This window comes from Streptomyces sp. NPDC091416, from assembly GCF_044756845.1.
Taxonomy (GTDB): domain Bacteria; phylum Actinomycetota; class Actinomycetes; order Streptomycetales; family Streptomycetaceae; genus Streptomyces.
Window position 1 is genome coordinate 57,672 of the sequence record NZ_JBIVTU010000013.1, and the last position, 57,671, is coordinate 115,342.

The 57,671-nt window shown below is 68.1% G+C and carries 41 protein-coding genes and 5 pseudogenes (1 of these 46 only partly in view); 16 read left to right on the forward strand and 30 right to left on the reverse strand.

The genetic code is table 11. The annotated features are described in order from the left end of the window. On the forward strand, positions 1 to 674 hold the final stretch of the coding sequence (locus tag ACIQMX_RS31900) for a PP2C family protein-serine/threonine phosphatase (protein WP_402483317.1). The gene continues 1,042 nt to the left of window position 1, outside the view; only the last 674 of its 1,716 coding nucleotides appear in the window; the start codon falls outside the window, past its left edge; its stop codon occupies positions 672 to 674. A gap of 51 nt (positions 675 to 725) precedes the next feature. Here the strand turns inward: ACIQMX_RS31900 and ACIQMX_RS31905 are convergent, their stop codons facing one another. After that, on the reverse strand, positions 726 to 1,529 hold the full coding sequence (locus tag ACIQMX_RS31905; RefSeq protein ID WP_402483320.1) for an NAD(P)H-binding protein: 804 nt from the start codon (positions 1,527 to 1,529) through the stop codon (positions 726 to 728). 63 nt (positions 1,530 to 1,592) lie between these two features. Between ACIQMX_RS31905 and ACIQMX_RS31910 the strand changes: the two genes are divergently transcribed. Continuing rightward, positions 1,593 to 2,279: a helix-turn-helix domain-containing protein gene (locus ACIQMX_RS31910; protein WP_402483323.1), complete on the forward strand. Its 687-nt coding sequence runs from the start codon at positions 1,593 to 1,595 to the stop codon at positions 2,277 to 2,279. A 139-nt stretch (positions 2,280 to 2,418) separates the two neighbouring features. Here ACIQMX_RS31910 and ACIQMX_RS31915 read toward each other — a convergent pair whose 3' ends face one another. From ACIQMX_RS31915 to ACIQMX_RS31935, 5 genes and pseudogenes are all read right to left on the reverse strand, one after another. Further along, the gene (locus ACIQMX_RS31915) at positions 2,419 to 3,180 is read right to left on the reverse strand and encodes a maleylpyruvate isomerase family mycothiol-dependent enzyme (RefSeq protein ID WP_402483326.1); all 762 of its coding nucleotides are present in this window, start codon (positions 3,178 to 3,180) and stop codon (positions 2,419 to 2,421) included. 423 nt (positions 3,181 to 3,603) lie between these two features. Continuing rightward, a complete protein-coding gene (locus tag ACIQMX_RS31920) occupies positions 3,604 to 4,377 on the reverse strand; it encodes a GTP pyrophosphokinase family protein (protein ID WP_363076797.1) in 774 nt (257 codons plus the stop codon). 389 nt (positions 4,378 to 4,766) lie between these two features. Next, entirely contained in the window at positions 4,767 to 6,362 is a 1,596-nt protein-coding gene (locus ACIQMX_RS31925; RefSeq protein ID WP_402483329.1) for an NnrS multi-domain protein, read from the reverse strand. A gap of 711 nt (positions 6,363 to 7,073) precedes the next feature. After that, a complete protein-coding gene (locus ACIQMX_RS31930) occupies positions 7,074 to 7,994 on the reverse strand; it encodes a chitinase (protein WP_402483601.1) in 921 nt (306 codons plus the stop codon). A 180-nt stretch (positions 7,995 to 8,174) separates the two neighbouring features. Further along, positions 8,175 to 8,705: pseudogene (locus ACIQMX_RS31935) on the reverse strand (carbohydrate binding domain-containing protein); the annotation flags it as partial. 917 nt (positions 8,706 to 9,622) lie between these two features. On the opposite strand from ACIQMX_RS31935, the gene ACIQMX_RS31940 reads away from it, so the two are divergent. The 3 genes from ACIQMX_RS31940 (at position 9,623) to ACIQMX_RS31950 (ending at position 13,245) form a co-directional block, all read left to right on the forward strand. Beyond that, positions 9,623 to 10,627: a sporulation protein gene (locus ACIQMX_RS31940; RefSeq protein ID WP_402483331.1), complete on the forward strand. Its 1,005-nt coding sequence runs from the start codon at positions 9,623 to 9,625 to the stop codon at positions 10,625 to 10,627. 508 nt (positions 10,628 to 11,135) lie between these two features. Next, complete coding sequence (locus tag ACIQMX_RS31945) at positions 11,136 to 11,768, forward strand: helix-turn-helix domain-containing protein (RefSeq protein WP_363076809.1); 633 nt, start codon at positions 11,136 to 11,138, stop codon at positions 11,766 to 11,768. Positions 11,769 to 12,024: 256 nt separating this feature from the next. Beyond that, positions 12,025 to 13,245 (forward strand): acyltransferase family protein, encoded by a 1,221-nt coding sequence (locus ACIQMX_RS31950; protein ID WP_402483334.1) that lies wholly within the window; start codon positions 12,025 to 12,027, stop codon positions 13,243 to 13,245. Positions 13,246 to 13,263: 18 nt separating this feature from the next. Here ACIQMX_RS31950 and ACIQMX_RS31955 read toward each other — a convergent pair. Then, a pseudogene (locus ACIQMX_RS31955) lies at positions 13,264 to 13,662 on the reverse strand (M56 family peptidase); the annotation flags it as partial. 181 nt (positions 13,663 to 13,843) lie between these two features. Next, on the reverse strand, positions 13,844 to 14,077 hold the full coding sequence (gene tatA, locus ACIQMX_RS31960) for a Sec-independent protein translocase subunit TatA (RefSeq protein WP_363076813.1): 234 nt from the start codon (positions 14,075 to 14,077) through the stop codon (positions 13,844 to 13,846). 491 nt (positions 14,078 to 14,568) lie between these two features. On the opposite strand from tatA, the gene ACIQMX_RS31965 reads away from it, so the two are divergent. Then, positions 14,569 to 14,712 (forward strand): hypothetical protein, encoded by a 144-nt coding sequence (locus ACIQMX_RS31965; protein WP_363076815.1) that lies wholly within the window; start codon positions 14,569 to 14,571, stop codon positions 14,710 to 14,712. A 73-nt stretch (positions 14,713 to 14,785) separates the two neighbouring features. Here ACIQMX_RS31965 and mgtA read toward each other — a convergent pair whose 3' ends face one another. The 4 genes and pseudogenes from mgtA to ACIQMX_RS31985 form a co-directional block, all read right to left on the reverse strand. After that, entirely contained in the window at positions 14,786 to 17,347 is a 2,562-nt protein-coding gene (gene mgtA / locus ACIQMX_RS31970; protein WP_402483337.1) for a magnesium-translocating P-type ATPase, read from the reverse strand. Continuing rightward, positions 17,340 to 17,702, reverse strand: coding sequence for an ArsR/SmtB family transcription factor (locus tag ACIQMX_RS31975; RefSeq protein ID WP_402483340.1), 363 nt, complete (start codon positions 17,700 to 17,702; stop codon positions 17,340 to 17,342). The genes mgtA and ACIQMX_RS31975 overlap by 8 nt, the downstream gene beginning before the upstream one ends. A gap of 486 nt (positions 17,703 to 18,188) precedes the next feature. Next, positions 18,189 to 18,671, reverse strand: coding sequence for a hypothetical protein (locus tag ACIQMX_RS31980; protein ID WP_402483343.1), 483 nt, complete (start codon positions 18,669 to 18,671; stop codon positions 18,189 to 18,191). Beyond that, a pseudogene (locus ACIQMX_RS31985) lies at positions 18,668 to 19,920 on the reverse strand (IS256 family transposase). Before ACIQMX_RS31985 ends, ACIQMX_RS31980 begins: the two are co-directional and overlap by 4 nt. A 130-nt stretch (positions 19,921 to 20,050) precedes the next feature. Between ACIQMX_RS31985 and ACIQMX_RS31990 the strand changes: the two are divergent. After that, a pseudogene (locus ACIQMX_RS31990) lies at positions 20,051 to 20,295 on the forward strand (IS5/IS1182 family transposase); the annotation flags it as partial. Positions 20,296 to 21,282: 987 nt separating this feature from the next. Here ACIQMX_RS31990 and ACIQMX_RS31995 read toward each other — a convergent pair. From ACIQMX_RS31995 to ACIQMX_RS32005, 3 genes and pseudogenes are all read right to left on the reverse strand, one after another. Further along, entirely contained in the window at positions 21,283 to 21,666 is a 384-nt protein-coding gene (locus tag ACIQMX_RS31995) for a hypothetical protein (protein ID WP_402483345.1), read from the reverse strand. Between the two features lie 13 nt (positions 21,667 to 21,679). Continuing rightward, positions 21,680 to 23,608: a polymorphic toxin-type HINT domain-containing protein gene (locus tag ACIQMX_RS32000; protein ID WP_402483604.1), complete on the reverse strand. Its 1,929-nt coding sequence runs from the start codon at positions 23,606 to 23,608 to the stop codon at positions 21,680 to 21,682. 99 nt (positions 23,609 to 23,707) lie between these two features. Next, a pseudogene (locus ACIQMX_RS32005) lies at positions 23,708 to 24,052 on the reverse strand (transposase); the annotation flags it as partial. A gap of 287 nt (positions 24,053 to 24,339) precedes the next feature. Between ACIQMX_RS32005 and ACIQMX_RS32010 the strand changes: the two are divergent. Then, positions 24,340 to 24,576 carry a hypothetical protein gene (locus ACIQMX_RS32010; protein WP_402483346.1) on the forward strand — a complete coding sequence of 79 codons (237 nt, stop codon included), beginning with the start codon at positions 24,340 to 24,342 and terminating at the stop codon, positions 24,574 to 24,576. 304 nt (positions 24,577 to 24,880) lie between these two features. On the opposite strand, the gene ACIQMX_RS32015 is transcribed toward ACIQMX_RS32010, so the two are convergent. Together ACIQMX_RS32015 and ACIQMX_RS32020 are read right to left on the reverse strand one after the other, a co-directional pair. Further along, on the reverse strand, positions 24,881 to 25,474 hold the full coding sequence (locus tag ACIQMX_RS32015) for a hypothetical protein (protein WP_402483348.1): 594 nt from the start codon (positions 25,472 to 25,474) through the stop codon (positions 24,881 to 24,883). A gap of 470 nt (positions 25,475 to 25,944) precedes the next feature. Continuing rightward, complete coding sequence (locus ACIQMX_RS32020) at positions 25,945 to 31,692, reverse strand: putative adhesin (RefSeq protein WP_402483351.1); 5,748 nt, start codon at positions 31,690 to 31,692, stop codon at positions 25,945 to 25,947. 124 nt (positions 31,693 to 31,816) lie between these two features. Between ACIQMX_RS32020 and ACIQMX_RS32025 the strand changes: the two genes are divergently transcribed. After that, entirely contained in the window at positions 31,817 to 32,665 is an 849-nt protein-coding gene (locus tag ACIQMX_RS32025; protein WP_402483354.1) for an IS5 family transposase, read from the forward strand. Beyond that, positions 32,662 to 33,066: a hypothetical protein gene (locus tag ACIQMX_RS32030; RefSeq protein ID WP_402483356.1), complete on the forward strand. Its 405-nt coding sequence runs from the start codon at positions 32,662 to 32,664 to the stop codon at positions 33,064 to 33,066. The genes ACIQMX_RS32025 and ACIQMX_RS32030 overlap by 4 nt, the downstream gene beginning before the upstream one ends. Before the next feature lie 469 nt (positions 33,067 to 33,535). Here ACIQMX_RS32030 and ACIQMX_RS32035 read toward each other — a convergent pair whose 3' ends face one another. The 5 genes from ACIQMX_RS32035 to ACIQMX_RS32055 all read right to left on the reverse strand — a co-directional run bounded on the left by ACIQMX_RS32035 (position 33,536) and on the right by ACIQMX_RS32055 (position 39,293). Beyond that, on the reverse strand, positions 33,536 to 34,423 hold the full coding sequence (locus ACIQMX_RS32035) for an endonuclease NucS domain-containing protein (protein WP_402483607.1): 888 nt from the start codon (positions 34,421 to 34,423) through the stop codon (positions 33,536 to 33,538). A gap of 68 nt (positions 34,424 to 34,491) precedes the next feature. Beyond that, positions 34,492 to 34,614 carry a hypothetical protein gene (locus ACIQMX_RS32040; RefSeq protein ID WP_385952573.1) on the reverse strand — a complete coding sequence of 41 codons (123 nt, stop codon included), beginning with the start codon at positions 34,612 to 34,614 and terminating at the stop codon, positions 34,492 to 34,494. Between the two features lie 725 nt (positions 34,615 to 35,339). Next, positions 35,340 to 36,449 (reverse strand): CaiB/BaiF CoA transferase family protein, encoded by a 1,110-nt coding sequence (locus ACIQMX_RS32045; protein ID WP_402483359.1) that lies wholly within the window; start codon positions 36,447 to 36,449, stop codon positions 35,340 to 35,342. Positions 36,450 to 36,493: 44 nt separating this feature from the next. Beyond that, positions 36,494 to 37,690 carry an acyl-CoA dehydrogenase family protein gene (locus ACIQMX_RS32050; protein WP_402483362.1) on the reverse strand — a complete coding sequence of 399 codons (1,197 nt, stop codon included), beginning with the start codon at positions 37,688 to 37,690 and terminating at the stop codon, positions 36,494 to 36,496. Between the two features lie 28 nt (positions 37,691 to 37,718). After that, the gene (locus ACIQMX_RS32055; RefSeq protein WP_402483365.1) at positions 37,719 to 39,293 is read right to left on the reverse strand and encodes a class I adenylate-forming enzyme family protein; all 1,575 of its coding nucleotides are present in this window, start codon (positions 39,291 to 39,293) and stop codon (positions 37,719 to 37,721) included. A gap of 181 nt (positions 39,294 to 39,474) precedes the next feature. On the opposite strand from ACIQMX_RS32055, the gene ACIQMX_RS32060 reads away from it, so the two are divergent. After that, positions 39,475 to 40,071 carry a TetR/AcrR family transcriptional regulator gene (locus ACIQMX_RS32060; protein WP_402483368.1) on the forward strand — a complete coding sequence of 199 codons (597 nt, stop codon included), beginning with the start codon at positions 39,475 to 39,477 and terminating at the stop codon, positions 40,069 to 40,071. Positions 40,072 to 40,091: 20 nt separating this feature from the next. Here the strand turns inward: ACIQMX_RS32060 and ACIQMX_RS32065 are convergent, their stop codons facing one another. Beyond that, positions 40,092 to 41,393 (reverse strand): MFS transporter, encoded by a 1,302-nt coding sequence (locus tag ACIQMX_RS32065; RefSeq protein ID WP_402483371.1) that lies wholly within the window; start codon positions 41,391 to 41,393, stop codon positions 40,092 to 40,094. 855 nt (positions 41,394 to 42,248) lie between these two features. Continuing rightward, a complete protein-coding gene (locus ACIQMX_RS32070) occupies positions 42,249 to 43,589 on the reverse strand; it encodes a DUF1254 domain-containing protein (protein ID WP_402483374.1) in 1,341 nt (446 codons plus the stop codon). A gap of 516 nt (positions 43,590 to 44,105) precedes the next feature. On the opposite strand from ACIQMX_RS32070, the gene ACIQMX_RS32075 reads away from it, so the two are divergent. The 3 genes from ACIQMX_RS32075 to ACIQMX_RS32085 all read left to right on the forward strand — a co-directional run bounded on the left by ACIQMX_RS32075 (position 44,106) and on the right by ACIQMX_RS32085 (position 47,207). After that, positions 44,106 to 44,792, forward strand: a complete 687-nt coding sequence (locus ACIQMX_RS32075; protein WP_402483377.1) for a DUF488 family protein — start codon at positions 44,106 to 44,108, stop codon at positions 44,790 to 44,792. Between the two features lie 89 nt (positions 44,793 to 44,881). Then, positions 44,882 to 45,700, forward strand: coding sequence for a hypothetical protein (locus ACIQMX_RS32080; protein ID WP_402483380.1), 819 nt, complete (start codon positions 44,882 to 44,884; stop codon positions 45,698 to 45,700). A gap of 118 nt (positions 45,701 to 45,818) precedes the next feature. Next, positions 45,819 to 47,207, forward strand: coding sequence for a hypothetical protein (locus tag ACIQMX_RS32085; RefSeq protein WP_402483383.1), 1,389 nt, complete (start codon positions 45,819 to 45,821; stop codon positions 47,205 to 47,207). 226 nt (positions 47,208 to 47,433) lie between these two features. Here ACIQMX_RS32085 and ACIQMX_RS32090 read toward each other — a convergent pair whose 3' ends face one another. Then, a complete protein-coding gene (locus ACIQMX_RS32090) occupies positions 47,434 to 48,807 on the reverse strand; it encodes a class I SAM-dependent RNA methyltransferase (RefSeq protein WP_402483386.1) in 1,374 nt (457 codons plus the stop codon). A gap of 120 nt (positions 48,808 to 48,927) precedes the next feature. After that, positions 48,928 to 50,976, reverse strand: a complete 2,049-nt coding sequence (locus tag ACIQMX_RS32095) for an APC family permease (protein WP_363076821.1) — start codon at positions 50,974 to 50,976, stop codon at positions 48,928 to 48,930. A gap of 399 nt (positions 50,977 to 51,375) precedes the next feature. Here ACIQMX_RS32095 and ACIQMX_RS32100 point away from each other — a divergent pair, with 399 nt between their 5' ends. Both ACIQMX_RS32100 and ACIQMX_RS32105 read left to right on the forward strand, forming a co-directional pair. Next, a complete protein-coding gene (locus ACIQMX_RS32100; protein ID WP_123462945.1) occupies positions 51,376 to 52,044 on the forward strand; it encodes a TrkA family potassium uptake protein in 669 nt (222 codons plus the stop codon). After that, positions 52,044 to 52,721: a TrkA family potassium uptake protein gene (locus ACIQMX_RS32105; RefSeq protein ID WP_350995921.1), complete on the forward strand. Its 678-nt coding sequence runs from the start codon at positions 52,044 to 52,046 to the stop codon at positions 52,719 to 52,721. Before ACIQMX_RS32100 ends, ACIQMX_RS32105 begins: the two co-directional genes overlap by 1 nt. Positions 52,722 to 52,900: 179 nt before the next feature. Here the strand turns inward: ACIQMX_RS32105 and ACIQMX_RS32110 are convergent, their stop codons facing one another. From ACIQMX_RS32110 to ACIQMX_RS32125, 4 genes are all read right to left on the reverse strand, one after another. Further along, on the reverse strand, positions 52,901 to 53,659 hold the full coding sequence (locus tag ACIQMX_RS32110) for a DUF3159 domain-containing protein (protein ID WP_329540167.1): 759 nt from the start codon (positions 53,657 to 53,659) through the stop codon (positions 52,901 to 52,903). 3 nt (positions 53,660 to 53,662) lie between these two features. Then, the gene (locus tag ACIQMX_RS32115) at positions 53,663 to 54,079 is read right to left on the reverse strand and encodes an OB-fold nucleic acid binding domain-containing protein (RefSeq protein WP_363078768.1); all 417 of its coding nucleotides are present in this window, start codon (positions 54,077 to 54,079) and stop codon (positions 53,663 to 53,665) included. An 86-nt stretch (positions 54,080 to 54,165) separates the two neighbouring features. Further along, complete coding sequence (locus ACIQMX_RS32120) at positions 54,166 to 54,858, reverse strand: response regulator (RefSeq protein WP_148021380.1); 693 nt, start codon at positions 54,856 to 54,858, stop codon at positions 54,166 to 54,168. A gap of 156 nt (positions 54,859 to 55,014) precedes the next feature. Then, on the reverse strand, positions 55,015 to 57,558 hold the full coding sequence (locus tag ACIQMX_RS32125) for a sensor histidine kinase KdpD (RefSeq protein ID WP_363078770.1): 2,544 nt from the start codon (positions 57,556 to 57,558) through the stop codon (positions 55,015 to 55,017). Positions 57,559 to 57,671: the final 113 nt, after the last annotated feature.

The window sequence follows — 57,671 nt, forward strand, 5'->3', positions numbered from 1 at the left end:
AAGCAGCGGCCGTCTACCGCCCCGACGCCCGCGGGGCCGGAGTCGGCGGGGACTGGTACAAGGCCCGCAAACTTCCCGACGGCCGCCTCCTGATCGCGCTGGGCGACGCCCGCGGACACGGACTGGAAGCGGTCACCCTGATGGCCAAGATGAGGTACGCGCTGGGCGGCCTGGCGTACACGGAGGAACCCGTCGAACGGCTGACGCACTGGCTCAACGAGGTGGCCTGCGCCGACGGCAGCGAGTCCACCGCCACCGCGATCATCGCCCGCTACCACCCCGAACGCGCACTGCTCCGCTGGACCTGCGCCGGGCACCCGCGCCCCGTCCTGGTACGCGACGGCCGCGCCACCCAGCTGCCGACACCCGACGACGGCCCCGGCCTCTCGCTGGGTGTCCTGCCCGGCACCGACTACACGGCCACCAACACACCGCTGGAGGTCGGCGACATCGTCCTGATGTACTCGGACGGCCTCACCGAACGCCGGCCGAGCGATCCGGACCAGGACACCCGACGCTTCCTCGAAGCAACGGAACGCTGCTTCGAGGAAGCCGCTCCCGGCGCCGGCCACGCCGGACTCCAGGACTACATCGAACGGCTCGTGGCCCGGCTGGACGGCCCCCACCGCACCGACGACGCCACCCTCCTGGCCCTGCGCCGCATCGGCACGTGACGCGGGTCGGCGCACACCGGCGCGCCACGAGAGCCCGGCGGCGGCAGTGGGTCACGGCATTGCCTCGAACGCCTCCCGGTGATCGCGTGCCCACCGCTCGAACGTCCCCGCCGGCCGGCCGAGCACCTGCGGGACATGGTCGGTGACGTAGGCCGCACCGCCGGCCCGCGCCCAGCCGATGCCCGTGCTCACCCCGGCCGGCAACCGGTCGGACGCATGCGTGTCCGTGATCCTGACCGGCCGTTCCAGCACACCCTCCAGGATCGCCGCCTGCTCCGCGAACGTCAGCAGCTCCGGCCCGGTCAGGTCGTACCGCTGCCCGTCGTGCGCATGGCCGGTCATGGCGGCTACCGCGAAAGCGGCCACGTCCCTCGGGTCGACGATGGCCTGCCGGGAGTCGCCGGCCAGGTTCGGGATCGGCTGTCCGGCTTGGATCAGCGCCCGGAACCACAAGAAGTTCGAGGCGAAGCTCGGCGGGCGAAGCATCGTCCACACGAGCCCGCTGGCCTCGATCGCCTCCTCCGCGGCCAAGTGCCACGCTCCGACGGTCTTCCCGTCGAACCGCTCGCCGCTGCCGATGGCGGACAGCTTGACGATCTTACGGACGCCTGCCGCCCGCGCGGCCGCGACCAGGGCGATGTCGTGGTCCGCCGTCGGGGCGGGGGGCACGGTCAGGAGGAAGACGGTGTCGACGTCGGCCACTGCGCGCGCCAGCGACGCCGGGTCGTCGAAGTCGGCCCGCACCCAGCCGGCCCGCTCGCGTCGGGACATCGCCCGGAAGGGCAGGCCCCGCTCGGTGAGCAGGCGGACGACGTGACTACCGATGGTGCCGGTGGCACCCGTAACAAGGATCATGTCTCCACGATGACCTCGCTCCCGTACCTCCTGATAGGAAGTTTCGGCACTATCGTGGGCCGCGTGAATTCCCTCTTCGTGCCTCCTGCCCTTGTGCGGTGGGTGGCCGGGATCGATGTCGCCACCGCGGGTACTTCGGCGGCGGTCGATGTGCCCGATCACGCCACCACGCTTCTCCTGCGTACCGACAGGCGCGAGCTGGTGGTCATGGGACCCCGCACCCGGGCCGCTTATCACGTCGCCGCGCCCGGCCACTCGTGTGTGCGGGTCCGCATGCGGCCGGGGCGGGCCGGGACCCTGCTCGGACGTTCACTGAACGGTCTCGCCGACGGTGTCCTGCCGCTGCGTGAACTGCCGGGCCTGGACATCGGCCGGCTCGCCGCCGACCCGGTGGCCGCGCTCGAAAAGGCACTGGCCGACCGTCCCGAGCCGTCGGACCGGCTCGAAGAGGCGGCGCGCCTGCTGACCGGCACCACGGTCACCGCGACCGCGGCCCGGTTGCACGTCAGTGAGCGCCGCCTGCATGCCCTGTTCACCGACGCCACCGGCTTGTCCCCCAAGCACTTCGCCCGCATCGACCGCGTGCGCACCGTACTCGCGGCCGACGCGGGCCGATGGGCGGACATCGCCGCGACGGCCGGCTACTACGACCAGTCCCACATGACGGCCGAGTTCCGCCGCTTCATGGGTGTCCCGCCGGCCGCGTTCACAGCGGGCCGGCGGCCCGCCGCGACCGCGTGCACCGCCTGAGTCCCGGGACGCGGCTGTACGCCGCAGGACTCCCGGTGCTCGCGGAGCGTCGCGCCCCAGGCTTGCCGAGCCCCGTTCCTCTTCTCCGCCGGGGCACCCGCGCCCCTGCGGCACTCCCGTCCGCCGACGGCACTGACCGCTACTCCTCGGGCTCCCAGGCGATCAGCCGCTCGAACACCTGCCGGTCGCCCTCGATCTTCAGGTCGCTCATCGTGAGGCGGCCCCAGACGAAGAGCAGCAGCTGCTCGGCCGTGCCCGTGGCCGAAACGGTCGCGGGTGCGGCGTCGTCCGGGAGAGGTGCGGGCCAGGCTCCGGTGCCGTCCAGCGCGAGAAGCCAGGAGCGGCCCTCGGTGGCGTGGTAGCGGACGGTGGCGGCCTCGTACGGCCAGGCAGCCGGGGTGGAGTTGCAGGTGTCGAGGAACTCGGCCACACCGTCGAGCGCGACGTGCGCCGGCATCGGCTGCACAGCGCCTGCGGCGAGCTGGGCGTCGTAGGTGTGCACCAGCACCTCGTGCACCCGGCGCCGGGCGACGCCCCGGGCATTCGACGGCGACACACCGGCGCGCCACCACGTCCAGCACGCACGCTCCGGGCCGGCCTCGCGCAACGCACTCAGCAGCAGCTCGTTGGATTCGGCGTACCAGGCGAGCAGCGCGTCGAGCTCGCGCGGCGCCTCCGCGGCATCCTTGGCCGGCGGAGCCTCCGCCGGGCCCGCGGCGACGACCGCGGCCCACCAGCGCTGGCCCGTACCCAGGTGCTGCACCAGATCGGACAACGTCCACCTGGGGCAGGACGGCACCGGCGCGTCAAGGCTGGGCGCGGCGGCGACCGCGTCCCGGAACGCGGCCGACCGTTCGTCGATCAGTTGCAGCAGGTCGGAATACTCAAGGCTCTCTGTCACCTCGCTTACCTATCACCCCGGCTCAGCCGACCGCACCCCGGTTTCCGGGCCCTCGGCTGCGGGTTCCTGAGCACGGGTCGTAGCCATATCCCCTTCCTGGACGACTCGTTGGACGAGTCACGGTGGGGGGGAAGGGAAACGGTCCTCCGTGGAGGGTGCCGGATGAGCCGAGGGGCGGATCGAGCCGTTGCTGCCGGACGGGAAGCGACATCCGCGCGATCCCGGGCACGGCCCACGTCGTACCGACCGCCACGGTTGCCGGCCTCGCCCGTGCCGTGGCTGAGGTCGCGCCCGGGCGCGGCCCCGGTCCCGACCTCGCGGGCGCAGAACGGAGGCGTCGGACCTCACGGGTCGCCTCAGCAGGAAGGATGTGGTGTTCGTTTCGCGCCGTCGGATGTGGTGATCGCTTCTCGCCTGCGGACGTCAGCCCGCCGACGGCCCCTCGGGCGCGTCGCCCGAGCGGGCGCTCTCCCACAGCCGCATCAGCAACTGCTCCTCCACGTCCGGCGCGGCATCCTCGAAACGCTCACCCCCGCGCACCTCCGTGTGCAGCTCCTCCATCCGATGGTCGAGCTGCTCGGCAAGGTGCGCGGCCTCGGTCAGGCTGGCGACGAGGCCGGGCGGCACCTGGCCCTCGTACTTGTAATAGATCTTGTGCTCCAGGCTGGCCCAGAAGTCCATGGCGATCGTCCGGATCTGCACCTCCACGGTCACGGGGACCGGGCCCGTGCTGAGGAACACCGGAATCTCGATGAGCGCGTGCAGACTCTTGTACCCGTTGGGCTTCGGGGCGGCGATGTAGTCCTTGACCTGGAGCACCCGCACATCGTCCTGCGAGATGAGCGCCTCCAGGACCTGGTACGTGTCGGCGATGAAGCTGCACGTGATCCGCACTCCGGCGATGTCCAGGATATTGGCCCGGATCGCCTCAGGCGTGGGAGCGAGGTTGAGGCGTGCCACCTTCCGCAGGATGCTCCCGGTGGACTTGACCCGGGAGCCGACGTGCTCGATCGGGTTGTACCGGTGCAGGTGCAGGAATTCCCTGCGCAGGATCGACACCTTGGTCAGCACCTCGTCGACGGCGAACGCGTACTCCATCTCGATGCGCTGGAAGTCCTTGCGCATCCGGCGCGCGAACGCCACGTCCTCGGACACGCGCGGCCCCCCGCCCGGTCCCTGCATCGGATGGTCGGCCACGAGGGCTGCTCCTCTCCCGGTCACCAGGCGTGGACCGGCCTCACCGGGCGGGCAGCTGATCGTGGACGCCCGATCCCATGCTCGCACCGGCGAAAGGGCCCGGCGACCTGCGGGGGAACCTCGCACGCATTGGGGTGCGCGATCAGACCTTTCCCGACCGATCGACCGGCTGGCTGGCTGGCTGGCTGGCTGGCTGGACTGCCCGGTGGTGGAACTCGATAGCCAGTTCCGGTGTGGCGGAAGCGACGCCTGCCTGCGCTGGGTGGTCGACCTGCTGGGGCTTGCAGGAAATGCGCCCCCCAGGTGGGAACCGGACGACGAAGCCCGCACCTCTTGGGGACCAGATGTCATTCTCCGAACCCGACGGGGGTCACCAGGGCTGACAGAGGTCAGCCGTCCATCGGCAGAGTTCCGTACGAGAAGGTGCACCGGACCCGGCCGTCGGCCGCAGGAACGAGGCGTATCTGCTCGGCGGGCATCTGTAGCGGCCCGCCCGCCGACGCGTCCCAGAGCGATACCGTTCCTCCGGCCTCCCCGAACGACAGGTACGGATGCCCGGGCTTCAGAACACCACCCCGGCTGCCGAGTTTCGCCGCGGGAACCGTCGGCTCGACGCACATCCACTCCGGTGCCACCCCGAAGTACGACGGTGGCGCCGTCTTCCGGACCGCGGCCGTACGGAAGTCGTCCACCGCCTCCTGAGCCGAGTCCAGCGCTCCCAACCCGCACACGGCCACCACGGCCAGCTGGACGCACACGTACAACGGAACTCCCAGCCGCTCGACAGGGCTGACGAACGGTGCGTGCACGTGTTTCGCGATGCCCCAGAGAGCCGGGACGAGCAGGGCGTAGCTGAGCAGGCTCAATAGCTTCACCGCCGATGTGGCCTGCCAGATCCCGGGGACGTCAAGGACCTCGGGTGTCACGCCGAGACCGTCCGCGTACAGCGCGTGCAGCACCGATCCGGAGGCCACCACGCATGACACGACAACCGCGAAGACGAGCGGCGCCGCCCAGGCGAACCATTCGCCCCACGTCCACTGGCGGACGAGCAGCCAAATCCCTCCCACCGTCGCCGTCACGGCGAAGACCGACAGCATCTGCGCCGGAGTCCAGGCTCTGCCGTCCTCCGTACCCATGCCGGAGGAGAGGGCGAGGAAGAACACCGCCGTCACACCGCACACGAGGAGACTCCCCACACGACCGCCGACCGCGAACAGGCCGTAGGCAACCCGGGCTGCCCCTACGAAGCACAGCACCGCGATGCCGGCCCATACCCATACCCCCACACCGCTGTGCTGCCGGGCGACCACCGCGCAGAAGACCGTCACGAGCAGCCAGGCCACTATGCGGAACGTACGTTGCCACCCGTCCTCCTCTCGACGCGGAACGATATGGCTCCGCTCCCGGCCGTAGAACGGCCGTACGTCGACGGCAGCCCCGGGAGCGGAACCTCCGGGCAGGTTCATTCGGGAGAGCCGACGGGCTTCCGATGCCGTACCCGTGACCACCATTCCGGTGTCGTGGTAGCCGCGCCTCTCCGAGATGCGCGCGCGTGACACTCCGACCGCTCGGCGCAGTCTCGCCATGCGTGTCAGGGGCCCCGGGGCGGGTGCGCGGGGTGGTCTGTGATCAACCGTATGCACCCGCCAGCCGGTCAGCTGCTCCCGGTCCCGGTCAACCAGTTCGCAGCGCCGGGCGTACATCTCCAGACCGACCGCCCGTGCCAGTTGCTCCACCCGCCAGCCTGCCGCCAGCTCGGTGCGCCGGTTGCGGGCTCCGAAGAACCGCACCTCGACGGAGTACAACCGTGCCAAGGGGGCCTCACGCAGCACACCCCGCGACGCGCCCTCACCACGGACGAACGCAGCCACGACCGGCCAGCCCCGCTGGTCGAATACCCGCTCCGCCTCGTCCCAGTCGCGTTGCTCCCCGCGTACCTCGACGAGTACCAGCACGCGCTGGTCATAGCGTCTCCTCAGCACCAGCTCCCCCTCTCACCGGGATCCGAAGGTACAGCGACCTACGATGTGACGGTCACGGCGGAAGGAACCGACCCGTCGATCTCCATCGCGTTGACCGCCACCGACGAGCAGCAGTACGGCTGGACCGCCCCATACGTACCCGAGCAGGATGTTCTGCCGCTCAGCCTCGCCATCGGACCGAGCGACTGGAGGGACATCCCTCTCTTCTCCCGGCGCTTCCAGCACCTCCAAGCCGACCGGATCACGCCCGCCACCACCTATCCCCGATTCGCACCACCATGCGATCGGCTGCGGCTTCCTCGGCGCGCGGTGAGCACGCCGTGGACTTCCTCCGGCACCACGCGCAGGACGTCGTACCGGAAGGCCACCACCCGCTCCGGCACCCTGAGGCCGGCGGGCACACGCTGCTCGACCAGGTCGTCGCGTCGATGCAGGAGCTGAGCCCCGGGGTCGTCCTCGAAGCCTCGGAGGTTCATGAGCGGTCCGAGGAACGGGCTCGGACGAGGAGGAGAGCCTCGGGGGTGACTCGGCTGCCCCGTTCTGCTGGGCATACGTGAGTTGACGCGTCCGGCCTCGGTGGACCGGACGCATCAGGCCCGGGGCCGCGCGTCCGGTTCATGCTGGGCTCGCGGGGTGTGGCACGCGCAACTGCGGCGTGCCACACCCCGCTCCCTGATCCGGCCCCGTACGGCCCGGTCCGGGTGAAGGTCCTCAGCGGTTCTGCAGGGACTTGACGTTGTTGCCGAAGGACCAGCCCTTCGAGCCGTCCCAGTTGAGGGACCACGTCATGAGGCCCTTGAGCGAGCCGTTGAACGTGTTCCACGCCTGGCTGACCTGGCTGGGCGCCATGTAACCGCCGCCCGCGCCCGGCTGGGCCGGCAGGCCCGGCACCTGCTTGTCGTACGGCACCTTGATCGTGGTGCCCTGGATGGTCAGGCCGTTGTTGAGGCAGGTGGTCTGAGCGGCGAAGCCCTCCACGGTGCCGGCCTGGTACGAGTCGCCCGAGCAGCCGTACATGCTGCCGTTGTAGTACTGCATGTTGAGCCACCACAGCCGGCCGTTGTCCACGTACTTCTTCACGATCGGCAGGTACGCGCCCCAGATGGACCCGTAGGTGACGCTGCCGCCGGTGACGTACGCGGTCTCGGGCGCCATCGTCAGGCCGAAGCCCGCCGGCATCTTGGCAAGCACGCCGTCGATGATGCGGATCAGGTTGGACTGGGAGGCGGACAGCGTGTTGATGTTCCCGCTGCCCGACAGACCGGTCTCGATGTCGATGTCGATCCCGTCGAAGTTGTACTTCTTGAGGATCGGGACGACCGTCTCCACGAAGCGGTCGGCGACCTTGCTCGACGACAGGTCGATGCCCGCGGCCGCACCGCCGATGGACATCAGGAGCGTGGCACCGTTCGCCTTGGCCTCACACATCTCCGCCGGCGTCGACACCTTCACACCCGCGTCCATGCCGTCCTCCCACAGGACGGTTCCGTCCGAGAGGATCACCGGGAAGGCGGCGTTGATGACGTTGTAGCCGTGCTGGGCGATCCGGCTGTCGGTGATGGGGACCCAGCCCATGCCGGGGTGGACGCCGTTCGATGCGCCGTCCCAGTTCTCCCAGTACCCCTGCAGCACCTTGCCGGCCGGCTTGGGCTTCGTGGCACAGGTGCCGTCGCCCGGAGGGTCGGTGGGCGGCGGAGTCGTGGGCGGAGGCGTGGTCGGCGGGGGCGTGGTGGGCGGCGGGGTCGTGCCACCGGGGCCGGTGAGCGACACGTCGTCCGCGAAGTACGCGGGCGTCCCGTACCAGCCGTGCAGGTAGACCGTCACCGATGTGGTGTTCGCACCGGTGGTGAAGCCGACGCTGAGCGCGCTGTACGACGAGGAGTTCGGCGTCCAGGTCTGCGGCTCGCTGGTGGCCCCGGTGCCACTGGCGCCGAGGTAGACGTAACTGCCCTGGACGAAGGCGCTCAGCGTGTACTTCGAGTTGGGCTGGACGCTGACCGTCTGGGTGCACTGGGCGTTGCCCAGGCCGGACGGCGTGGCCTTCAGCGCGGACGATCCGGAGTGGGCCGGGCTGCTGGTGACCTCGCCGGATCCGTTGGTGCAGGACCAGCCGGAAAGGCCGCTCTCGAAGCCGGAGTTGGTCACCAGGTTGGCAGCGTCGGCGGCGCCGGCCGAGCCGGAACCGACCAGGGTGACGCAGGCACCGACGACGACGGCGGCGCTCAGCCCGGCAATCGTACGGGTCAGGACGGTCGAGCTGCGCGGGGTCCGGACGGCGGTCGAATACCCGTCATCTGTCTCGCGCAGCGTACGAATCCTCCGACGGAACATGCTGTGCTCCATTCTCGCCACGTGCCGTGGGCGTGAGCGTGCGTGAGGGGGCGTGGACGCACGGCCCCGGATGAACAGGAGAGACGCAGTGCGGCGATCGACGGGATCGTAGAAGGGGTGACGGGGCCCGTCAATAGGTCTGGACCAAAGGCGAGTAACCGCCGGAGGCCCCACTTGCCGGAACTTGACGGACCGGGCAAATCACTTGAACGCAAGGCCGGTTCGGCGCCAGGGTGCGACCTGTCCGGTAGGGTCACATGCCGTTCGGGCCGGGCGGAAGGACGGCGACTCCGCCGCCCCTGGCGAGGAGAAAATGACGCACTTATGACAAATCACGCAACGCCTGGCGCCACCTCTCACAAGGAGCCCGGTTGTTGACCCATGTGGCGATGGCGGGGGCGCCCCTGGCCACGACCTTGGGGGCGGTGTCCCCGACACTCATCGCCGCAGCCTCCCCTGCCGCCTCGTCCCGGCGAGCAAGCCCGGACCCGATCCCGTCGCAGTGACGACGGCTGCCGCGGACCGTGACATGGCATGGCGGTCGCGAGGGACGCACGGACGGCGCCAGGGCTCTCGGGATCGACTCTGCGACGGCGTACCGGCCGGTCCGCGACACCGACCGCGACGCCGCCAAGTCCTGCTTCGACGCCCTCGCGCAGGCCGGCCGGCCATCGGCAACGCGTCACCTGCCAACCCGCCGTGTCGCCGCCTCGAACCCCTGCGGCAATGGTAAAAGCACAGCAAAACCTGCTAGTCAAGCGCCTGCTCAGGCCGTCGACCGATCCATTTCGGACGTTCACGCAACCACCGCGTCAGGAGCCCGGGGTGACGCCTCCGCCACCCATATGCTTCTGTCCGCCCGTAGAACGAGGGAAGCCGTCATTGGTCCCTCATGACTTTTCTTACGCACAAAGGGAGTGAACGCCTCGATGGTGTTCAAACGACTGCTCGGCTCACTTGGTGTGGGCGGCCCGACCGTCGACACCGTCCTCGCCGCTGGGGCCGCCGTCCCCGGTGGTTCCCTCTCCGGTCAGGTCCATCTCGTGGGCGGAACCGATGACTTCGTCATCGAAAGCATCACGCTGGAGCTCGTCGCCAGGGTTGAGGCCGAGCACGAGGACGGCGAGAGCCACAACGCCGTCGCCTTCGAACGGTTCGTCGTCGGCGGCGGATTCCGTCTGCCGGCGGGCGCGGAGCACAGCGTGCCGTTCACGGTGACGCTGCCCTGGGAGACTCCTGTCACCGAGCTGTACGGGCAAGGGCTCGGCATCGTCCTGGGCGTGCGCACCGAGCTCTCGGTGGCCGGCGCCAAGGACAAGGGTGACCTCGATCCGCTCGTCGTCGGCCCGCTCCCGGTACAGGAGGCGATCCTCGAAGCCTTCGGGCAGCTCGGCTTCGGCTTCCGGTCCGCCGACCTCGAATACGGCCGCATCGCGGGCTCCGGCCAACAGCTGCCCTTCTACCAGGAGATCGAGCTTTCTCCGTCCCCGCAGTACGCACACACCGTCAATGAGATCGAGGTGACCTTCCTCGCCACGCCGGGTGAGATGGAGGTGATCCTGGAGGCCGACAAGCGCGGCGGCCTGCTCTCCGAAGGGCATGACGCGGTCACCCGCTTCACCGTCAGCCAGAGCGGCGTCCACCACCAGGACTGGAACGCCCTCGTCGACGACTGGATGCGGCAGCTCGTCGGGCACCGAGCGGCGTACGGTGCGCATGCCGCGCACGGCCAAGACCACGGCCACTACGAGGATCACCATCACCACGACAGCGGCCACCACTCCGGGCCCGGCATGGGCACGGTCGTCGCGGCGGGCGCTGCCGGTATCGCCGTGGGCGTGGTCGGCGGCATGGTGGCCGCCGAAGTCGTCGATGAGATCGGAGACTTCTTCGAGGGGGACGACGAGGAAGAGGGCGGAGAGGACGAGGGCTGAGAGGACTGCCCGTGTTCGGGATCAGCGAATAGGCGCGGTCCTGGTCCTGGCCCTGGTCGTGGCGGTGCCGGGCATAGGAAGTTGCCCGAACTGGTGCGCAGTACAGGCAGGTCAGCGCGCATCCTGAAGGCCGAAGCCACGGCCTTCAGAGATCGGGACGCCGACGCACCGGCGCCCCACATCATCCTCGGGGAAACCGCCCCGCCACGGGACGATGACCGGCGGACGCGGGATCAGTGACACCCGCCTCGCGACGGCCGTGCGCCCGGGGGCGGTGTTGCCGCCACCCCGGACGCCGGATACCCCGGACGTCGGATACCCCGGCCGGCCCACACGCTCCGGGACTCGTCGAGTCCGGGGAGCGACCATCTCAAGAGCACGCACCGCCGCCACGCCGTACGACAAGCCCGCCGGCCCGCCCGCGCTCAGAGCGCGCCCGTGGCGGTATGCGCCGCCTTTGCATCTCGGTGCGTGAACGTCGCCCGAACGCCTCGGCTAGCCTCCCGGAATGGACAACGTGACTCCCGAGGATCTGACCGGCAGGGCCCGGCTGCGGCGGTGCGCACTGGAACTCTTCGCCGAGCGCGGCTTCGAAGCCACATCAACGCGGGCAGTCGCGGCGGCGGCGGGTCTTTCGCCCGCGCTCGTCACTCGGCACTTCGGCTCCAAGGAGGGGTTGCGAACGGCCGTGGACGAGGAGGTAATGGGCCGGATCGCGCAGGCGCTCGCGCAGGTCGAACCGGAATCCGGCGATCTGATGAGGTCGCTCGGGGATGTATCGGCCCAGCTGTTCGGCGCCGATCCGATCCTTCGCGGGTACCTCCGGCAAGTCCTGCTGGAGGACAGCGAAGCGAGTGCGGACCTCTTCGCACGCCTCCTGCGTGGCGCGCAGGGTGAAGTCGAACGGCTCGCAGCGGAGAGCGGCACCCCGAAGGCAGACCCCGGCGCAATGCCCTGGGCGCCGTTCCAGATGCTCTGCCTCATTCTTGGGCCACTCCTTCTGGAGCGTGTGATGCAGCCCGGCCTCGACCGGCCAATGTTCGCGCCCGAGGTGCTTGCGCAGCGCAGCGCGGCCAACCAGGAGCTGCTTCGGCACGGGCTCTTCGGCGGCGGAGCCGATCGGATCACCGAAGCCGGCTAGTGCCGTGGCGGGCAATGTTTGCCCGTACAGGAGCGGCATCCGGTGCATGCTCCCGGCGTGCCCGGCCGGAAGTCCTCGTACGGAACGCACTCGGGCTTTCGGCCGGTGCGGCGAGCGTACGTGCCGGGCGTCACGACGGGGCGGACGTCGCCTGCCACGGCACTAGCGTCTGGGCGCCTGCTCGACGTCGACACCCTTACACCTCTCAGGGGCATCCCTGATATGAAGGTGTACATGTGTTGAGGATAGTGAACACATGGAAACAAGCCTCAACGACGCCTCCGCCCCGCCTGCGCCTGCGCATGCCAAGGATTCCCGTCTCTACTGGCTCGACAATCTCCGCATCGCCCTGATCGTCCTCGTGGTGGCCCACCACGCTGCCCAGGCGTACGGCCCGACCGACTGGTGGTACGTGGAGGGCGAGCCGCGCTCCGGCGCCCTGGCGACGCTCTCCGCGCTCGACGGCACGTTCTTCATGAGCCTCTTCTTCCTCATCGCCGCCTACTTCGTCCCCACGTCCTACGATCGCCGCGGCGGATGGCCATTCGTCGGCGGTCGCCTGCTCCGGCTCGGCGTGCCTCTTTCGGTGGGCGCGCTCACCCTCGTACCGGGACTGATGTACGCGTACTACGTGCACTACCGCGGGTACCCGGACATCTCGTTCGCCCGCTACTTCACCGAGGTCTATCTGGGGATGGGTGAGCGGCCCGGTGACTGGAGCGGGCCGTCCTGGCCCGATCTGCAGTTCGGGCACCTCTGGTTCATCCAGAACCTCCTGGCCTACAGCCTGCTGTACGCGCTGTGCCGCCAGGTCGCCCGCCTGGCCGGCTCACGGCACGCCGCCTCCGTCCCGCCCACGCATCCCACCTGGGTGCCCGGGCACGGCGCTCTCGTCGGCCTCACGGTGGCGCTCGCGGGCGTGACGTTCCTCGTCCGAGTGCGATATCCCCTCGACACCTGGGTGCCTTTCCTCGGCTTCCTCCAGGTCGAACCGGCCCGGATACCGCAACACGCGGCGTTCTTCACCCTCGGGATCCTCGCCCGCCGCGGCGACTGGCTGAACCGGCTTCCCGTACGCGTCGGTTGGACCTGGCTGGCGTCCGGTCTCCTGGGGGCAGCCTTCGTGTTCACAGTCGGCGCCGATGCCTCGTTCTTCGGGGCGGGCGGCTCGAACGGCGCGTCGATGCTCTGGTCCGCCCTCGACAGCTTCCTCTGCATCGCTCTGTGCACCGGCCTGCTCGTTCTCTTCCGCGAAAAGGCACGGCGGACCAGCCGGCTCACCCGGGCCCTTGCCGCCGACTCCTTCGCGGTCTACGTGATCCATGCGCCGATCGTGGTCGCCCTGCAGTTCGCCTTCGCCCACCGCGGACTGACGGCGCTCGAATCCTTCGCGCTCGTGACCTCGATCGCGGTGCCCGTCAGTTTCGGGACCGCCGGCATACTGCGCCGGATACCAGGTTTCCGTCGGGTTCTGTGACTCAGCCCCCACTCCCTGAAGCGGCGTCGCCGCTTCGAGTACGACGAAGAGCGCGAAGGCCGCGTTCAGCGACGAGAGGGTGGACATCGCTGTTCCCGCGGCGGCGACGACCGCCGCGACTCCGGTCGAGGTGAGCGCAGGGGGCCAGCCGCGCTCGGGCGGCGCAGACCCCAGCAGCGCGGCCACGCGTCGCGGGACGGGCCCGGCCACGGCGAAGGCCGCGAACGTGGGGGCGGCGGCCCGCCGACGCGTGGCCGCGCGGAGAGGTCGCGGAAGTGGATTCACACAGCCTGCCAATTGGGCCGCCGGCAGCAGGCGGTGGTGTCGGCCGGCCAGGTGCGCCCGCTCATGCGCAAGGAGAGCCTGCTCGGGCGGGGCCGGGCTGCTCCCTGGTGCCGCGGCGGGCAATGTTTGCCCGCAGAGGGGCGGCGTCCGGTGCATGCTCCCGGCGCGCCGGCCGGAAGTCCTCGTACGGAACGCACTCGGGCTTTCGGCCGGTGCGGCAAGAGTGCGTACCGGGCGTCACGACGGGGCGGACGTCGCCTGCCACGGCATTAGCTGCCTCGTGGACAGGTACGGCCTCGCCCGAAGTGGGTGTTCAGCGCGTGACCCCGGCCTCGGGTCGGGGCGAAGCGTGCGTGGCCGCACCCTCGTCCTGTGCACCCGCGTCCTGCGAGCCTTCCGACTTCATGGCCTTGGCCTCGCTCTTGAGGATGCGGGCCGACTTGCCGAGCGAGCGCGCCATGTCGGGCAGCTTCTTCGAACTGAACAGCATGATGATCACGATGCCCACGATGAGCAGGTGCCACGGTTCCAGACCGTTGCGGAGCATCCCGCCACCTCTTTTCCGTCTCGGTTGCGCCGACGGCGTTGGCCAGGGATGTCGCCACGCCCGGCTTGATTGCCATATTGCGCAACTGTACAACCTCAGGGTGGGTCGGTCGCCCCCTCCGCACGACCGATCCGGATGAGGGCACACGCATGACCTCGGACCAGCAGGCCGCACCCGCGCGAAGCCGGCGGAAGGCCCTGCCCCCGAGCCACGCCGTGGCCGCCGACACGCGAACAGCAAGCAGCCCACGGCCGGCGCCGCGAGCGTGGTCGTCTGCGCCTCGTACTCGTCCTCGTGGTCGTCTGCGCCTCGTGCTCGTACTCGTCCTGTCCTTGGTCGTCCTGGTGACGGCTGGTGCGGGCCGGCGCTGTATCTGCGCCTGACCGGGAACATCGACGCCTTCGGAGCGGGCGGTGTCGCCAAGAACCGGCCCGACGCCGCCGCGTCCAAGGGCGAGAACGTCCTCGTCATCGGTTCCGAAGCGCGCGCCGGTGGCTACGCCGACCTGGGCGGGCGGCGACAAGAGCCACATCGGCCGCTCGGACACCACCTTCCTGCCGCACATCTACGCCGACCACCAGCATGCCGCCCCGGTGTCCATTCCCCGCGACAACTTGGAGGCCATCCCCTCGTGACACCGGCGAGGTACTCAAAGGGCTCGCCGACGACGCCCCGCCCGGCCGGCGCCAACTCCTGCTCGGACCTCTCCTACGGCTGACGCCGACGCCGGACGAGCAGCCCGAGGACTGCTGCGTACACGGTCAGAATCAGGGCGAGCAGGGCGTAGTACGCCACCGGTAGCGCCTCCAGGCCGAGCAATGCACCCACCGGGGTGAGCGGGAGCAGCACGCCGATGGCGGCGAGCGCGGCTGCGGCCAGGCGCAGGGGGCGAGGCGCGGGGCGCTGTCCGGTGCGCAGCAGGAGCATGACCAGGGCCTGGGCGAGCAGGTTCTCGGTGAACCAGCCCGAGTGGAAGGCGCCTTCGTCGTGCACGGCCGACGCGGTGACCGCAAGGGCCGCGAAGGCGGCCAGGTCGGCGAGCGCACCGAGCAGGCCGAAGCCGGTGATGAAGCGCAGGAACGGCGTCGGCCGCAGGACAGCCGGACGGGCGAGGACGCGGCGTGCCGGGCGGTCGTGGGCCAGGGCCAGCTGGGCCGCGTCGAAGCACAGGTTCTGCACCAGGACCTGCGCCGGGAGCATCGGCAGGAACGGCAGGAGCAGGCCCGCGACGAGCATCGCGATCACGTTGCCGAGGTTCGAGGAGAGCGTGATGCGCAGGTACGAGGCGATGTTCCCGCTGGCGTGCCGCCCGGCGGCGATCGCATGGTCGATGGCCGCGAGGTCCTTGTCGGCGAGGACCACGTCCGCGCTCTCGCGGGCCACGTCGACGCCGCCCAGCGGGCAGATCCCGACATCGGCAGCGCGCAGGGCCGAGAGGTCGTTGACGCCGTCGCCGAGGAATCCGGCCACGGCGCCGCCGGAGCGCAGCGACGTGAGGATGCGGGCCTTGTGTTCGGGGGTACAGCGGGCGAACACCGTGGTGGTGGCGGCGAGCTCGGCCAGCCGGTGCTCGTCCAGGCCGTCGAGGGTGCTCGCGTCGGCCACGTCGCCCGCGTCGAGGCCCAGGTCGCGGCAGGCCCGCGCGGCGGTGGCCGGGTGGTCCCCGGTGAGGACTTTGACAGTGACACCGCGCTCGGCGAGACGGGCCAGTGCGTCCTCGGCGCTGGGGACGAGGGCGTCGCGGAAGGTGACGAACCCCTCGAAGACCAGCCCGCGCTCGTCGGCCGGGGTGTAGCCGCGGGTGCGGGCGGCCCGCTCCCCCGTCGCCACCGCCAGCAACCGGACGCCGGTCGCGGCGAGTCGGTCCGCGGCGGCGTGCAGCCGGGCCCGCTCGTCCTCGTCCAGCGCGCACCGCTCCAGCACCGCTTCGACGGCTCCCTTGACTACCAGGGTGTGCCGGCCGAGCGCGCCCGGGGTGCGGACAACAGCCGTGGACAGCCGCCGTAGGGGATCGAAGGGCAGCACGTCCACCGGGTCGTACGCCATCGCCTCCTCCACGTCGAAGGCGTCACCGTCCAGGAGCGCCTCGTCGAGGGTGTCAGGAGCGGGCAGATCGGCGAGCTGGAGCGTCCACCAGGCGTTCACCGCCGCCCACCGCAGGGCCACGGGCGCCGGTCGGCCCTCGGCGTCGACGGCCCCGGCCACCTGCGGCCGGTCCTGGGTGAGCGTGCCGGTCTTGTCCAGGCACAGCACGTCCATCGCACCGAGGTCGTGCAGCGCCGGCAGCCGTCGCACGATCACCGCACGGGTGCGGGCGAGCCGGGCGGCGCCTCGGGCCAGACATGTGGTGACGACGACCGGGAGCATCTCCGGGGTCAGCCCCACCGCGACGGCGACGGCGAACGGCAGCGTCTCCAGGCCCCGGCCGCGCAGCGCCGCATTCGCCATGAGCACCAGCGGCGGGGTCAGCAGCATGAACCGGATCAGCACCCAGGAGATGCCGTGCACCGAGCGATCGAACGCGCTCGTCGACCGCGCCCCCGCGGGAAGGCGCGCGGCGGCGAAACGGGTGTCCGCGCCGGTGGCGACCACGACGGCGGCGGCGCTGCCCGCGGCGACCGTACTGCCCTGAAAGCACAGGCCTTGGCGCCCGAACCCGGCCTCATCGTCCGGCAGCTGAGACGCCTCCTTGCCGACCGGGACCGATTCGCCGGTCAGCGCCGACTGGTCCACGTGCAGGCCGTGCGCGCGCAGCAGCCGTACGTCGGCGGGGACCACGTCACCGGGACCGAGCCGGATCACATCGCCCGGGACGAGTTCGTCGACGGGAACCTCACGCACCGAGGGCGCTGCCGACGCCCCCTCCCGCCGCTGCACACTCGCCGTGGTCGCGACCAGATCCCGCAGATGAGCCATGGCGGCCTCGGCCCGGTGTTCGCCGTGCGAACGCAGGACACAGCTGACGGCGACCAGGGCGAGGATCACCCCGGCCGTTCCCCAGGACGCGACGGCGGCCGAGACCAGACCGAGGGCGAGGAGCACCGCCGTGAACGGATCGCGCAGGCTGTGCGCGAGGCGCCGCGGCCAGGAGGTGGTGCGGTGGGCGGGCAGAGTGTTCGGGCCATGGACCCCGAGGCGGACGGCCGCGTCGTCCTCGGTCAGCCCGCGGGGCGAGGTGTCGAGAGCGCGCAGCAGTTGCAGGGATGTCAGATCACCGGCCACCGGGCCGGAGCGGGCCTTCCTCCTGCCTGCCGCGAGGTGCTCAGGCACCGGCCCCGTGCAGGCGGCGCAGCGGCCGGGCCTCCTGCTCGGTGAGCTGGCCGATCATGAGCTTCACGACGGACACGACGCCGGGGTCATCCACGTAATACACGTGACGGCGCCCCTCGCGCCGCGCGCGCACCAGCCCCGCGAGCTTCAGCTTCGACAGGTGCTGGCTGACCGCAGGCAGCGCGCCGCCGACCCGCTCGGCGAGGCCGGTCACATCGCTCTCGCCCTGGGCGAGGATCCACACGATGTGCAGGCGCGCGGAGGCCGCGAGCAGTCCGAACGCCTCGGCCGCCCGGCCGAGCACCTCGTCGGAGGGGTCCTCGTGCTGGTCGAATCCGCTGGCCCTGGCCGCCACAGTCCACTCCTGTCCCGCCGCGGCAGCCCCATGGCCGCCCGCATTCCGGTGCCGGACCAGTTTAGGCGCCGCGTCCGCACCCGGACCCGCGCCGACGGGTGGCCCGACCGCCCAGCGGCCGCAACCGCACTGAAACAGCAGGTCAGGCGCCCTTTTCGGCGGGTTCGAGGATCGCCACGCACTCCACATGATGCGTCATCGGAAAGATGTCGGCCTGAGTGAGCCACGGAAAATCCCAGGTCAGAGCCGCTTTTCCTGCTCCCCGCACAGCGTGAGTGCACCCAGAGCGTCAAACGAGCGTCACGGTCGATAGCCCATCCCGCCCACTCGGGCCAGACGAGGCTGGCACGTCCAGTTGCCTCCGCAGGCTCCATTCCGCTATCCAGAGGCCATCTGGCTCCTCGTGCCCCGCGCCACAACTCCGACCCCAGAGTGGAGGCGTGCCCTCCAGACACCACGAGGAATAGTCAATACCTGTGGATCAAGTCAGTTCGGTGGTTGCTCCGGTCGTTCCATCCGTCGGCTTGCCGCGTTGCGGACGCGGCGGGTGCGTCCCCGTTCCGCGAGCAAGCTGAGGGCGTCGGACGAGGTAATGATCCGCGCGGTCGTGGCCGTGCGTTGGAACCAGTCGGATGCGGCGGTGAGCTCCTCGGCCGCCCATGACTCGTTCATGGCGATGGTCCTGAGAAGGGTCCACTCGCGCAGGCGGCGGCTGAGGTAGTCCCGGTCCCCGATGATGGCGGCCATGCGGTGGGCCCAGGCGGCGAATACGGTGTCGGTCAGCAGCTGGGAGGCCCGGCGGTCCAAGTGGTGGACCACCGCAGCCTGCGCCATCGCCACATCCTGGTCGCGCAGCACCGCGGCCACGAGATCGGCCTCCTCCGCATCCGCGACAGCGTCGAGAGCCTGCAGGTAGTGCGCGTAACGCAGGTGCTCGGCGGGTTCGGAGTCATGCTGCGGGTCGGTCATCCGGCCATCCCCTCGGGACGTTTCACCAGGTGGCCACGCTCAAAGCGGGCGCCGGCCCGGACCAGGGCGACGACGCGGGGTACGTTCACCGCTCGCCAGCCGGCCTGGGCGAACTCGATGAGCTTGAAGACCATCGCGAGGGCGGCGGGCTGGCGGCTCCCGGCACCCTTGGTGACCTTCGTTCGGAGCCGCACGGTGGCGAAGCTAGATTCGATGGGATTCGTCATGCGCAGGTGGATCCAATGCTCGGCCGGATAGTCGAAGAACGCCAGCAGCTCGTCCTCGTCGTCCGTGATCCGCTTGACGACCTTGGGGGACTTCGCGCCGTACTGCTTGGCAAAGGCGATCACCGCCTTGACCACGTGCTCCTTGTCCTCGGCGATGTAGACGTCCTGGATCGCGCGCTTGGTCGCGGGCTGCGCGGATTTGGGCAGGGCGTCCAGGCAATTGGCTGTTTTGTGAACCCAACACCGCTGGTGGCGGGCGGTGGGGAAGACCTCACTCAACGCGTCACAGAAGCCGAGTGCACCGTCGCCGACGGCCAGCACTGGGGCACGCATGCCACGGCGTGCGCAGTCGCGCAGCAAGCCGGCCCCCGCCTCGGACGACTCCCGGTAGCCGTCGATCATCGCGATCAGCTCCTTCGTGCCTCCGCCCGCACGCCCATCAACACCGGCACCGCGGCCCTTGCTTCTTCCAGGCGGATCCGCATGTGGACGCCGTCGGCCCAGACGTAGACGTAGTCGGTGCTCGACAGGTCGCGGTCCTGGAAGGCGGTGTGATCAGCCTGCCACTGAGCGGACAGCCGCGTCACCGTCGCGGGCGAGAGGCCGGCGACGGAGCCCAGGAACTGCTCGAGTGCGGGCACGAAGTCGCCGGAGGACAGACCGTGCAGATACAGCAGCGGCAGCACCTCTGCGATCTTCGGAGACTTGCGGCACCAGGACGGCATAATCGCGAAGGAGAACCGCCGACGCTCGCCAGTCACCTCATCCACACGCGTGTCGTTGACGCGCGGCGCCTTGACCTCGACCGACCCGGCCGCGGTAGTGACCTTCCGCGGCTGGTGAAATCCATTGCGCACCACCATGCGGCGCCCGGCCTCGCCCCGCTCGTCAAGCAACTCGGCTATATAGCTATTGACTTCCGCCTCCAACGCGGCGACCAGCATCCGCCGAGCGCCCTCCCGGGCGATCTCATCAATCAGGGACCCGTTCGGGGTGGAACCATCGGCAGTCACTACGCTCAGCGCGGGCGCACCTTCCCGACCGACGTTCGCCGCGTCGGGCCTATTCGGTGACCATCAATCGATCAATCGGGAAGGTGCGCCATTTGCGCGCCTCCCGAGCCCCGATCCACAGGTCCTGAGCATTGCTCCGGCCGCCGCCCACCCCAGGTTCCGCAAGACCTGGGTCAACGGCGGCTACCGCCAGCACCTCGTCGAGCGCGCCGCCACCCTCGGCATCGACATGGAAATCGTCCAACGTGCGCCCGATACCAGGGGCTTTGCCCCGCTGCCGAAGTGGTTATTCGTGGAGCACACCCTGGGCTGGCTGACGTTGCACCGCCGCCTGGCCACGACTACGAATCCCTTCCGGCCCGCCCCGAAGCCATGATTCACGTGCGCACTCGATGACACCGACGACGGCGCGGTGACTACCCACCGCAGCCGTCGTCCGCTGACGTTGCAGTCAATCGTCGCGGAGCCCTCATCGACAGGACTGTTGTCACCGAGGGGTCCGTCTCAGTGCCATCAGACCCCGATAACGCAGGTTCAAATTACAGGGAAGCGCCCGGAATGCTCCACTCTGCACACTCCGCTACAACTCGTGCGATCTCCCGGCGCTTCAGATAACTGGCACGAATCCTAGAGAGACGCTCCGCGTACACTGCCGTAAGACTGGCTCCGTCCTGGGACAACAGGCGAAAATCTCCTTCACGCCACATGTCCTCAACTCCCCGCAGAGTCGTCCTGATTCCCCGAAACTCTTCCCTCGAATATCCGCCGCCAGCCTGCAGCAAGTCATCGCAGGAATCCCAGAAATTCCCGACGCTTGACCTGATCCTCCATTCGCGATCAGCTGAAGGCAAGTCCTCTGACGCCACCAGAATCGCTACGCCGGCAGCTGTCGATTGAAAATAGGACGGGGTGGACGAATCCTCCAGGGCCCCGATCTCACTTCGCCAACTCCTCAGTGAAGCGATCCCCTCTTCGCGTCGAGAAACTGCCGAAGCACTGCAGCCAGCGACGATGCCGTCGATCTCCACAAGGCGCGAAGCCCCGCCAACCTCAAGAACGGGCCGCATCCTGGCGAGAGCCAGTCCTCCCGCCAAACTCCACATATCCATCAGCCACCGCCCCGTAGAACCACTCGCCACGGCGTGTTTCCAGTACTCGAAACACCGGGCCATGGTCATTCGTGCGCGGGACAGGCCGGGCAAACCCGTCCCTCACCCGGCATCGGCCCGCTAAGATCCCCACACTCAAGCCTTTGACCAGTACATACACCGAAGTCCGGCTGGAGTATTAGGTCCCGGGTCTAAAATTGACCTGCCGAGCGGCCCCACCAGAAACCGACCCGGGGGGCCGCTCGATTTTCGCCACTACCCCTCAGTCCCGCGTCACATTCCACACGCCGGATACCTCAACAAAATCTGGAGTTCGGATGATCAGATTTGGCGAGCCCGGCGCAATCGAAAGGAGACCATCAACAATACGGCGCGCCTCGACCGAGCCAAGCCCTCCAGATGCCGGCCAAACATGGCCGCCTTGATCATTCTCCCCAAACTCTTCACGCACGATCGAACCGTCCTGATCCGACATCGCCCAGAGGGCGAAAAGACGGTCGTCCAGCGACGTAGATTCCTGACGCTCCGCGAACAGCTTAAAGTACCAGCATTCGCCGCCACCCCTGCTCCTTGTGATCCCTTCGATTGGCCCATCGCGCCAATCAAAGACAACTAGAACCTGCAGATCATCAAGATTTTCTACCACGCTCTCCCTCACCTTAGCGTCGCCCAAACAAAATGTTGAATCTCTTCTGCACCGCCGAGTCTACCGGTTTCGGAATTATCAGCGTGTGATGCATAGGTAGCCTTTGGGTGGGAGTAAAGATTAGCGAGAACCCTGCGTCCTCTATTTGCCCCCTAGTTGCCAGGGATGCGCCTTCAACCGGGCCGGTAACCGCTCGTACCGAAAGCCCGTGCCCGAATGACTTCTGGTTCTCTTCCGCCCTTTGCGCTTGAGCGGAAAGCCGTCCAGTGCTTTCTTTACTCGTTCCAAGCCGCGCAAAGTTCTGATCAAGGCTGCACGTGCACGGCTGACCAAATCCCGGACCGTTGGGACCACAGTTGTGGACCAGGACCGGTGTGGCACCCGCAAGCACATAGTACGCGTGGATGTCCTGGATGGTGAGGTCGTGGGTGCGCTGCTTCTTGGTGTAGTGGCTAAGTGCGGTTATCTGGACGTGCGTTCCTGCGCTTGTCCTGAGCCATTGGCCGATCTGAAGTTCGCCGGCTTGGATCCATTCCTTGAGTTCAGGAACCCAGAAGGGGTGAGTGTCCGTGGCGATGATGCTGGACAGACCATCATCGGTGGCAATGGTGATGTCAGTGAAAGCTTTGTCGTCTTCGGTCGTTATGGTGTCGACGACCTTCTTTTTGACTGTCTTTCCGGTGGCCGTGTCAGTGGTTGTTACGGTGTCGCCGACCTTGATCTCTTCGATAGCTCGGTGGGTGCCATCGGCTAGGAGAACGCCTGTTCCGGGCAGGAAGCTGTGGCAGAAACCCAGAATCTTCGTGGTGAGAGCGGTGGCCACGACGGATCCAGCTGCTCCCCACACGGCTCCTTCTGCCATGTCGCCGAATTGCCCACCGGCACTGTGGTCTGCGTCATCGCTCACCCAGTTGTAGGCGAGTGCACCGGCGGCGCCGGCTACCGCTCCACATCCCGCAGTTCCAATGAGGCTCGCGCCTCCCGTCATGGGGGCGCTACCGATGGTGGTGGTGTAGCAGATCGCGCCGGCAGTGACTTCTGCGGCCATGGCTGCTAGGGGGGCTTTGACTTCGTCCCAGGTCTTACTTAGTCCACACTTCGACCAGAAGCTGCAGTCGCCACCGGAGTCCCCAGAGTCGCCGCTGCTCCCGGATGCAGTACCGCTGGACGTGCCCGTGGTACCTCCCCCTGTGCCGCCGGTTTCCTTTGTAATGGGCTGGCCGCTGCTTCCCTGCGTCCCGTTGTCGGGGCAGGCGAGATCGAAGCCGCTTCCACAGGCCGTTCCTAGGCCGCTGGGGTCTGAGTTGGTGACGGGGCTGCTGGCCGCGTAGGCGTAGCCGTTGATTGTTTGGGGTTTGTCGAGTTCAAGGAGGGGGTCGACGCTGATGAATTGGCCGATGTTTGGGTCGTATTCGCGGGCGCCGACGTGGGTGAGGTTGGTGGTGGGATCGATGTCGCCGCCGACGAAGCCTTTCTGGCCGGGCCAGAAGGCGGGTGCGGTGCCGCGGGGTCCTCCGTAGGGGAGGCTCTTGCGGCGGTTGGTGGTCAGTGTGGTGGCGCTGATGGAGAGTTGGTTGGTTCCGTGGTGGTCGGCGACGAGGATGCGGACCTTGCCATCGCTGCTGGTGCGTACCGCGGAGCCGCCGGGGACGGTGTAGTAGCGGGTGCCGGCCAGGGTTCCGGCGGCTTTGGTCAGGACGAGTTCTTGCCCGCCGGGCAGGTAGAGGGTGGTCGCGGTGGGGTCGCGGCGCAGGAGGCGGGTGCCCTCGGTGTCGTAGAGGAAGCTGGTGGTGGCGCTGGAGATGGTGGAGGTGGCGAGTTTGCCTTCGTCGTTCCAGGCCAGGGTCTGGGTGGCGCCGCCGGCGGGGGTTTTGGTCTTGAGGTTGCCGGTGGCGTCGTAGGTGTAGTTGTCGGTGCCGGTGGCTCCGCCGGTGGCGGTCACTGAGCGCAGGCCGTGGGCCTGGGCGGCGCCGGTGGTGGTGGGGTAGGTGTAGGTGCGGGTGGTGTCCGCGGTGACCGGGCCGGCCTTGTGCTGGTTAAACGCCCTCTGAGAGTTTTCGATCCGGCCCGCAGTGCCGGTGTATTGACGCTGCACCCCGACCGTGTGGGTGCCCTTCTTCAGGTCGCCGGTCTCGTCGACGACTAGGACTGCCCGCTCATCGTGCAGCTGCTCCACCACATAGTCTCGTACGTCGTCCCGAACCGCGTCGGCGTCCCAGGACGCCCGGCACAGCAGATGCTGCATGCCATGCGGTGTCGCTTCCCCGGCCCACTCGGCGATCGTCCAGCAGTTCTTGCGCGGCAGGTCCGACAGCAGCCCGAGCACCAGCCGTCTCGCCCGGCGCCGGGCCTCCACCCGCGCGAACCGTCCGGCTATGCGCCCCATCAGGCCCTCGAACTCTTCCTGCCAGCGGGCAGGGTCTACGCTGTGACCTGCGGCCACCGCATGATCGTTTGTCTTCACACACTGATGATCAACGGTGGCCGCAGCCATACCGGGCAGAAGGAACAGCATGCAGATCGCCGGCGTCGACCTCTACGTCAATCACCCCGTTCTGCACCTCGGGGCAACCGACTGGGTGCCACTCCCCCTCGCTCTGGACGCCCCCCCCTGCAGCCAGTTGCGACACCCACGTGGCCGTCCGGGTTCGACCCCAGAGAGGGCTGATCAAGGTGCGTCTCTTCGCGCCGTCTGATGACCCGCAGGCCCAACACTCGGACCCGGAGTTCACCACAGTTTTCGAGGGCACCCTCCTGCTGTCCGACGGGCGCATCGCAGTCGGCGATGTCGAGCAGCAGACCCGCTTCGTGCACCGAGTGGGCGACCGCGGTCAGTTCAACGTACGCGTCGCCGTGAACTCACCGGGGCCAGGCACCAGCGCCATCGACATCGCCGGCTCGAGCAAGTGACCCGCGAGACGCCCACTCCAGCATGAAACCCCTCAACGCGCGGCGGCCGCGCCGCGACCAGATCACGATCTACAGCTGGAGTATTAAACAGATTCAACATTACTTTACCGGATGGCCTGCACCAGCGCACGGTTACCGACTACCCAACCGCATTGTATGACAATATTACATCTTCACCAGTGACATACGCGAGATTTACGACCCTCCGAGTCTCACCAGCGATATCTGGCTCGACCCAGTGGGCCTGTAAAGCGGTGCCTTCACGTTGGACCAGGCGATGTTGACAGCGCACGTGATCGCCTATTCACAATAGCTGAAGGGCTGCCTCTACCTGCCTTTTGAGATAGGGGTGGCAGATTGATCGGGCGATTAGTTTCCTCAACCACTCTACCGAACTCATTGGCGCAATTTGAATTAGGTCGATCGCCGCATCGACCCTGTCCTCCATTCGAGGGGCATTTTCGACCAACTCGCGGAGGCGATGAATAACCGAGTCATTAATTTTACCCTCATTTCCATCCATGAGGGCCTCCATGAACTCGCTGGGCGGGCGATAACCATGACTACCGATGTAGTGATAGATGAGGTCTGGGGCTGAAAATACATCACCACTTCTCGAGAACGCATGAATTTCCGCACTTCCGAGGCGATGTCCGACGCCAAAGATCTCGACAGGAATGACCGCACCCTTAGCCTGGAGAATCGAGCAAAAGTAACATGGATGCCTTCCTCGCATCTGATTCCTCGGCATCCTTGCCTGAAATGCGAGGATAGCCATTACTTCGGCATCGACATCCCCTTCCGCGAAGGTGCGAAAGCGACTTAGCCAGCCAATGTTCAAATCTGGAATTGTAGAATCCGAATAAGTATATTTAGACAGGTCTCGATAATAGGTCATCTTGCCCCTTGGGGGTCCTAAGAGGGCTATCTGGTGGCGGGATCGTCGACCTGTCTCTCATCGCGGCGTTGCTACCTGCACTCGGCCGAAGTGGAACGCCTGGTGGGCGGTAAGGCCTTACGCGGCAAGCGATCGGATGCTCCCGCATTTGGGCCGGCCCGGCGCCCCTTCCCACTGGAGAAGGAACCGGCATCATCCAGATGATGCCCCGATTGGCGAAGTTCCCGTATAGATCAAGTCACGCGAGAAGATCCGATACCTCTGCGCTACCGAGCGCCCAATTTCCATATTTCATAGATTTTGGCACTCCGCGATTTTGGAGGGCGCACGGTGTTAGGCGCGGCACCTCGCCACGCTTTCGGAACGCTCGCGTAGCGCAAGCCTTCCTCTGCTTTGCGATCTGTCGCGCCTAACACCGTAAGCCTGGGCACCCCCGGGCTCATTGCGCACTGCCGGGCCCAGTGTCTTCGTTACGGCCCCTTACGGCCGAGACAGGCCGCCCAGTGGCATGGCCCCATCCCTGGCTTCAGCAAATTGGATAGTGGCGTTGGCGAGGTCACTGTGGTTGATTTCGGGAGAACAGTAGTACGCGCGTCGGGAGGATACAATTGCAAGTTGCGCACCCTAACACCCGGACCGTAAACATTCGTAGGCGCAAGTGACGCGTCACCGAATTCTACGCGGAACCCAGTGTAATCATAGATTGCATGACCTTTTGGCCCGTATGTGGCAAGTGACGTACCTTCCGGGATTCTAGTCCAACCATTACGGAGCTTCCAACCGCCATGCCCTGCAAAGACCGTCTGCCCATCCGGACGACTGCTTCCGGCAACGACTCCAGGTGTTACATCGCAGTTGTGAACGAGGACCGGCGTGGCACCCGCGAGAACATAATATGCATGGATGTCTTGGATGGTGAGGTCGTGTGTGCGCTGTTGCTTGGTGAAGTGGCTGAGCGCAGTGATCTGAACATACGTTCCTGCGCTCGTCCTGAGCCATTGGCCGACCTGAAGATCGCCGGCTCGGATCCAGTCTTTGAGTTCAGGGACCCAGAAGGGGTGCGTGTCCGTGGCGATGATGCCGGCCGGACCATCATCGGTGGTGATTGTGATGTCGGTGAAGGCTTTGTCGTCTTCGGTGGTTATGGTGTCGACGACCTTCTTTTTGGCCGTCTTTCCGGTGGTCGTGTCAGTGGTTGTTACGGTGTCGCCGACCTTGACGTCTTCGATGGCCCGGTGGGTACCGTCGGCTAGGAGAACGCCAGTTCCGGGCAGGAAACTGTGGCAGAAGTACAGACTCTTGGGCATGAGACCAGCCATCACTACGGATCCGGCTGCTCCCCACACTGCTCCTTCTGCCATGTCGCCGAATTGCCCACCGGCACTGTGGTCTGCGTCATCGCTCACCCAGTTGTAGGCGAGTGCACCGGCGGCGCCGGCTACCGCTGCGCATCCCGCAGTTCCAATGAGGCTCGCGCCTCCCGTTATGGGGGCGCTGCTGATGGTGGTGGTGTAGCAGATCGCGCCGGCAGTGAATTCTGCGGCCATGGATGCCAGGGGGGCTTTGACTTCGTCCCAGGTCTTATTTAGTCCACACTTCGACCAGAAGCTGCAGTCGTCCCCGGAGTCCCCGGAGTCTCCGCTGCTCCCAGATGCAGTACCAGTGGTGCCTCCCCCTGTGCCGCCGGTTTCCTTGGTAATGGGCTGGCCGCTGTGTCCCTGCAACCCGTTGTCGGGGCAGGCGAGATCGAAGCCGCTTCCACAGGCCGTTCCTAGGCCGCTGGGGTCTGAGCTGGTGACGGGGCTGTTGGCCGCGTAGGCGTAGCCGTTGATTGTTTGGGGTTTGTCGAGTTCGAGGAGGGGGTCGACGCTGATGAATTGGCCGATGTTTGGGTCGTATTCGCGGGCGCCGACGTGGGTGAGGTTGGTGGTGGGGTCGATGTCTCCGCCGACGAAGCCTTTCTGGCCGGGCCAGAAGGCGGGTGCGGTGCCGCGGGGGCCTCCGTAGGGGAGGCTCTTGCGGCGGTTGGTGGTCAGTGTGGTGGCGCTGATGGAGAGTTGGTTGGTTCCGTGGTGGTCGGCGACGAGGATGCGGACTTTGCCATCGCTGCTGGTGCGTACCGCGGAGCCGCCGGGGACGGTGTAGTAGCGGGTGCCGGCCAGAGTTCCGGCGGCTTTGGTCAGGACGAGTTCTTGTCCGCCGGGCAGGTAGAGGGTGGTCGCGGTGGGGTCGCGGCGCAGGAGGCGGGTGCCCTCGGTGTCGTAGAGGAAGCTGGTGGTGGCGCTGGAGATGGTGGAGGTGGCGAGTTTGCCTTCGTCGTTCCAGGCCAGGGTCTGGGTGGCGCCGCCGGCGGGGGTTTTGGTCTTGAGGTTGCCGGTGGCGTCGTAGGTGTAGTTGTCGGTGCCGGTGGCTCCGCCGGTGGCGGTCACTGAGCGCAGGCCGTGGGCCTGGGCGGCGCCGGTGGTGGTGGGGTAGGTGTAGGTGCGGGTGGTGTCCGCGGTGACCGGGCCGGCCTTGTGCTGGGTCTCCTTGGCGCGTTGTCCGGTGTCGGTGAAGCTCCAGCTGGTCCAGTACGGGTCTACGGTGCCGAGTGAGGGGGTGCCGTTGGCCGGCTTGGTGACGCAGGCGTCTGCGGTGGTCCATGCCTCGGTCATCCGGCGGGCCCAGTCGTAGGTGAAGCACTGGTCGTCGGCGATGGTGCCGTCGTTCTGGTCGTCGCGGATGCGGGTGACGTTGCCGGCCGGGTCGTAGGTGTACTGGGTGTTGGACAGCGTGATCGGCCCGGTGGCCTCCCGGTCGATGATGGACTTGGTCAGCTGGCCGGTGACGGTGTCGTAGCTGTTGGTCTGGAATACCCGGGAGCCGCTGTTGCCCAGTTCCGCCTGGCCGAGTTCACCGAAGGGTGTGTAGGAGGCGCCGCGGAGATAGACCTGGGACAGGGTGCCGTCGACGATCGCGAGCTGGTCCTGGGAGCCGTAGTGGCTGGTGACGGTCTCCGCGGGGAGTGCGGTGGTGGCGTTGGTGTTGCCGGTGCTGTAGGCGGCTGTGGCTGCGAGGCCATTGGCCGGGGTGGCGGTGGTGGCGATGGTGTAGGTGCCGGCGAGCTTCTCCTCGCCGGTCACTGACGGGATCGTGACTTTGGTGCCGGTGGACTGCCCGGAGCTGTCGTAGCCGGTGACCGCTGTGGAGTAGGCAGCGCCCGCCGTGATGCTTGAGTCGTAGCGGGTCGAGCCGGCCGGCAGGCCCTTGCCGGCCGGTGCGGTGTCGTATGCCCATTCGGCCAGTTTGGTGCCGGTGACGGAGTCCTTGCGCAGGCTGGTCTTGCGGCCCAGGACGTCGTACGTGGTGGCCACGGTGGTGCCACGGGCATCGGTGGATGTCTGGAGGCGGCCATCGGTGCCGTAGGCGAGGGTGGTGGTGCCCTTGTCCGGATCGGTGGTCGTGGTCTGGCGGCCGCGCAGGTCGTAGGCGTAGGTCCAGGAGTTACGGCCCGACGGTTCGGTCACTTTGGCGAGCTGGCCAGCCGTGTCGTAACTGCGGGTGGTCTTCTCGTACTGGGTGGCCGCGGCGCTGACGACGGGGTTGCGGTCCTTGTACTCGCGATGCTCGGCCAGTCGGCCGCGGACATCGTTGATGTCCAGAGTGGCGACGCCCCCTGCGGGTGGCACGGTGGCGGTCCAGGAGTCGCCGTAGCTGGTGGTGGTGCGCCACTTCTCCACATTGAGAGCGAGCTGGATCGATGCCGTGGTGCGGCCGCGGCTGTCGTACTGGAGGAGGCTGGCCGCCGGAACCTGGTTGTCTGTCACTACGAACGGTGTGGTGGCGGCAGGCTTGTTGTTGTAATAGGCGGCGTTGGAGCGGTAGGCGCGGCCGTGGTCGTCGTAGAAGGTGTCGGTGATCACCCGGCCGATCACGCCGATCGCGTCGGACTGGGTCTGGCGCGTCCGCAGGAGGGAGTCGACCAGGGTGATGCTGGTGCCGAGGGTGCCGTCCTCGTACAGGGTCTTGCTGGTGACCGTGGAGGGGGCGGTGGAAGAAAGGGTGTAGGTAAAGGCGGCGTTCGGCGTGGTTGTGGTGTCCCGCCCGGTGCGCCAGCCCTTGATCAGGCGCCCGACGGCGTCGTACTGGCTGCTGGCAGTGCGTCCGTTGGCGTCCGTCGTCTTCAGCGTGAGTCCGCGCAGCCCGTCGAGGTCGGTGCTGGTGGAGTAGCTCTTGGCGTCAGTGACGGTGATCTTTGTGGGCTGTGCCCCGGTGGGGGGGTTGTAGGCGGTGGTGGTGGTTTGGCCGTCCTGGCCCTTGGCTGTGAGCGGGCGGCCGTAGGCATCGAACGTGGCCGACTGAAGGGTGGTTTCCCACACCAGGTTGTCGCTGGCGTCGCGCTTCCCGACCTGCTCGGTCTTGGTGATGTTGACCTGGCCAGCCTTCGGTGCGACGCCCAGGGCCTGGCTGTCGTAGTAGGTACGGGTGGAGGTGAGGACGGCTGTGTTGAGATAGCCCAGGTTGCATGGGCTGTGTTTCGTCGTGGTGACGGTCTCGGGGTAGCTGATCAGCCAGTCGGCGGTGTTCGGGGTCACGTAGGAGGTGCGGGTGCACTTCGTCTCGGCCTGACCGGCCCCGTCGTCGCTCTCGGAGAGCAGCAGCCCGTAGGTGGCGTCGTAGGTGCGGTTGGTGGTCAGGGTCCGCCAGTTGGTCCCGTCGTCCAGCAGCGTTGCGGCCGCCTCGGTCACGGTGCCGGAGAAGCGCGCGGTCTTCGCCGGCAGGCTCGGGCCCGCGACGCCGGGCTTGTCCGGGTCGGTAATCCCGGTCACCGCCTGGGTGGCGGTGGCTGCGGACTCCCACGGGGTGTAGGTGGTCTTGGCGACGATCTTGCCGCCAGTGCCATCCTTGTCATAGGTACGCGACTGAGCGACCCGTCCGGAGAAGTCCTCCCGGTCGGTGACGCCGTTGATCTTCGCGACGGAGCGGGCGGAGCCGTTGGCGAGGGTGTCGCCGGCCATGCCCAGGAAGTACGTGCTCTCGCTCTTGGTGCGGTTAGTGGTGCCGACGTAGGTACGCACGGTGCCGTAGCCGCGGAAGTCGGACCAGGTGCGCTGCTTGTCCAGGCTGAACTCGCCCGTGTCACGGCGCCAGTTAGGACCGTTCGCGTACTCATAGGTGGTGACCTTGGAGCCGGAGCCGGTGCCGAAGGTGGTGTCGTCCTCGACCACCTGGGTCACCACGTACTTGTGCCACCAGTCCTTGACCGGGTCGACCGCGCCCTCAGGTGTCCACCATGCGGGGTAGCAGCGCTTGGTGTTGGTGTCGGCTGTGGGCAGGGTGGTGGGGGTGCATTCGGCGGGGCTGTAGGTGACCAGGGTCTGGCCACCGGTCTCGTTGGTTATCTGCGTCAGGCGGCGCTTGAACAGCGGCGGGCGGCCCTCTGCAGCGTCCACCCGGTTGGCACGCGTTTCGCCGGTGAAGGTTGTCTTCGGCAGGAGGACATCAGCAAGGGCGCCGGCCTGCGCGGTGCGCTGGATGGAGTCCAGCCAGAGCGCGGGTGAGGAGGTGTCCCCCGTGTTGGGGAACGACTGGGTCAGGGCCCAGGTGTCCACCGCGGTCATGGTGGTGCCGAGCAGCGCGTAGGTTTTGATCGCGGTCAGGCGCTTCTTGGTCCAGAACGACGGACCAGACTGCAGGCACGTGCCGGTGGAGGCACAGTCCAGGTCGACAGGGGTGTCGGGCCAGTTGGTGGCGTGGTCCGCGTCAAAGCTGCAGTCGGTCAGGCAGCGGTCCGTCGACGCGAAGGTGATCCGTGCGGCCGGGTTGGCTGTGCTGTAAACAGCACCGGCGCGCAGCCCGTAGTCGATCTTGGTGAGGTACCCGCCGCGGGTGTAGGGCTTGGGAGCGTCGGTTTTGCTGTTCTGCGCGTAGTAGCCGGCTTCCTTGGTGTAGTACATGGCCATCGCGTTGCCGTGCGGGTCCACGACATAGTCGAGGTTCCAGCGCCAGCCCTGCGTCTCGGCTGAGGACGCGAAGTCCGTACCGTGGCCGGGCTCACCCGTGTGGTTGCCGTAAACGGGGACGGTGAACACGGAGTTCGTCTCGGCCTTGCCGGACGTCCAGCCGGGCAGCTGGTTCTTGCCGAACCAGTACTGGGTCCCGTCCTGCGTGGTGACCTTCCAGTACTCGAAGTCATCGTCGCCGGAGTTGTTGTCGGAGCTGTCGTAGATCCGCTCCACCCTGGAGCCGTCGTCGCTCTTAGAGGGCGGTTCGTGACTCTTTGAGTGCTTCTGTCGTCGCCTGATGGTGTGGGTGCGGGCGGAATCCGCTGGTCCGTAGCCGGTGGTCTGTTGAGGTGACGGGGTGAGTGAACGTAAGCCGTACCCAAGTGACTTATCGGATGGGCAGTGGGCTCTGATCGAGCCGGTGATCACCGCATGGAAGGACCGGCACCGCTCGGTCAGCGGCCACCAGGGCGCCTACGCGATGCGGGAGATCGTGAACTCGATCCTCTATCAGGGCCGGACGGGCTGCCAGTGGGCCTACCTGCCGCACGATCTTCCGCCGAAGAGCGCGACGTACTACTACTTCGCCGCCTGGCGGGACGACGGGACTGACCAGGTCATCCATGAACTCCTGCGCTGCCAGGTCCGTGAACGGGCCCGTCGATTAGAGGACCCGACCCTGGTGGTGCTGGACACGCAGAGTGTCCACGCATCCGCCGGGGTCCCCGCCTCCACGACCGGCCGGGACCCGGCCAAGAAGGTGCCGGGCCGCAAGCGGGGACTGGCCGTCGACGTGCTCGGGCTGGTCATCGCCGCTGTCGTCCTCGCCGCGAACACGCACGACAACGCCGCGGGCATCGCCCTGCTGGACCAGGTTGCCGAGAACACCGGAGGCACCGTCGAGAAGGCTCTGGTCGATCAGGGCTTCAAGAACGCCGTGGTCGCCCACGGTGCCTCGCTCGGGATCGACGTGGAGATCGTCGAACGCAACCCGCAGGACCGGGGGTTCGTCCCGCAGCCGAAGCGGTGGAGGGTCGAGCAGACCTACGGGATCCTGATATCGCACCGGCGTCTGGTCCGCGACTACGAGCACCGTCCGGCCTCCTCCGCGTCCCGAGTCTACTGGGCGATGACCCAGGTCATGGCCCGCCGGCTCACCGGCATGAACACTCCCACCTGGCGCGCCCCGCAGGCGGTGACCGCGTGAACATCCAGCCCCTGTTCGACGCGCTCGGCATCCAGGAGAACGCCGCCCGGGCCCTGGCCGACGACCTCCGCACGCAGATCACGGAACTGCAGGCCCGGCTCCAAGAGACCGAGACCCACCTCGAGCACCTGGCCATCACCTGGAAGACCGTCACCGCCCTGGGCGAACGGCTCCCCGCCCAGACCGGCTCGTCCGACCTGCCCGAGCACCCGGACTACCCCCGCATCCTCGCCGTCTTCAATGAGGCCACCGGCCCCCTCCGGGCCCGCGATGTCTGCGAAGCCCTCGACCACGAACTGCTGCCGAAGAACATCGAGGGCACCCGCGCCAAGCTGAAACGCCTGGTCAAGCTCGATGTCCTCACCGAGATCGACGCCGGCAGCTTCACCAGGAAGCAGTAGCCGACCGAACACCCTGACCAGCGGCCCTGCCCCAGCCTCACCCGGAAATAGACATCAACTCACGAACCGCCCTCTGATCGGTAAGGGAGGCATCGTCCTCATCAATCAGGGTGTCAGCTGGGACGGCCGACAAACCGAACCCTCGCCCTCCCGATTGGCGAAACAGATCGATACCGACCACCCCTACTACCGGCGTAGTAGCGAAGAACCAGAAGCGCCCATCGCGGTGCCGGACCCTGCCAACACCTGACGCGTTGGCAGGCAAGTTGATACCGCCGTCGCCCGCAACCAGTCCGGCAACAGGAGCACGGCAATATAGCGGCGGATCCCCGGTTACCGAAACCGGGGATCCGCCGAATACTTATAGCTCCACCGCCACTCTCCATCCGTCGTGTCGAAAGGCAACACCACGACAGCACCCCACAACGCCGGATCCCGGCGACGCACGACTGCGCCGAACGCCGGACCGCTATGCCGCGGCGTAGCTGAGGCGGAACAGATCCTGGGCACGCTCCAGATCCCGCTCCGAACGCAGCTGCAACTCCAAATCACCCGTGCCATGGTGGCCAAGCCCCGTCACGTCCCGGGTGAAACCTGGAACGAGGTCGACCTCCTTCGGGTCGGCCTTGAGGTAGACGAGGAGCTTGGTCTGCTGCGGCGGGATGAGGCACGCAAAGTTCCGCAGCCGCTGGTAGGCCGCGTACTGCTTGCGCTGGATCCGGGTGACGCCGCCCCCGAGTCCAAGCAGCGCCCCGTCGACCGCCTCGGCCAGCTCCGCCATTGCCCCATCCTGCTTCCGGGTCAGCGGCAGCCTGGCCGCGCGCCGGCGAGACCGTCTGGAAACCGCCGCCTGCCCGGTGACAGAAGCCACCGTCTCCAGGCCGATGTGGGCGTCGCCGAAGTACCGGTAGCGGACCAGGTCGATGCTGCGCCGGTGCTCGCGCACCGCATGTGCGTCGTAGCGGGTGAAGTCGCCGGCGACGCAGATCAGCCGTGGCGCGCTCCACAGGACCTGGGAGGCGGCCGCGGCCCCGAATCGGTCGCGGACCAGGCTCCGGAAAGCGTCCTTGTGGACCATGAGCCACGCCATGTAGTAGAGGCCCTGGTTGATCACCCCTACGTCAGTGCCCCGCTTGTACTCAACAATGACGGGTGCACCGTTCTCATCGAGCCCCAGCGAATCGATGCGTCCGCCATCCACGCAGTCGATGACGTACTCGCTCGCCAGGAACCGCACGCCCAGCATCGTGTCCATGTGCGCCTCGATGAGGGCCTGCACCTCTGCCTCAACCTCAGCAAGATGCGGCATTACCTCGATTAGGCCACCTTTCGTGTTGAACAGCTTCAGCCCCACCACTCCCCCTTCACGACCACGATGCCAGACGGCAACGTCGCGGACCGCAGGGTTATTTCCGAGGGCGCCGGTCACGCGGCTGCCCTGGTCTCGGTTAAGGGGGCATTCCCGGTGATCTTGGCTCGCTTGACAGCCACGACCTCGGGATCGGCCGGGCCGTTGGCCTGGTCGAACTCGGCGATCAGGTCGTTCAAGCTGTCGCGCTCGATCTGGCGCTGTGCGGCCCTTTCCAGGTACGCAGATACGCCACGCCTACCGACCACGAATAGCCTGCAGGGTTCTGACGATGGGGGAGACGGCGATCCTGCTGGTGGGGCCGCCGCCGGGGAAGAAATCCGTGTCGCCTTCAGCCATTGGATGAGTGTGGCATTCCCAGGTGCAGGGCGAGGGCGCCTGCCCAAGTCCGCCCCGCGGCTCTCTGTCAGTACGCGAAAGCCGCCTCCGTGCCCGAAGCCATCCGGGCTCGGAGGCGGCTTTCACGCGTCTGACGACCTGTCACGTTTTGGGGCCGACGTGCGTCAGACGTGCGTCAGACGTGCGTCACGTGCGTCGCTCATGCGTCAAGATATCGCCCGTAACGCCCACAGCGCACATAATGCACACGCGGCAAAACCGCAGGTCAGGCGCCCTTTGCGGCAGGCTCAAGGATCGCGACGCACTCAACATGATGGGTCATCGCGAAACATGTACAACAGAAGCACGTGCAAGAAACCGCAGGTCAGAGCCCCGTGCGGAAAATTCGGCGAGAATCAACCATGTGGGTTGCGGGCGCTGCGGGCGATACGTGCGCAGCGCTGACGCACGGATGGATGAAGGCTCAGCTCAGCGTGCCACCCCAGGTCTCCAGTACCTCCAACCTCGCGACCCCGTCGACGGGTATGGGTGTCGCGGCCCTCTTGGGTGCGCGCTGCAGTCGGCGCTATTCAGTGATGAGTTCCCGCGTGTGTTCGCCGAGTGCGGGGGCCGGGGCGCGGAAGGTGTCGAGGCCGGCGCCGAAGGTGACAGGGAAGCGGGCCTGGGGTGGCGTGTCGGGCCCGCCGGGTTGGGTGAAGAGTTCGCGGGCGACGGCGTGTGGGTCGGCCAGGAGCTCGGTGGGGTGGGTGACGACCGGCGCCCAGGGTGCTCCGATCGCCGTCAGGCGCTCTTGCCACCAGTCGTAGTCGCGTGCGGCAAACACTTTGGTGAGCAGCGCATTGACCTCGTCCTTCGCCGCCGTGCGGACCGCACGGCGGTCGTAGGCGTCTGTGTCCAGCTCGGGGAACAGCGGTCCGAACTCGGTGCGCAGTTCGCGCCAGAACTTGTCCTCGAAGGTGGCCAGCGAGAGGGTGCGGCCGTCGGCGGTGGTGAACAGGGCGTTGTCGCCCTGGACCAGCCCAGCGGTGAGCGGGTCCTCGGTGTCGAGCTGCTGGAAGGCGAACAGGGAGCACCATGCGGTGATCGAGTCGCTCAGGGAGACGTCGATGTGCTGGCCCTCGTCGCCGGCGAGGGCGGCCGTGAGGGCGAGAGCGGCGTGCATGGCGCCAACCATGTCGCCGACGCGTACCCCGGGACGAATGATCTCACCGCTGAGGTCTCCTGGTACACCGAAGAAGCCGGACAGGCCGAGGAAGTTGAGCTCGTGGCCGGGTTTGTCGGCGTACGGGCCGCTCTGGCCGTAGCCGGTGAGGGAGCACAGGACCAGGCGCGGGTTGACCGCGTGCAGGGAGTCGAATCCGAGGCCGAGGCTGTCGAGGACGCCCGGGCGGTGGCTCTCGACGACGGCGTCGGCGGTGCGGGCCAGGCGCAGGAACGCGTCCCGGCCGCTCTCGGTGCGCAGGTCGAGTGCGACGGAGCGCTTGTTCCGGTTGAGGGCGTCGAACAGTGCGGGGGCGACACGGAGCGGGTCGCCCCCGGCCGGGCTCTCGATCTTGATCACGTCGGCGCCGAGGTCGGCGAGGAGCGAGGTGGCGTACGGGCCGGGGAGCAGGCGGGAGAGGTCGAGAATGCGTTTGCCGGCGAGGGCGGACCAGGTCGGGGGCGATGCGGTCATGGCGTGCGGGCCTTTCAGGATGCGGATGCCGGGGTGAACGGGGCTCAGGCACCGGCCGCGAGCATCTTGGCGATGCCGTTGCGCTGGATCTCGGACGTGCCGGTCAGGACACGGAACATACGGACCTTTCGGAACATGAACTCGACCTCGTTGCCCTGGGTGAGCCCCTCCTTGCCGTGGATCTGCACGGCCTCGTCGAGGATGCGGAAGCAGGACTCGGCGACGAACAGCTTGCACATGAAGGCTTCCGTACGGACGTCCCGGCCCTCGTCGAGCGCCTTGAGTGCCGCGTACGTCATGGACCGGGCGGCGTAGAAGTCGGTGGCCATGCCGGCGAGCTTGTGCTGGATGGCTTGCAGCGAGATGAGGGGGCGGCCGCCGGCGACCTTGCGGGTGCGGGCGCGCTGGAGTGTCAGGTCGAGGGCGCGGCGGGTGAGGCCGAGGATGGTGGGGCAGTGCAGCAGCCGGTTGGTGGTGACGCGGCCCAGTGCGATGCGCATGCCGTCGCCCTCGGCGCCCATGAGGTTGGCGGCCGGGACGTAGCAGTCGTCCAGGACGATGTCGCTCTCGATGTGTTCGCCGGACATCGGGGTCACTCCGTCCTCGACTCGGCAGCCGGGGCTGTCGAGGTCGACGAGGAAGGCCGAGAAGGACGGCTTGTCGCCTTCCGCCTCTCCGGTGCCGGCCATGCGCGCGACGACGATCGCGAAGTCGGCGAAGGGGCCGGCGGAGGAGAACACCTTGTGTCCGGTCAGCCGGTAGCCGTCGCCGTCGGGTACGGCGACCGTCCGCATGGAGCGGACGTCGGAGCCGGCGTCGGTCTCGGTGAGGGAGAAGCAGCATGCCCGCTCGCCGCGGATCAGCGGCAGCAGGTAGGTGTCCAGCTGATGCTGGGTGGCGTGCTTGAGGATGTCGCCGGCGCGCAGGGGGCCGCCCATGTCGCCGAGCACGCTGTGCGACAGGACGCGTCCGCTCGCTCCGAGTTCCTCCTTGAGGGCGGCGAGCTGCGAGAAGGTCAGGTCCTGGCCGCCGTGTTCCTTGGGCAGGTGGATGCCGTAGAAGCCGAGTTCGATGCTGCGGCGCCAGACCGGTTCCAGGTCGGCGCGGGTCAGGCGGCTGCTGTCGGTCAGGCCGTGCTCACGTTCGTAGTCGGCAAGCTCGCCGCCGAGGTAGTCACGCAGCCGGCCGACGAGTTCGGCGGTCCGGGGATCGTCGTAGGAGGGGTGCAGGGAGAAGGTCACAGGAACTCCAGAAGTCGGTGGAGCGAGGTCAGTTGACGCGGCGGGCGGTACCGCCCCAGAACGGCTCACGCACGGCCTTGCGGTCGACCTTGCCGTTGCGGTTGGTGGGCAGCGCGGCCACGAAGTCGACCGAGCGCGGCTTCTTGAAGCGGTCCAGTCGCTCGGCGCAGAAGTCGATCAGCTGCTCCGCGGTGACGTCCTGGCCGGCGTGTGTCACGACGACCGCCTTGACGGCCTCGCCCCACTTCTCGTCGGGCACGCCGACGACGCAGGTCTCCTGGACGGCGGGGTGCTCGTAGAGGGCGGCCTCGACCTCGGTGCAGTAGATGTTGAAGCCGCCGGAGATGATCATGTCCTTCTTGCGGTCGACGAGGAAGAGGTAGCCGTCCTCACGCATCCACCCGAGGTCGCCGGTGAGCACCCAGCCGTCGCGGAAGGCTTCCGCTGACAGCTCAGGCGCCTTCCAGTACCCGCCCACGCAGTCCGGTCCTCGTACGACGAGTTCACCGATCTCGCCGGGGGCCAGTTCCTGGCCCTTCTCGTCGACGATGCGGATCTCGGTGTCGAAGACCGCACGGCCGCAGGACTGCAGCAGCTCGGGGTCCTCGCGCACCCCGCGTGCGACGTCCCTGCTGGACAGGCTGGCGATGATGCTGGTCGTCTCGCCGAGCCCGTATCCCTGGGCAACGACCGGGCCGAAGAACTCAACCGCGTCGCGCAGCCTCTGGGGGGAGATGGGGGCGCCGCCGACCCGCAGGTTTGTCAGCGACGACACGTCGTGGTCGGCCGCGCCCGGGTGGGCGAGCAGCGTGTTGAGCATGGCGGGGACCAGGAACGTTGCGGTGATCCGCTCCTTCTCCACTGTCTCGAAGAAGGTCTGCGGGTTCCAGGCGGGCAGGATGTGCGTGGTGGCGCCGCTGAACACGCAGGCGAGCAGGGGCATTCCTGTGGCGTGGGTGATGGGGCCGCAGGCCAGGTAGCGGGTGCCGGGCCGGGGTCGGGACTCCTCGACCATCAACTGCTTGCGCATGTTGGCCAAGCGGTTGCCGACCGTCTGCACGGCGGCCTTGAGGGATCCGGTGGAGCCGGAGGTGAAGTTGAGGACACAGGGCTGGTCCTGGTCGACCTCTACGCGGACCGGCACCCCGGCCCCCTCGCCTCCCTCGGCCAACAGATCCTCGTAGCTGATCTCGCCCGGTCCCGTGGCCTGCGGCTCGTCGAGCGCGACGGGGATGCAGTCCGTACCGGCGGCGGCTATGGCCGCGAGGGCGTCCTCGCGGTGCGCGGCGTCGTACACCAGGACGCGTACCGGGGCGTAACGCAGGATGTGTTCGATCTCGCCGCGTCCGAGGCGCGCGTTGATGGGGGCGCGCGTCAGCCCGGCCTTGTACAGGGCGAATTCGACCTCGACCAGTTCACCGCGGTTCCAGGCCAGGGAGGCCACGGCGTCGCCGGGGCACAGGCCGCGCGAGACGAGGGCGGAGGCGAGGCGGTTCGTCGACCGTTCCAGTTCGGGGTAGCTCCAACGGCGGTCCTGGCAGACGAGGGCAGGAGCCTCGGGCCAGTAACGGGCGCTGCGCGTCAGGTAGATGCCCAGATTCACAGGGGTTTCACTCCAGCCAGCTCGGGGAGGGGACGGCGTCGGGTGAGTGCGTGGCGTCGGCGACCTCGATCACAATCCATCCACGCGGACCAGTTACAGACAGACTGTTCATTAACGTGTTCGCTGTCAAGATCTCATAGACTGATGCGCACGGAACCGCGGGAGTCGAGGAGGGGCAGGCATGGCCGAGGACAGGCGCACGAGACGCTCACGCCGGCTGCTGGGCGGCGCACTGGTGGAGCTCGTGCTGGAGCGCGGTTTCGCCGCGCTCACCGTGGAGGACATCACCGAGCGCGCGGACGTGGCCCGGGCGACGTTCTACGCCCACTTCCGCAGCAAGGAGGAGCTGTTCGCGCGGGTGACCACCGACCTGCTCGACGAGCTGGTGACACGGCTGACCCACACCATCGCCGGCAGCAGCACCGGATTCACCGGCAAGCCGGTCCTGGAAATGCTCCGCCACGCCCGCGAGGAACGTGACCTGTACCGGATCGTGCTGCGGGGGGAGGGCGACGGCAAACCGCTGCAGATGTTCACCGACACCTGTGCGCGCATCACCGCCGACGAGTTCCGGGCGCGGGCCGAGCGCAACGACGTGAAGCCTCGCATCGACCCCGAACTGTTGGCCCGCGTCTGGGTGGGCGAGCAGACCGCGGTGCTGCGCTGGTGGGCCGAGCAGGACTCGCCGTCCCTGCCCGCCGAGGAGGTCGTGCGCATGCTGCTCGACCTGGCCCTGCACGGACGCTACTGGGCCACCGGGTTCGAGGCGCCGGCCTGAGAGCCGGCGCCGTCACCGCCTCAGTGCGCCGTTGCCTGCGTCGGCGCGGGAGCGGCCGGGGTGAGCCCGAGACGTCGCGCGTCCCGCTCGGGCCGAACGGTCACCATCGCGAAGATCCCGCACACCAGCATCACCGCCCCCGACGCGAGGAAGGCATGCAGGTACCCGGCGCTGCGCGAGGACGCCGCATCCAGGAAGTGCCCGGTCAGATACGGCGCGATCAGGATCGGCAGCGTTCCCGTGCCCGCGACGATGCCGAACACCGCGCCACGCTGTGACGGCGGCACCACCGCGGCCGCCGTCACGTAGTGCAGCGGGAAGACCAGGGCGAAGACGCTGAACGCCACCGCGACCAGGACCAGCGTCGCTCCCCGCGCATCGACGAGCGGGACGGCCGCCATGGCCAGACCCGCCACGGTGACCGCCGCCCCCTGCAGCGCACCGCTCGACCAACGCATCGACACCCCGCGCCGGTTCAGCGCGTCCACCACCGGTGACACGGCCAGCAGCAGCACGAAGCCGAGGCCCGCCACCACGCTGATCATCGTCGCCGCCCGGCCAGGCGCCATCCCCAACTCCGTACGCAGGTACGTCGGCAGCCACGCCTGACTGAGGGCGTTGGCCCAAGAACCGCCGAACGCACCCACCATGCTGCCGAGCATCGTGCCCGTCGTCAGAAGCTTGCGGTACGGCAACCTGCCGGTCTCCGCCCGCACCCCCGCCTCCGGCCGAGGAGCGGGATCGCCCTGTGCGTCGCGCTCGGGCACCGTGCTCTGGTCGTAGGGTCCGTCGTGCCCCAGCTTCCACCACACCAGGCTCCACACCACACTCGTCACCGCGAGCGCGGCGAAGGCCGAGCGCCAGCCGAAGCCCGTGATCAGCCCAGTCAGCACCGGCGCCGCGATCAACGTCCCGAGCGCCGCACCACTGATCTGCAGCGCCGACGGCAGCCCGCGACGCCCCTCGGGGAACCACTTGTACAGGGCGTGCATCGACATAGGCGTCGCGGGCCCTTCGGCCGCCCCCAACAGCACCCGCCCGGCCACCAGTGCCGGAACCGAGGCGACCAGCAGCACCGGCACCTGCGCCACGGCCCACAGCAAGGCCATCACGAACAGCATGACCCTGCTCGAGATCCGCGAGGAGAAGAACCCCGCGAGAAACCCCGACAGGCTGAACAGTACGGCGAACGAACTCGCTATCAGCCCGTACGCGCTGTTGCTCAGCTGCAGCTCATCCATGATCGGCACGGCGGCCAGCCCCAGCACTGCCTTGTCCGCGTAATTGATCAGCATGAACGTCACGATCAGCGCGGCGATCAACCAGGCACGACGTCGAGTGCCCGCCTCGTCCGGTGGTGGCACCCTCGCACCCTTCGGTGGTGAGACCTGGGGGGGCTGTGGCATGGGCATGGGGCTCTCCTGCGGCTCGAGGGCAAAGCGAAGGCGATACGGGAGGCGACCTGGTGGAATCACGACAGCACCCGGGTCGACCGGCGTCGACCCACAGGCTGAACGAATTCATACAGGTAGTCCAATAAAAAGTGACCCGTTCAGAAAGCTAAACGGAGTTCGCCACTGGGTCAACGGCCTGACGACCGCGACTGTCGGTCCCTGCCCGATGAGCTCTGGAGCGGTCCGCAGACAGCGGTGGGGCATCGAGGTCCGGATTCGTCCGTCCGGGTCGCACGGTTGACGACGGGGAGATCTCGGGCCGGTGGTCGCTCCGGAAGCGCCCACATGCCGGTTCCGCGGGATCGGCATGCCCGACCGGCCTGTTGCACCGCAGGGCGCGACGTCGACGATGCGCCGACGTCGATGGTGACCGCTTCCCGGCCTCGCCCCGCCAACCGTGGCGCTCACCCAGGGGGATGCCGCGGAGTCCGGCTCGGTGTGCGCCCTCGTCCTCCAGACCCCCCAGGAGTTCGACCGTACGCGGATCCATCAAGCAGTTGTTCACTGCCAGGGAAGGCAGGTGCCGGGAGCCCCGCACGGTCTCCCGGCACCTGATGTCCGCGATGTCGCGGCCACAGCGTCATGACGGGGCGCACGCCGCCGGTGACCGGGGCGACAACGTTCGAGTTCGCCCCTGTGCGGCGACTCGCGCGGTCCCGCCGCCGCAATATCCACGCAGACCGAGAGAGGTGCCTGGTACCGAGCCGTCCCGCGGATGCCGTGCTACGGCGTCGGTCGGCCGACGCGGGTGATGGACGGCAAGGGCCAGGTCCCGTCGAAGGCGGCTTCGGTCGGCTGGTACAGGCGCAGGATGAGGTAGAAGGGTTCGGCCGGTGCCGGCAGCCAGTTGGCAGTGCCGGCGGCAGGCCGCGCATGCTGGATGACGATGTCGAGGGTGCCGTCGGAGCCGTGGACGAGACCGGAAGTGTCGGATCCGATCTTGTACCGGTCCAACTCGTTCTCGACCAGCATCTTGTCGGCGGCACGGTAAAGGGTGAGGGACCAGAAGGCGTCGACCGGCGGACTGCCCGCGAAGCGCACGCGGTAGGCATGCTCGCCGGTGAGGGGGCGGCCGTGGTCGTCGGTGAAACCACCGGGATACACGGCTTCCCGCTCGCCGTTCCCACCCAGGTAAGGGCCCGCGACCACGGCACGGCGGGGGTAGTCGAATCCGAACGCGTCCATGCCCGGGACCCAGGTCCAGCCGTTGCGGTTCTGCGCGGTGGAGGCAAATCCGGCTTGAGCGGCGGCGGGGCCGTCGTTGAGTGCTCTGACCAGGGCGTGGCGCTGGCGGTCGGTAAGCCGGTCCGGCTGGAAGCCGTCGGTGGTCAGGCCGATGCGCTCGTACTGGGCGACCAGGGCGGCATCGGCGGGGTAGATGGGGTTCTCCCGCATGGCAGCGCCGAGGTGCGTGAAAAAGCCCAACTCGTCGCCCTCGATGTCCGGGAGTGCCGGCAAGCGGGTCTCGGGTGTCGACGCGGCATCGAGGGTGAACCGCTTCTGCAGGTCGTGGACAAGCATGAGGTCCTCGCCATCACGCACGTGGAACCGGCCCCACAACCAGACCCGCCCGGTGGTCACGTCCAGGCGGACCGCATCGGACGGCACATCGCCCGTCCAGTGCGGAGGCACGATCACGTACCGCCCCGGCTTCGTGCCGGTGGTGCGGCGTCCGATGTAGTGCTGCAGCTCTTGGTACATGTTGAACACGTTCACCACGTAGTAGCGGTCGCCGACGTCGGGAACCGTGAACACGCAGGGCCGATCCAGATCCACGACGGCGCTCATGTAGAGCGTGTCGTAGTTGGCCGTGGGCATGTCGCGCGAGGCCGGTGTCGCCAGACGGGTGGCCCACCCGATCCGGTTGAGCGGTGCGCGGTAACTCGAAGCCGGCAGCGGCTCGGGAACGTCTGTGTATTCACGGCAGACACGCTCCATCCGCACGAGCGGGTAGCCCCAAAGGAACGCGGAAAGACCGAGGTGGTAGGCGTCGCACTCCAAGCCGTCGGCGATCAGCTCCGGAGTCATCACCGATTCCAGTAGCGGATCGGATGTACGGGACATCTCGGCTTCCTTCCGGACAGGCTTCCGTCATGACTGGCGGCCCGCGCCGCTACGGGCGGATATCGGCCCACCGGGCGCCCCATGCAAATCCGGTGCGTTCGGGTCTCGGCGCCGTCGCTCGAACGCGCCTAGATGACCGATTCACCAATGGGACTATAAATACATATACCACCCTCCCTGCAGAGAGTCGTCTGACGCGGCTGCAGCCGACTTTCCGCTGCCACGGGTGTCAATGCCGAGTTCCTCCACGACAGCGTGCTGACCGGCTTCCGCGACCATCTCGCCGACGGCACCACGCTGGCGGACTTAACGTCCGGTCAAAGAGCGGCTCCGCGAAGACCTCGGTCGACTGCTCTTCCCGCCACGCCGATTTGCGCAGCCCTGCCTTCCGCGCGCGGACACGAGCAGCCAGGTTGAAGCCACCTCGACCTGCCGTATCCGCTCACGCGAACGACATGCGCCGCCCGGAGCGGGCAACTAGCTTTGTGATTCCGGCGGAAGTTAGGATCCCGGTCCATGGCCGAACACCCCTTAGCTCCTCCCCCACGGACACCGAACCGGATGCTGGCCGCAAGCGTCCGGGCACTGCGTGAGGAACGCGCTTGGACTCCTGAACGCCTGGCGAAGGAAGCCGGCATTCAGCTCGCGACTGTGAAACGGCTGGAAGGCGGGGGGCCAATTCAGCCAGGTTTCTTCACTGTCGGCGCTCTCGCCGACGCCCTCGATGTTTCGCTCGACGACCTATTCCACCAGGCCCAGGCGGCAGATCCCGGGCTGTGGTCCGCCGGATATGAGGGCCGCGACATCGAGTCCTTCGTCGCTTCCTTGCTTGATGCCCAGATCAGCATGGTTGCCGACGTACGCCTAACGCCGATCAGCCGCAAGGCCGGCTTCAGTAAGACCCGCCTCTCCCATGCGCTCGACGAGGCCGGCGTCACCTACATCCACCTACGCAACCTGGGGAATCCGAAAGACAACCGGGCCCCGTTCTGGGAGGGGCGGATCAGCGAGGGCCGCGCGCGTTTCCGCAGCCTGCTGCGCTCCGACGCGGCCCAGGCCGACCTCGATGAACTCGCAGATCACGCAGCTCAGAAGCGGGTCGCCGTGCTGTGCTTCGAGAAGGACCAGCTGCGCTGTCACCGCCACGTCGTCCTGGAGACGCTGCGCAAGCGCACGTCACTACCCGTCAGCCCCTTGGCCTGACTTCAACTCCCCGACGCGGCGGCACTCTTGCGCGTACCAACCGCCTCGTTTCCAATCTGGTCCAGACGCGGTGGACCTGGGGGTGGGGTATGGCAGGAGCGTGGGAACGCGCGCGAATACTGATCACGGTCAAGACGTATCCGGAGCTGTCCACGAAGTACCGCGAGACCAGCTGCGTGGCCGGCATACGCCTCGACCGGGGCGCGCCCGAGCACGTCCGCCTCTTCCCTGTGCCCTTCCGGCTCCTTGAGCAGGAGAGCCAGTTCGCCAAGTATGCGATCGTCGAAGTCGACGTGCGCCGCCACCACCAGGACCGCCGGCCCGAGAGCTTGCGGCCGAACCCGGACACCCTCAAGGTCATCGACAGGATCGGTACGGACGACGGCTGGCGCGAGCGCTACTCGATCCTCCGACCGCTGATCGCCCCGTCGCTGTGCGCCATCAAGCGCGACCAGGAAAAGCACGGCACGTCCCTCGGCCTGTTCCGCCCAGCGGTGCACACCGTCGACTTCCGCCTCGAGCCCGCCAAGCCCTGGCCTGTTCCCAAGGCCGCCCTGGCCGATCAGATGGACCTCCTCGACCAGGACCTGCGCCAACTGGAATGGGTGCCACTGGAGTTCCGCTACCGCTTCCGCTGCGCCGACGCCGACTGCACCGGTCACGACATGGCCCTCAGGGACTGGGAGGCCGGCGAGTCCTACCGCAAGTTCCTGCGCCAGTACGGGCAGCAGGGTGTGGAGGACAAGCTGCGGGAGCGCTGGTTCACCCGGATGTTCGCCCCCGATCACGTTGTCCACTGCTTCGTCGGCAACCTGGCCAAGCGACCCAAGACGTTCATGCTGCTCGGCCTGTTCTATCCGCGCCGCGACATCGTCGAGCACTACCAGGAAGAACTGTTCTCGCTGTAAACAGCCCTTGCGGCACGTCTCATTCGAACGAAGATCCTCCCATGCTCCCCGGAATTCCTGCGGAAGCGACGGGCATTGCCTCTGGGGCAGCATGCCCGGGGAACCGCGGGAGGACGACATGCACGGGGACCTCAACGAGCGGCAGCAGACCGTGCTCGACTGGGTGGGCCAGGGGTGTCCCGACGGAGTCTGGCCGGACAGCACGTTCAAGGTCAGCGCTCAGGCACTGCAGAACCGCGGACTCATCAAAATCACCAAACGCCGCGGGCATTGGAGTGCCAACCTCACCGACAAAGGGCGGCAGCATCTCACCGAGCGCGGCATCTGCCCAGTCGAGCAGAACACTGCACCACCCGCACAGCCCAGCCGCAAACCGGCACCGCCACGCCCCAAGACCGCACCCAGGGCCCGTACGAACTACACAGACCAACTCCTCGAAGACCTGGCCGCGAACGACGGCTGCCTCATCAAGCCCATCGAAACCGGCCCACACGCAGTGAATTGGACATCACGGGTGAACACCGCCCGCAAGTCCGGCAAGATCCCGCGCACACAAGAGCTCTACGCATACCGCACCCATCGCGGCTACGAAATCAAACTCGTCGACATCCCCGCCTGGCGCCTCACCGAACTCACCCCGCTTCCCGTTCCGGCCAGACTCACCAAACCCCACTCCCTCGTGGCCGCCCTCCAACAACGACCACAGCCCATGGGGCTCACCAAACCCATCCAAGGCCGAGCACTACGCATCATCCAGGCCCTCATCATCGCCACCGAACCACAAGGCCATAAGGCAGCACTCGGAACCACGCAAGGCGCTCCCCCACCCCGCCGTCGCCGCAGCGCACCACCGCACTTCACCATCACCGCCCAAGGCGAAAGCGTCGGATTCCTCGTCCTTCAAGAACAGGACCGCAGCGAACACATCCCCACCGACAAGGAACTCGCCGACGCCAAGAAGCACTCATGGATGCGCATCGCCCGCTTCGACTACACCCCCTCAAACCGCCTGCGCTTCATCCTCCGCGGCGGCAGCCCGCACCGTGCGAGCGAATGGGCCGATGTCCCCGACCGGCCACTAGAAGACCAACTCGCCGAAATCGCACAAGAAGTCGACCTCCGCGGCAAAGCCGCAGAACACAAACGCCTTGCAGACCAGCAGGCCAGGGAAGCCCAGCAGAGGCGCTGGGAAACCGCCATGGAGGAAGCGCGCACCGCATACGCCCATGCCTATCGCGTCAAACACCTCGGAGAACAGGCAGACGCCTGGCACCAGTCCAAGCGCCTGACCGAATACGTCACAGCGGTACGCGACCACGCCACATCGCTGCCACCCGGACAGGAAAGGACAGAGATCGAGGCGTGGCTCGCCTTCGCGGACGCCCGGCTCCAGCACCTCACCGAGTCCGCCGCAGCGCCGAAGCTGCCCTCCCCACCCAAGCCCAGCGGCGACGACCTCAAGCCTTTCCTCGGCCACTGGAGCCCTTACGGGCCCCGTTCCTACTGAGCCTCAGATCAGGCCATATCGAGCACGGCTTCACCAAGAGGCGGTAAAGAGGGAGCCCCCTCAAGCCGTACTCGCCACACCGTCACCTGCAGAAACGGGCATCTGGCACCTCATCAGAACGTGCGTCAAACGTGCGTCAGAAGGGCCCACCGTGCGTCGAATATGCGTCAAGATATCGCCCGTAACGCCCACAGCGCACATAATGCACACTCGGCGAAACCGCAGGTCAGACACCCTTTGCGACAGGCTCAAGGATCGCGACGCACTCGACATGATGGGTCATCGGGAACAGGTCGAACGCCCTCAGTGTCCGCACCTTGTACCCGCCCTCCGCGAAGTACGCCAGGTCCCGCGCCAGTGCCGCCGGGTCGCACGCCACGTACGCGATCCTGCGTGCGCCCAGGGCGGCCAGCTGCTTCACCGTGGCCTTGCCGGCGCCCGCGCGCGGCGGGTCCAGGACGATCAGGTCGCACTCGGTGATGCCCGTGCGGGGCAGGACCTGGTCGACCTTGCCGTGCTCGATGCGGACCCGGTCCAGGTCCTTGAGGTTGTGGCGGGCGTCCTCGACCGCGCGCTTGCCGGACTCGATGCCGAGCACCGCGCCCTTCTCGCCGATGCGCTGGCCGATGGCGCCGGCGAAGAGGCCGACGCCGCAGTAGAGGTCGAGCGCCGTGTCGTTCTTGCGGGGCAGCAGGCCCTGCATGACCGCGCGGACCAGGGTGTCCGCGGCCTGCGGGTGGACCTGCCAGAAGCCGCCGGAGCCGACGCGGTACGTGCGGTCGTCGGCGCGTTCGCGGACGAATCCGCGGCCGTGGACGCGGTGCACTCCGCCGTCGCGCTCGTCGACGCGCAGGACCGAGACGGGCTTGTCGAGCTCGACCAGCGGGAGGCGGCCGCCCTCGCGCGGGGTGAGGATGACCTGGCGGTCGTGGGAGCCGGTGGCGGCGATGGCCTCGACCGTGGCCATCTGGGGCCAGTCCTGCTTCTCGATGCCGAGCTCGGTGACGCCGGGCGCGGCGATCATGCACTGGTCGATGATCTCGATGTCGTGCGAGCGGTGCTTGCGCAGGCCGACGCGGCCGTCCGCGTCGATGGCGTACTGGACGCGGGTGCGCCAGGCGGGCACCTCGCCCGGCGGGAGCTTGTCGCCCTCGGCCGGCATGACGGTGCCGTCCCAGCCCGCCTCCTCGGGGGTGAGGCCCGCGAGGCGCTGGAGCTGCTCGGCGATCACTTCGCCCTTGAGCCGGCGCTGGGCGCCCGGCTTGGCGTGCTGCCAGTCGCAGCCGCCGCACTTGCCCGGGCCGGCGAACGGGCACGGGGCCTTCACCCGGTCCTTGGACTCCTCGATGATCCGTACGGCGTCGGCGCGCAGGAAGCGGGAGTCGGTGGCGCCGTCGGTGACCCTGGCGACGACCTTCTCGCCGGGCAGGGTGTGGCGTACGAACAGGACCTGGCCCTCGTCGGTGCGGGCGATGCAGTGGCCGCCGTGGGCGACCGGGCCGACCTCGACCTCGTACTCCTGCCCCACGAGCGAGTCCCCGGACAGCGGTTCCCCGGTCTGCGACTCCCCGGTCTGCGGCGAAGTGGATTCGTTCTGCATGAGGGGAGGACTCCAGAGATCAAGGGGGGAACGGCGAACGGCCGGACAACAACCTACGAGTCTACGTGGGTGTCGTCCGGCCGCTGACCAAGAGCCGTGAGCAGGAGCCGCGGCGGTGCGTCAGCTCTTGTTCGTCGGTTCCTTGTGCCTGCGCTCCACCGGGCCGCGTCGCACCGAGCCGGGGGCGTTCCAGTCCGCGCGCCTGCGGGCCCGCTTCTTGGCCGCCTCGGAGGACTCCAGCTGGTACGGGACGGAGGTGACCATCACGCCGGGAGTGAAGAGCAGCCGGCCCTTGAGGCGCAGGGCGCTCTGGTTGTGGAGCAGGTGCTCGTACCAATGACCGACGACGTACTCCGGGATGTAGACGCTCACGACGTCGCGCGGGCTCTCCCGGCGCAGGCCCTTGACGTACTCGATGACCGGGCGGGTCACCTCGCGGTAGGGCGAGTCGAGGATCTTCAGCGGGACGTTGATGCCGCGCCGCTCCCAGTCCTCCTTGAGCGCCTTGGTCTCGGCCGGGTCCACGCTGATGGAGAGCGCCTCCAGGTGGTCCGTGCGGATCAGCTTCGCGTACGCGAGGGCGCGCAGGGTGGGACGGTGCAGCTTGGAGACCAGGACGATCGAGTGGACCCGGGAGGGGCGGACCGTCTCGTCGGACGGGGTCTCGTCGGCGGCGATCTCCTCGGCGACCCGGTCGTAGTGCTTACGGATCGCGGTCATCGTGCCGTAGAAGATCACCATGCCGAGCAGCGCGACCCAGGCGCCATGGGTGAACTTGGTGGCGAGGACGACGACGAGCACCAGTCCGGTGAAGAAGGCCCCGAAGGTGTTGATCGCCCGGGAGCGGATCATGTGGCGGCGCTTGAGCGGATCCTTCTCGGAGCGCAGGTGCCGGTTCCAGTGCCGGACCATGCCGGTCTGGCTGAGGGTGAAGGAGACGAACACGCCGACGATGTAGAGCTGGATCAGCCGGGTCGAGTCGGCGCCGTAGATCCAGACCAGCAGGATCGCGGCCCCGGCCAGCAGCACGATGCCGTTGGAGAAGGCGAGCCGGTCGCCGCGGGTGTGCAGCTGGCGGGGCAGGTAGCGGTCCTGGGCCAGGATCGAGCCGAGCAGCGGGAAGCCGTTGTACGCCGTGTTGGCGGCGAGGAAGAGGACGAGGGCGGTGGCCGCGGCGAGGATCACGAAGAAGAACGTGCCGTCGCCGAAGACCGCGGCAGCGACCTGGGAGATCACCGGGTCCTGGACGAAGGACGAGCCGACCGGGGTCCCGTTGTTGATCAGGTCCTTCGCCGGGTTCTCTGCCATCTTGACGTCGGTGGCCATGGCGAGCCCGATGATGCCGCAGAACATGGTGACGGCCAGCAGGCCCATCATCGCGAGCGTGGTGGCGGCGTTCTTGCTCTTCGGCTTGCGGAAGGCCGGGACACCGTTGCTGATGGCCTCGACGCCGGTCAGGGCCGCACAGCCCGAGGAGAAAGCCCGCAGCAGCAGGAAGACCAGCGCGAATCCGGCCAGGCCCCCGTGTTCGGCCTTGATCGTGTAGTCGGAGGTCGGGGCGTGCATGGTGTCGCCGAGGACCAGTCCGCGGAACGCGCCCCACGCGATCATGATGAAGACGCCGGCCACGAAGAGGTAGGTGGGGATGGCGAAGAGTTTGCCGGACTCCTTGACTCCGCGCAGGTTCATCACGGTCAGCAGCACGATGGCGGCGATGGCGCACGGCGTCTTGTGCTCGACGACGAACGGGATCGCGGAGCCGAGGTTCTCCACCCCGGAGGCGATGGACACCGCGACGGTCAGGACGTAGTCGACCAGCAGGGCGCTGGCCACGGTCAGTCCGGCCTTCGGGCCGAGGTTGGTGTTGGCGACCTCGTAGTCGCCGCCGCCGCTCGGGTACGCGTGCACGTTCTGCCGGTAGGAGGCGACGACGGTGAACATCAGGACCACGACGGCGACCGCGATCCACGGGCTGAAGTGGTACGCCGACACGCCCGCGATGGACAGCACCAGGAGGACTTCTCCGGGGGCGTACGCCACCGAGGACAGCGGGTCGGATGCGAAGACGGGAAGGGCGATGCGCTTGGGGAGGAGCGTCTCCCCCAGTTTGTCGCTGCGCAGGGCCCGGCCGATCAGGATCCGTTTGGGCACGTCGGTCAGTTTGGACACGCTGAGGATCGTAAGGGTTCCGTATGGGCGCGGCCCACGCACCACCCCCGTGGCCCCGCAATCTCCTGCACCTGGCGGGAAAGGCCACGAAATCCTTAACGGAATCCTTGCACCGCGACCCCTCCATGGCCCTCCCCGAGCTCTTCCGGCGGCCCTGTCGAACACCCTCCGAACATTCCTCGAAAGTTCGCTCGAACACTTCGGAGAACGTCGGCTTTGCCACAGTGCCCCGGGATGAGCACACTCGAATGAGGCAACGCGCCCGGCGCCGCTTAAGCTCAATCCTGGGCAACGGGACGAACCGTTGCCCCATTGTTTGCCCGGCCAGCCGAGGAATGAGTGTGAGCAGGGTGTATTCGCAGGTCAGCCGGACGATCAGGACTGCGAGGTAGGCGCAAGGTGCACATCGTCATCATGGGCTGCGGGCGAGTGGGAGCCGCTCTCGCGCAGACCCTGGAGCAGCAGGGGCACACGGTCGCCGTCATCGACCAGGACCCCACGGCGTTCCGGCGCCTCGGCTCCGGATTCGGCGGCCGTCGCGTCACGGGGGTCGGGTTCGACCAGGACACCCTCCGCGAGGCGGGGATCGAGGAAGCCGGCGCGTTCGCCGCGGTGAGCAGCGGCGACAACTCCAACATCATCGCGGCCCGTGTGGCGCGTGAGATGTTCGGCATCGAGAACGTCGCGGCCCGGATCTACGACCCCCGGCGTGCCGAGGTGTACCAGCGCCTCGGCATCCCCACGGTCGCCACCGTGCGCTGGACCGCGGACCAGATGCTGCGCCGGCTGCTGCCCTCGGGCGCGGAGCCGCTGTGGCGGGATCCGAGCGGCGGTGTGCAGCTCGCGGAGGTGCACACCACTCCGTCCTGGATCGGCCACAAGATCAGCACCCTCCAGGAGGAGACGGGCGTGCGCGTGGCCTTCCTCACCCGGTTGGGCGAAGCCGTACTTCCGTCGTCGCAGACGGTGTTGCAGGAGGGCGACCTCGTCCACGTGATGATGCGTACGGACGAGATCGCGAAGGTCGAGGCGGCCTTCGCCGAGGGCCCCGAGGAGGGCGGTCACTGATGCGTGTCGCGATTGCCGGGGCCGGTGCGGTGGGACGTTCGATCGCGGCCGAGCTGCTGGAGAACGGGCACGAGGTGCTGCTCGTCGACAAGGCGCCGACCGCCATCTCGGTGGAGCGGGTGCCGATGGCCGAGTGGCTGCTGGCGGACGCCTGCGAGATCACCTCGCTGGACGAGGCGGCGCTGCAGCGCTGCAACGTCGTGATCGCGGCGACCGGTGACGACAAGGTGAACCTGGTCGTCTCGCTGCTCGCCAAGACGGAGTACGGCGTGCCGCGCGTCGTCGCCCGGGTGAACAACCCGAAGAACGAGTGGCTGTTCAACGAGTCCTGGGGCGTCGATGTGGCGGTCTCCACGCCGCGTCTGATGTCGGCCCTGGTGGAGGAGGCGGTGAGCGTCGGCGATCTGGTCCGGCTGCTGCGCTTCAGCCACGGTGACGCGAACCTGGTCGAGCTGACGCTGCCGCCGGAGTCGGCGCTGGCGGGCACGCAGGTCGGGGAAGTCGCCTGGCCGGAGGACACCTCGCTGGTCACGATCATCCGCGGGCAGCGCGTGCTGACGCCGAGCACGGAGGAGACCCTGGAGGCCGGGGACGAGCTGCTGTTCGTCGCCGCCCAGGCACGCGAGGAACAGCTGGAGGACCTGCTGTCGGTGCGCCAGGGCGACCCGGAGAACTGAGAGCGGGACCACGCGAGAGGGGCCTGTCACCGCCGCCGGCGGTGACAGGCCCCTCTCGTCCTGCGTGGGTCAGTTGTCGCTGCTCCTGGCCCTCTTGTCCTGCGTGAGTCAGAGGGTCAGTGCTCCTGACCCTCTTGTCCGGCGTGGTCAGTACTCCCGGCCCTCTTGTCCTGCGTGGGTCAGTACTCCTGGCCGCGGGCCGCCGCTTCGGCGGCGGCCGCCTTACGGGCCTTCTCGGCCTGCTCCTCGGCCTCCATCTCGGCGAAGACGTCGATGGGCGGCGGCGCCTTGGCGAGGAAGACCCAGGTGAGGTAGACCGCCAGCAGGAACGGCGGGATCTTCAGGGCGATCAGGACCCAGCCGAACTGGGTGGTGTCGGCCCACCAGTACAGCGGGAAGAGGATCGCGCACTTGGCGAGCAGGATCAGTCCCCAGGCGTAGCTGGCCTTGGCGTAGGCCTTCTTCCGGCCGGGGTTCCGGGTGCGCCAGGAGAGGTTCTCCTTGAACACCGGGCCCAGGATCAGGCCGATCAGCGGGAGACCGGCGAGTGTGCTGACCAGGTAGGCGAGGGCCAGTCCGAGCGTGTAGATCATGCCCGGGAGGTAGAAGTCCTTGGCGTTGCCGGTCATCTTCGCGAAGACGACGCCGAAGGCCACACCGAAGACGCCGCTGAAGGCGTGCTTGACGGTGTCCCTGCGGATCAGCCGGACGACCACGAGCACCAACGACACCGCGACGGCCGCGATGGCCGAGTTGGTGAGGTTCTTGTCGATGGTGAAGATCGTGACGAAGAGCAGTCCGGGCAGGACCGTCTCCACCATGCCCCGGATGCCGCCGAAGGCCTCGAAGAGGGCGGCTTCGGTGACCGCCTTCGCGTCGGCCTCCTGCTGGTCTGTGGTGCGGTCCGTGTCGGACGTCGGCTTGTCGAGAGACGTCACCGGCTACTCCTTGCCGAGCGGTCGGAGTTCGTATTTGGGGTTGAACAGCACCCGGCGCCCGTGGCTCATGGCGATGCGGCCGGAGGCGATGAGCTTGCGGCCCGGTTCTATGCCCACGATGGAGCGGCGGCCGAGCCAGACCACGTCGAGCGGCGCGGTGCCGTCGAAGAGCTCCGCCTCCAGGGCGGGCACTCCGGCACGCGGTCGCAGGGTGACCGTCCGCAAGGTACCAGTGACCTTCACGATCTGGCGGTCACTGCACTCGGAGATCCGGGTGCATCCCGATGCCTGGGAGTCCTCCTCCAGCTCCTCGCACTCCAGGTCCTCCTGCGAGCTGGAGAGCCGGTCGAGCATGCGCCGGAAGCGCCCGGACGGCCGCTCGGCCTTCTGGGACTTCTCGGATCGGGGTACGGCACTCATACCCGAAGGGTACCGGTCTCCGAAGGTCCTGGAGGGTGGCCGCCGTCTCACTCGAACGGGTGACTCGACGCCCCGGCCGCAGGCCCTCAGGCGCGCTCGAAGCGGTAGCCCATCCCGGGTTCGGTGACGAAGTGCCGGGGGTGCGAGGGATCGGCCTCCAGCTTGCGCCTCAGCTGGGCCATGTAGACCCGCAGATAGTTGGTCTCGGTGCCGTACGAGGGCCCCCAGACCTCCTGGAGCAGCTGCTTCTGGCTGACCAGCCGGCCGCTGTTGCGGACCAGTACCTCCAGCAGGTGCCACTCGGTGGGGGTGAGCCGCACGTCACGCCCCTCGCGGTGGACCTTCTTGGCGGCGAGGTCGACGGTGAAGCCCTCGGTCTCCACGAGTACGACCTCGTCGCCGCCGTCCTGGCCGACGGGTTCGGCGCGGCGCACCGAGGCGCGCAGCCGGGCCAGCAGCTCGTCCATGCCGAACGGTTTGGTGACGTAGTCGTCGGCCCCCGCGTCCAGTGCCTCGACCTTCTCGTCGGAGGTGTGCCGGGCCGAGAGCACCAGGATCGGCACCCGGGTCCAGCCGCGCAGGCCCCTGATCACCTCGACACCGTCCATGTCGGGCAGCCCCAGGTCGAGGACGACGACGTCGGGGTGGCGCGCGGCGGCCAGCTGGAGCGCGGTGGCCCCGTCGGGCGCTGCGTCCACCTCGTACTTGCGCGCCTTCAGGTTGATCACGAGGGCGCGTACGATCTGCGGCTCGTCGTCGACCACAAGCACCCGGGTCATCGCGGTCCTGCCTTTCTGCTGTACGTGGATGTGCGGAGTTCTCCGCGGATCATGAAGCGGGTCCCGAGGCACGTCCCGAGACGGGTCCCTGGGCACGTCCCGAGACGGGTCCCTGGGCGGGTCCGAGACGGGTCCTGGGCCGCCTCGGGGGGCTGCTCACGAGGTGACCCGTGCGGGCAGGTCCGGGCTGACCGGAACGTACCCCGAGGCCGCCTTGAGGGTCAGGACCATGGTGAGGCCGCCGCCCGGGGTGTCCTCGGCGTCCAGCGTGCCGCCCATGGACTCGACGAAGCCGCGGGCCACCGCGAGGCCCAGGCCCACTCCCGCACCGCGCGGGGCGTCGCCGTAGCGCTGGAAGGGCTCGAAGATGCGTTCCTTGGCCTCGTCGGGCACGCCGCGGCCGCCGTCGGCCACCCGTAGCTCGACCCGGGCGCCCAGGGCGCTGGCGGCCACGGTGACGCGCTCGCGGTCCGGGCTGTACTTGACGGCGTTCTCCACGATGTTGGCGACGGCCCGCTCCAGCAGCCCCGGGTCGACGGCGACCATGGGCAGCGTTTCGGGGATGTCCAGCTCGACGCTGTCCTCGGGGACGCCTCCCAGAGCCATGGGCACGACCTCGTCGAGGTCGATCTCGCGGATGAGCGGCGTGACGGTGCCGGTCTGCAGGCGGGACATGTCGAGGAGGTTGCCGACGAGGTGGTCGAGGCGGTCGGCGCCGTTCTCGATGCCTTCGAGGAATTCGGCCTCGTCGTCGTCGGACCAGGCGACGTCGTCGGAGCGCAGGGAGCTGACGGCGGCCTTGATGGCGGCCAGGGGGGTCCGCAGGTCGTGGCTGACGGCGGCCAGCAGCGCGGTCCTGATCCGGTTGCCCTCGGCGAGCCTGCGGGCCTCCTCCGCCTCGTCGACCAGGCGCTGGCGGTCCAGGACGACGGCCGCCTGGGCGGCGAAGGCGCCGAGCACGCGGCGGTCCTCGGCGGGCAGCACCCGGCCGGAGAGGGCCAGGGCCATGTGGTCGCCGACGGGCATGTCCACATCGGCGTCCTCGGGCCGGGCGACCGGCGCCGGTCCGACGCTGCCCGCGCACGTCCACGGGTCGACGTCGCTCTGCCGCTCCAGCAGGGCGACGGACTCCATCCCGAAGGTCTCGCGGACCCGGTCCAGCAGCGCGGCCAGGGTGGTCTCGCCGCGCAGCACGCTGCCGGCCAGGAAGGAGAGGATCTCGGACTCTGCCCGCAGCCTGGCGGCCTGATGGGTACGGCGGGCCGCCAGGTCCACCACGGAGGCCACGGCGACGGCCACCGCGAAGAAGATCACGATGGCGACGAAGTTCTCGGGGTCCTGCACGGTCAGGGTGTGCGTCGGCGGGGTGAACCAGTAGTTCAGCAGCAGCGAGCCCGCCGCGGCCGACGCGAGAGCCGGCCGCAGCCCGCCGAGCAGGGCGGCGCCGACGGTCAGGAAGAGGAAGAGCAGGACGTCGTTGGCGAGTCCGGGGCCGTTCTCCATGCCCTTGAGGAGCAGGGAGAGGAGCACCGGTCCGCCGACGCCGACGAGCCAGCCCCAGATGATGCGGGCCCGGCCGAGCCGGGCGCCGCGGGCGATGGGCAGGCCCCGGCCCTTGGCGACCTCGTCGTGGGTGACGATGTGGACGTCGAGGTCGGTGCCGGACTCGCGGGCGACGGTGGCGCCGACGCCGGGTCCGTAGATGTACTGCCAGGTCTTGCGGCGGCTGGAGCCGAGGACGATCTGGGTGGCGTTGACTCCCCGGGCGAATTCGAGGAGGGCGGAGGGTATGTCGTCGCCGATGACGTGGTGGAAGGTGCCGCCGAGGTCCTCGACGAGCGTGCGCTGGACGGTCAGCTCCTTGGGCGAGGCCGACGTCAGTCCGTCGCTGCGGGCGATGTAGACGGCGAGGATCTCGCTGCCGGAGCCCTTGGCCGCCATCCGGGACGCGCGACGGATGAGGGTGCGTCCCTCGGGACCTCCGGTGAGTCCGACGACGATGCGCTCGCGGGCCTGCCAGGTGGTGCGGATGTTGTGCTCGCCGCGGTACTGCTGGAGGTACTCGTCGACCCGGTCGGCGACCCAGAGCAGGGCCAGCTCGCGCAGGGCGGTGAGGTTGCCGGGGCGGAAGTAGTTGGAGAGCGAGGCGTCGATCCGGTCGGGCTTGTAGATGTTGCCGTGGGCCATCCGCCGGCGCAGCGCCTGGGGCGACATGTCGACCAGTTCGAGCTGGTCGGCGCGGCGGACCACCTCGTCGGGCACGGTCTCGCGCTGGCGTACGCCGGTTATGGACTCGACGACGTCCCCGAGGGACTCCAGGTGCTGGATGTTGACGGTGGACACCACGTCGATGCCGGCCTGGAGGAGTTCTTCGACGTCCTGCCAGCGCTTGGCGTTGCGGGAGCCCGGCACATTGGTGTGCGCGAGTTCGTCCACCAGGGCGACGGCCGGGGCCCGCTCCAGGACGGCGTCGACGTCCATCTCCGTGAAGACGGCGGAGCGGTACTCGATCTCGCGGCGCCGGATCTGTTCCAGGCCGTGCAGCATGACCTCGGTGCGCGGGCGGTCGTGGTGCTCCACGAAGCCGACGACACAGTCGGTGCCGCGCTCCACCCGGCGGTGCGCCTCGGAGAGCATCGCGTACGTCTTGCCGACGCCGGGTGCCGCACCGAGGTAGATCCGAAGTTTGCCGCGCGCCATGGCCCCATTGTCTTCCTGAAACCGGTTCTGTTCAGCGAAACCGGCGGCGGCCCACGCGGCCGCCACTGTCGAAACTACTCTGCGGATTTCCGGCATACCGGGCGAGGGCTGCG

Excerpts from the sequence above, each read along its gene's own strand:
- ACIQMX_RS32060 (WP_402483368.1), top strand. The coding sequence starts at position 39,475 with ATGGCCGAGGACAGGCGCACGAGACGCTCACGCCGGCTGCTGGGCGGC.
- ACIQMX_RS31905 (WP_402483320.1), bottom strand. The coding sequence starts at position 1,529 with ATGATCCTTGTTACGGGTGCCACCGGCACCATCGGTAGTCACGTCGTC.
- ACIQMX_RS32015 (WP_402483348.1), bottom strand. The coding sequence starts at position 25,474 with ATGACCTATTATCGAGACCTGTCTAAATATACTTATTCGGATTCTACA.
- tatA (WP_363076813.1), bottom strand. The coding sequence starts at position 14,077 with ATGCTCCGCAACGGTCTGGAACCGTGGCACCTGCTCATCGTGGGCATC.
- ACIQMX_RS32115 (WP_363078768.1), bottom strand. The coding sequence starts at position 54,079 with ATGAGTGCCGTACCCCGATCCGAGAAGTCCCAGAAGGCCGAGCGGCCG.
- ACIQMX_RS32105 (WP_350995921.1), top strand. The coding sequence starts at position 52,044 with ATGCGTGTCGCGATTGCCGGGGCCGGTGCGGTGGGACGTTCGATCGCG.
- ACIQMX_RS31950 (WP_402483334.1), top strand. The coding sequence starts at position 12,025 with ATGGAAACAAGCCTCAACGACGCCTCCGCCCCGCCTGCGCCTGCGCAT.
- ACIQMX_RS31980 (WP_402483343.1), bottom strand. The coding sequence starts at position 18,671 with ATGACCGACCCGCAGCATGACTCCGAACCCGCCGAGCACCTGCGTTAC.
- ACIQMX_RS32125 (WP_363078770.1), bottom strand. The coding sequence starts at position 57,558 with ATGGCGCGCGGCAAACTTCGGATCTACCTCGGTGCGGCACCCGGCGTC.
- ACIQMX_RS32045 (WP_402483359.1), bottom strand. The coding sequence starts at position 36,449 with ATGACCGCATCGCCCCCGACCTGGTCCGCCCTCGCCGGCAAACGCATT.
- ACIQMX_RS32120 (WP_148021380.1), bottom strand. The coding sequence starts at position 54,858 with ATGACCCGGGTGCTTGTGGTCGACGACGAGCCGCAGATCGTACGCGCC.
- ACIQMX_RS32080 (WP_402483380.1), top strand. The coding sequence starts at position 44,882 with ATGGCAGGAGCGTGGGAACGCGCGCGAATACTGATCACGGTCAAGACG.
- ACIQMX_RS32090 (WP_402483386.1), bottom strand. The coding sequence starts at position 48,807 with ATGCAGAACGAATCCACTTCGCCGCAGACCGGGGAGTCGCAGACCGGG.
- ACIQMX_RS31945 (WP_363076809.1), top strand. The coding sequence starts at position 11,136 with ATGGACAACGTGACTCCCGAGGATCTGACCGGCAGGGCCCGGCTGCGG.
- ACIQMX_RS32085 (WP_402483383.1), top strand. The coding sequence starts at position 45,819 with ATGCACGGGGACCTCAACGAGCGGCAGCAGACCGTGCTCGACTGGGTG.
- ACIQMX_RS32075 (WP_402483377.1), top strand. The coding sequence starts at position 44,106 with ATGGCCGAACACCCCTTAGCTCCTCCCCCACGGACACCGAACCGGATG.
- ACIQMX_RS31940 (WP_402483331.1), top strand. The coding sequence starts at position 9,623 with ATGGTGTTCAAACGACTGCTCGGCTCACTTGGTGTGGGCGGCCCGACC.
- ACIQMX_RS32070 (WP_402483374.1), bottom strand. The coding sequence starts at position 43,589 with ATGTCCCGTACATCCGATCCGCTACTGGAATCGGTGATGACTCCGGAG.